The organism is Microbacterium sp. A94 (genome assembly GCF_051842855.1).
Taxonomy (GTDB): Bacteria; Actinomycetota; Actinomycetes; order Actinomycetales; family Microbacteriaceae; genus Microbacterium.
The window spans coordinates 113,688-169,686 of sequence record NZ_JBPXMU010000002.1 but is presented as its reverse complement, the minus strand read 5'-3'; the positions used below and the strand labels follow the sequence as shown (position 1 = coordinate 169,686).

General features: G+C 63.1%; 54 protein-coding genes (2 of these 54 only partly in view). 34 read left to right on the top strand and 20 right to left on the bottom strand.

The genetic code is table 11. From position 1 onward, the window contains the following. The 4 genes in view from ACSU1L_RS06715 to ACSU1L_RS06700 are tightly spaced (at most 32 nt apart) and all read right to left on the bottom strand, a layout consistent with a single transcriptional unit that may run on beyond the window. A protein-coding gene (locus tag ACSU1L_RS06715; RefSeq protein ID WP_439255178.1) for a MaoC family dehydratase crosses the window boundary here: on the bottom strand, positions 1-232 show its 5' portion. 221 nt of this gene lie to the left of the window's left edge; only the first 232 of its 453 coding nucleotides appear in the window; the start codon lies at positions 230-232; the stop codon falls past the left edge of the window. Positions 233-240: 8 nt separating this feature from the next. Further along, a complete protein-coding gene (locus ACSU1L_RS06710) occupies positions 241-1,389 on the bottom strand; it encodes a thiolase family protein (RefSeq protein WP_439255177.1) in 1,149 nt (382 codons plus the stop codon). Positions 1,390-1,421: 32 nt separating this feature from the next. Continuing rightward, positions 1,422-3,227: an acyl-CoA dehydrogenase gene (locus ACSU1L_RS06705; RefSeq protein ID WP_439255176.1), complete on the bottom strand. Its 1,806-nt coding sequence runs from the start codon at positions 3,225-3,227 to the stop codon at positions 1,422-1,424. Positions 3,228-3,234: 7 nt separating this feature from the next. Then, positions 3,235-3,966 (bottom strand): SDR family oxidoreductase, encoded by a 732-nt coding sequence (locus ACSU1L_RS06700; protein ID WP_439255175.1) that lies wholly within the window; start codon positions 3,964-3,966, stop codon positions 3,235-3,237. Between the two features lie 271 nt (positions 3,967-4,237). Here ACSU1L_RS06700 and ACSU1L_RS06695 point away from each other — a divergent pair, with 271 nt between their 5' ends. The 8 genes from ACSU1L_RS06695 (at position 4,238) to ACSU1L_RS06660 (ending at position 12,761) form a co-directional block, all read left to right on the top strand. Further along, the gene (locus ACSU1L_RS06695; protein ID WP_439255174.1) at positions 4,238-5,617 is read left to right on the top strand and encodes an MFS transporter; all 1,380 of its coding nucleotides are present in this window, start codon (positions 4,238-4,240) and stop codon (positions 5,615-5,617) included. Beyond that, the gene (locus ACSU1L_RS06690; RefSeq protein ID WP_439255173.1) at positions 5,565-6,398 is read left to right on the top strand and encodes an SDR family oxidoreductase; all 834 of its coding nucleotides are present in this window, start codon (positions 5,565-5,567) and stop codon (positions 6,396-6,398) included. The genes ACSU1L_RS06695 and ACSU1L_RS06690 overlap by 53 nt, the downstream gene beginning before the upstream one ends. A 140-nt stretch (positions 6,399-6,538) precedes the next feature. Further along, positions 6,539-8,401 (top strand): flavin-containing monooxygenase, encoded by a 1,863-nt coding sequence (locus ACSU1L_RS06685; RefSeq protein ID WP_439255172.1) that lies wholly within the window; start codon positions 6,539-6,541, stop codon positions 8,399-8,401. Beyond that, positions 8,398-9,144, top strand: coding sequence for an SDR family NAD(P)-dependent oxidoreductase (locus tag ACSU1L_RS06680; protein WP_439255171.1), 747 nt, complete (start codon positions 8,398-8,400; stop codon positions 9,142-9,144). Before ACSU1L_RS06685 ends, ACSU1L_RS06680 begins: the two co-directional genes overlap by 4 nt. A gap of 47 nt (positions 9,145-9,191) precedes the next feature. After that, positions 9,192-10,448: a phosphotransferase family protein gene (locus tag ACSU1L_RS06675; protein ID WP_439255170.1), complete on the top strand. Its 1,257-nt coding sequence runs from the start codon at positions 9,192-9,194 to the stop codon at positions 10,446-10,448. A gap of 1 nt (position 10,449) precedes the next feature. Beyond that, positions 10,450-10,974, top strand: a complete 525-nt coding sequence (locus ACSU1L_RS06670) for a hypothetical protein (protein WP_439255169.1) — start codon at positions 10,450-10,452, stop codon at positions 10,972-10,974. Positions 10,975-11,019: 45 nt separating this feature from the next. Beyond that, positions 11,020-12,021 (top strand): DUF7064 domain-containing protein, encoded by a 1,002-nt coding sequence (locus ACSU1L_RS06665; RefSeq protein ID WP_439255168.1) that lies wholly within the window; start codon positions 11,020-11,022, stop codon positions 12,019-12,021. Beyond that, positions 12,018-12,761 carry a tyrosine-protein phosphatase gene (locus tag ACSU1L_RS06660; protein WP_439255167.1) on the top strand — a complete coding sequence of 248 codons (744 nt, stop codon included), beginning with the start codon at positions 12,018-12,020 and terminating at the stop codon, positions 12,759-12,761. The genes ACSU1L_RS06665 and ACSU1L_RS06660 overlap by 4 nt, the downstream gene beginning before the upstream one ends. 70 nt (positions 12,762-12,831) lie before the next feature. Here ACSU1L_RS06660 and dctP read toward each other — a convergent pair whose 3' ends face one another. Then, positions 12,832-13,959 (bottom strand): TRAP transporter substrate-binding protein DctP, encoded by a 1,128-nt coding sequence (dctP, locus tag ACSU1L_RS06655; RefSeq protein ID WP_439255166.1) that lies wholly within the window; start codon positions 13,957-13,959, stop codon positions 12,832-12,834. Between the two features lie 183 nt (positions 13,960-14,142). Here dctP and ACSU1L_RS06650 point away from each other — a divergent pair, with 183 nt between their 5' ends. From ACSU1L_RS06650 to ACSU1L_RS06615, 8 genes are all read left to right on the top strand, one after another. After that, positions 14,143-14,751: a TRAP transporter small permease gene (locus ACSU1L_RS06650; protein ID WP_439255165.1), complete on the top strand. Its 609-nt coding sequence runs from the start codon at positions 14,143-14,145 to the stop codon at positions 14,749-14,751. Next, entirely contained in the window at positions 14,748-16,181 is a 1,434-nt protein-coding gene (locus ACSU1L_RS06645; protein ID WP_439255164.1) for a TRAP transporter large permease, read from the top strand. Before ACSU1L_RS06650 ends, ACSU1L_RS06645 begins: the two co-directional genes overlap by 4 nt. After that, positions 16,181-17,101 carry an AEC family transporter gene (locus ACSU1L_RS06640; protein ID WP_439255163.1) on the top strand — a complete coding sequence of 307 codons (921 nt, stop codon included), beginning with the start codon at positions 16,181-16,183 and terminating at the stop codon, positions 17,099-17,101. The genes ACSU1L_RS06645 and ACSU1L_RS06640 overlap by 1 nt, the downstream gene beginning before the upstream one ends. Positions 17,102-17,196: 95 nt before the next feature. Next, the gene (locus ACSU1L_RS06635; protein ID WP_439255162.1) at positions 17,197-18,699 is read left to right on the top strand and encodes a CoA-acylating methylmalonate-semialdehyde dehydrogenase; all 1,503 of its coding nucleotides are present in this window, start codon (positions 17,197-17,199) and stop codon (positions 18,697-18,699) included. Between the two features lie 2 nt (positions 18,700-18,701). Continuing rightward, positions 18,702-19,868, top strand: coding sequence for an acyl-CoA dehydrogenase family protein (locus ACSU1L_RS06630; protein ID WP_439255161.1), 1,167 nt, complete (start codon positions 18,702-18,704; stop codon positions 19,866-19,868). Continuing rightward, positions 19,865-20,926, top strand: coding sequence for an enoyl-CoA hydratase/isomerase family protein (locus tag ACSU1L_RS06625; RefSeq protein WP_439255160.1), 1,062 nt, complete (start codon positions 19,865-19,867; stop codon positions 20,924-20,926). The genes ACSU1L_RS06630 and ACSU1L_RS06625 overlap by 4 nt, the downstream gene beginning before the upstream one ends. 12 nt (positions 20,927-20,938) lie before the next feature. Beyond that, positions 20,939-21,853, top strand: a complete 915-nt coding sequence (mmsB, locus tag ACSU1L_RS06620; RefSeq protein WP_439255159.1) for a 3-hydroxyisobutyrate dehydrogenase — start codon at positions 20,939-20,941, stop codon at positions 21,851-21,853. Positions 21,854-21,865: 12 nt separating this feature from the next. Beyond that, positions 21,866-22,642 carry an enoyl-CoA hydratase gene (locus tag ACSU1L_RS06615; protein ID WP_439255158.1) on the top strand — a complete coding sequence of 259 codons (777 nt, stop codon included), beginning with the start codon at positions 21,866-21,868 and terminating at the stop codon, positions 22,640-22,642. Between the two features lie 11 nt (positions 22,643-22,653). On the opposite strand, the gene ACSU1L_RS06610 is transcribed toward ACSU1L_RS06615, so the two are convergent. After that, positions 22,654-23,187: a MarR family winged helix-turn-helix transcriptional regulator gene (locus ACSU1L_RS06610; protein ID WP_439255157.1), complete on the bottom strand. Its 534-nt coding sequence runs from the start codon at positions 23,185-23,187 to the stop codon at positions 22,654-22,656. A gap of 159 nt (positions 23,188-23,346) precedes the next feature. Between ACSU1L_RS06610 and ACSU1L_RS06605 the strand changes: the two genes are divergently transcribed. The 6 genes from ACSU1L_RS06605 to ACSU1L_RS06580 all read left to right on the top strand — a co-directional run bounded on the left by ACSU1L_RS06605 (position 23,347) and on the right by ACSU1L_RS06580 (position 28,824). Next, entirely contained in the window at positions 23,347-23,712 is a 366-nt protein-coding gene (locus ACSU1L_RS06605; RefSeq protein ID WP_439255156.1) for a VOC family protein, read from the top strand. Positions 23,713-23,814: 102 nt separating this feature from the next. Next, the gene (locus ACSU1L_RS06600) at positions 23,815-24,315 is read left to right on the top strand and encodes a PaaI family thioesterase (RefSeq protein WP_439255155.1); all 501 of its coding nucleotides are present in this window, start codon (positions 23,815-23,817) and stop codon (positions 24,313-24,315) included. Between the two features lie 81 nt (positions 24,316-24,396). Further along, on the top strand, positions 24,397-25,071 hold the full coding sequence (locus ACSU1L_RS06595) for a GntR family transcriptional regulator (RefSeq protein ID WP_439255154.1): 675 nt from the start codon (positions 24,397-24,399) through the stop codon (positions 25,069-25,071). Then, positions 25,068-26,585 carry an MmgE/PrpD family protein gene (locus ACSU1L_RS06590; protein ID WP_439255153.1) on the top strand — a complete coding sequence of 506 codons (1,518 nt, stop codon included), beginning with the start codon at positions 25,068-25,070 and terminating at the stop codon, positions 26,583-26,585. Before ACSU1L_RS06595 ends, ACSU1L_RS06590 begins: the two co-directional genes overlap by 4 nt. A 142-nt stretch (positions 26,586-26,727) precedes the next feature. After that, a complete protein-coding gene (gene prpB, locus ACSU1L_RS06585) occupies positions 26,728-27,630 on the top strand; it encodes a methylisocitrate lyase (protein ID WP_438253963.1) in 903 nt (300 codons plus the stop codon). A 3-nt stretch (positions 27,631-27,633) separates the two neighbouring features. Further along, entirely contained in the window at positions 27,634-28,824 is a 1,191-nt protein-coding gene (locus ACSU1L_RS06580) for a bifunctional 2-methylcitrate synthase/citrate synthase (RefSeq protein ID WP_439255152.1), read from the top strand. 101 nt (positions 28,825-28,925) lie between these two features. Here the strand turns inward: ACSU1L_RS06580 and ACSU1L_RS06575 are convergent, their stop codons facing one another. Together ACSU1L_RS06575 and ACSU1L_RS06570 are read right to left on the bottom strand one after the other, a co-directional pair. Then, positions 28,926-29,657 (bottom strand): 3-oxoacyl-ACP reductase family protein, encoded by a 732-nt coding sequence (locus ACSU1L_RS06575; protein WP_439255151.1) that lies wholly within the window; start codon positions 29,655-29,657, stop codon positions 28,926-28,928. 34 nt (positions 29,658-29,691) lie between these two features. Beyond that, positions 29,692-30,471 carry an SDR family NAD(P)-dependent oxidoreductase gene (locus ACSU1L_RS06570; RefSeq protein ID WP_439255150.1) on the bottom strand — a complete coding sequence of 260 codons (780 nt, stop codon included), beginning with the start codon at positions 30,469-30,471 and terminating at the stop codon, positions 29,692-29,694. 109 nt (positions 30,472-30,580) lie between these two features. On the opposite strand from ACSU1L_RS06570, the gene ACSU1L_RS06565 reads away from it, so the two are divergent. From ACSU1L_RS06565 to ACSU1L_RS06545, 5 genes are read left to right on the top strand one after another with little or no spacing between them, the layout of a single operon-like run. Then, positions 30,581-31,642 carry a CaiB/BaiF CoA transferase family protein gene (locus ACSU1L_RS06565; protein WP_439255149.1) on the top strand — a complete coding sequence of 354 codons (1,062 nt, stop codon included), beginning with the start codon at positions 30,581-30,583 and terminating at the stop codon, positions 31,640-31,642. A 14-nt stretch (positions 31,643-31,656) separates the two neighbouring features. Then, positions 31,657-32,832, top strand: coding sequence for a thiolase family protein (locus tag ACSU1L_RS06560; RefSeq protein ID WP_439255148.1), 1,176 nt, complete (start codon positions 31,657-31,659; stop codon positions 32,830-32,832). 7 nt (positions 32,833-32,839) lie between these two features. After that, positions 32,840-33,805: a zinc-binding dehydrogenase gene (locus ACSU1L_RS06555; protein ID WP_439255147.1), complete on the top strand. Its 966-nt coding sequence runs from the start codon at positions 32,840-32,842 to the stop codon at positions 33,803-33,805. A 46-nt stretch (positions 33,806-33,851) separates the two neighbouring features. Next, entirely contained in the window at positions 33,852-35,015 is a 1,164-nt protein-coding gene (locus ACSU1L_RS06550) for an acyl-CoA dehydrogenase family protein (RefSeq protein ID WP_439255146.1), read from the top strand. Positions 35,016-35,035: 20 nt separating this feature from the next. After that, on the top strand, positions 35,036-36,292 hold the full coding sequence (locus tag ACSU1L_RS06545) for an MFS transporter (RefSeq protein ID WP_439255145.1): 1,257 nt from the start codon (positions 35,036-35,038) through the stop codon (positions 36,290-36,292). A gap of 45 nt (positions 36,293-36,337) precedes the next feature. On the opposite strand, the gene ACSU1L_RS06540 is transcribed toward ACSU1L_RS06545, so the two are convergent. Both ACSU1L_RS06540 and ACSU1L_RS06535 read right to left on the bottom strand, forming a co-directional pair. Beyond that, positions 36,338-37,972: a class I adenylate-forming enzyme family protein gene (locus tag ACSU1L_RS06540; protein WP_439255144.1), complete on the bottom strand. Its 1,635-nt coding sequence runs from the start codon at positions 37,970-37,972 to the stop codon at positions 36,338-36,340. Between the two features lie 233 nt (positions 37,973-38,205). After that, the gene (locus tag ACSU1L_RS06535) at positions 38,206-39,687 is read right to left on the bottom strand and encodes an aldehyde dehydrogenase family protein (RefSeq protein ID WP_439255143.1); all 1,482 of its coding nucleotides are present in this window, start codon (positions 39,685-39,687) and stop codon (positions 38,206-38,208) included. Between the two features lie 307 nt (positions 39,688-39,994). On the opposite strand from ACSU1L_RS06535, the gene ACSU1L_RS06530 reads away from it, so the two are divergent. Beyond that, positions 39,995-40,630: a TetR/AcrR family transcriptional regulator gene (locus ACSU1L_RS06530; RefSeq protein WP_439255142.1), complete on the top strand. Its 636-nt coding sequence runs from the start codon at positions 39,995-39,997 to the stop codon at positions 40,628-40,630. 3 nt (positions 40,631-40,633) lie between these two features. On the opposite strand, the gene ACSU1L_RS06525 is transcribed toward ACSU1L_RS06530, so the two are convergent. Genes ACSU1L_RS06525 through ACSU1L_RS06515 form a run of 3 tightly spaced genes read right to left on the bottom strand, consistent with a single transcriptional unit; the run spans position 40,634 to position 43,417 of the window. Next, positions 40,634-41,863 carry an NAD(P)/FAD-dependent oxidoreductase gene (locus ACSU1L_RS06525; protein WP_439255141.1) on the bottom strand — a complete coding sequence of 410 codons (1,230 nt, stop codon included), beginning with the start codon at positions 41,861-41,863 and terminating at the stop codon, positions 40,634-40,636. Between the two features lies 1 nt (position 41,864). Further along, positions 41,865-42,185, bottom strand: coding sequence for a 2Fe-2S iron-sulfur cluster-binding protein (locus ACSU1L_RS06520; RefSeq protein WP_439255140.1), 321 nt, complete (start codon positions 42,183-42,185; stop codon positions 41,865-41,867). Then, the gene (locus ACSU1L_RS06515; RefSeq protein WP_439255139.1) at positions 42,182-43,417 is read right to left on the bottom strand and encodes a cytochrome P450; all 1,236 of its coding nucleotides are present in this window, start codon (positions 43,415-43,417) and stop codon (positions 42,182-42,184) included. Before ACSU1L_RS06515 ends, ACSU1L_RS06520 begins: the two co-directional genes overlap by 4 nt. 277 nt (positions 43,418-43,694) lie before the next feature. On the opposite strand from ACSU1L_RS06515, the gene ACSU1L_RS06510 reads away from it, so the two are divergent. The 5 genes from ACSU1L_RS06510 (at position 43,695) to ACSU1L_RS06490 (ending at position 48,242) form a co-directional block, all read left to right on the top strand. Continuing rightward, on the top strand, positions 43,695-44,855 hold the full coding sequence (locus ACSU1L_RS06510) for an ABC transporter substrate-binding protein (RefSeq protein ID WP_439255138.1): 1,161 nt from the start codon (positions 43,695-43,697) through the stop codon (positions 44,853-44,855). A 103-nt stretch (positions 44,856-44,958) separates the two neighbouring features. Beyond that, positions 44,959-45,855: a branched-chain amino acid ABC transporter permease gene (locus ACSU1L_RS06505; RefSeq protein ID WP_439255137.1), complete on the top strand. Its 897-nt coding sequence runs from the start codon at positions 44,959-44,961 to the stop codon at positions 45,853-45,855. Beyond that, positions 45,852-46,763 (top strand): branched-chain amino acid ABC transporter permease, encoded by a 912-nt coding sequence (locus ACSU1L_RS06500; RefSeq protein ID WP_439255136.1) that lies wholly within the window; start codon positions 45,852-45,854, stop codon positions 46,761-46,763. The genes ACSU1L_RS06505 and ACSU1L_RS06500 overlap by 4 nt, the downstream gene beginning before the upstream one ends. Next, entirely contained in the window at positions 46,760-47,536 is a 777-nt protein-coding gene (locus ACSU1L_RS06495) for an ABC transporter ATP-binding protein (protein WP_439255135.1), read from the top strand. The genes ACSU1L_RS06500 and ACSU1L_RS06495 overlap by 4 nt, the downstream gene beginning before the upstream one ends. Then, positions 47,517-48,242, top strand: a complete 726-nt coding sequence (locus ACSU1L_RS06490) for an ABC transporter ATP-binding protein (RefSeq protein WP_439255134.1) — start codon at positions 47,517-47,519, stop codon at positions 48,240-48,242. The genes ACSU1L_RS06495 and ACSU1L_RS06490 overlap by 20 nt, the downstream gene beginning before the upstream one ends. A gap of 13 nt (positions 48,243-48,255) precedes the next feature. Here the strand turns inward: ACSU1L_RS06490 and ACSU1L_RS06485 are convergent, their stop codons facing one another. From ACSU1L_RS06485 to ACSU1L_RS06465, 5 genes are read right to left on the bottom strand one after another with little or no spacing between them, the layout of a single operon-like run. Beyond that, a complete protein-coding gene (locus ACSU1L_RS06485) occupies positions 48,256-49,068 on the bottom strand; it encodes a nuclear transport factor 2 family protein (protein ID WP_439255133.1) in 813 nt (270 codons plus the stop codon). An 11-nt stretch (positions 49,069-49,079) separates the two neighbouring features. After that, positions 49,080-50,018, bottom strand: coding sequence for an SDR family NAD(P)-dependent oxidoreductase (locus ACSU1L_RS06480; RefSeq protein WP_439255132.1), 939 nt, complete (start codon positions 50,016-50,018; stop codon positions 49,080-49,082). Between the two features lie 30 nt (positions 50,019-50,048). Next, on the bottom strand, positions 50,049-52,022 hold the full coding sequence (locus ACSU1L_RS06475; RefSeq protein ID WP_439255131.1) for an FAD-dependent oxidoreductase: 1,974 nt from the start codon (positions 52,020-52,022) through the stop codon (positions 50,049-50,051). After that, on the bottom strand, positions 52,019-52,426 hold the full coding sequence (locus ACSU1L_RS06470) for a MaoC family dehydratase (protein WP_439255130.1): 408 nt from the start codon (positions 52,424-52,426) through the stop codon (positions 52,019-52,021). Before ACSU1L_RS06470 ends, ACSU1L_RS06475 begins: the two co-directional genes overlap by 4 nt. Next, on the bottom strand, positions 52,423-52,875 hold the full coding sequence (locus tag ACSU1L_RS06465; protein WP_439255129.1) for a hotdog fold domain-containing protein: 453 nt from the start codon (positions 52,873-52,875) through the stop codon (positions 52,423-52,425). Before ACSU1L_RS06465 ends, ACSU1L_RS06470 begins: the two co-directional genes overlap by 4 nt. A 107-nt stretch (positions 52,876-52,982) precedes the next feature. Between ACSU1L_RS06465 and ACSU1L_RS06460 the strand changes: the two genes are divergently transcribed. Beyond that, positions 52,983-54,137: an acyl-CoA dehydrogenase family protein gene (locus ACSU1L_RS06460; RefSeq protein ID WP_439255128.1), complete on the top strand. Its 1,155-nt coding sequence runs from the start codon at positions 52,983-52,985 to the stop codon at positions 54,135-54,137. A gap of 72 nt (positions 54,138-54,209) precedes the next feature. On the opposite strand, the gene ACSU1L_RS06455 is transcribed toward ACSU1L_RS06460, so the two are convergent. Then, entirely contained in the window at positions 54,210-54,854 is a 645-nt protein-coding gene (locus ACSU1L_RS06455) for a TetR/AcrR family transcriptional regulator (protein ID WP_439255127.1), read from the bottom strand. Between the two features lie 15 nt (positions 54,855-54,869). After that, on the bottom strand, positions 54,870-55,999 hold the 3' portion of the coding sequence (locus tag ACSU1L_RS06450) for an AMP-binding protein (RefSeq protein WP_439255126.1). The gene runs 529 nt beyond the window's last position; the window shows 1,130 of its 1,659 coding nt (coding positions 530-1,659); its start codon lies off the right edge, out of view — the gene reads right to left on this strand; its stop codon occupies positions 54,870-54,872.

Genomic DNA, 55,999 nt, shown 5'->3' with positions numbered 1-55,999 from the left:
GCAGTTTTTCGAGGAACGGTGCGACGAGCGCGAGCGTCAGATACCCGTGTGCGATCGTCGTTCCGAAGTTGCTGGACGCTGCGCGTTCGGCATCGATGTGGATCCACTGGTGATCCTCGGTGACATCGGCGAACCCGTTGATGCGCTCCTGCGACAGGGTGATGGGTCCAGCGGTACCGAGATCGGCCCCGACCGCGGCACGGAGCTCACCCAGAGATGAGAATGTGGTCATGATGTCTCCTAGAGCAGCCGCAACAGTGTCGCGTTGGCCTGACCGCCGCCCTCGCACATGACCTGCAGACCGTACTCGAGGTCGTTGTCGCGCATGTGATTGAGCATCGTGGTCATGATGCGTGCGCCGCTGCCACCGAGGGGATGACCGAGGGCGATCGAGCCGCCCAGCGGGTTGAGCTTGGACTCGTCGGCCTTGGTGTCATGCAGCCAGGCAAGGACGACCGACGCGAAGGCCTCATTGACCTCGTAGGTGCCGATGTCATTGATGGAGATGCCCTTGCGTGCGAGGAGCTTCTCGGTCGCGGGGATGGGACCGGTGAGCATTGGCATCGGCGGTGAGCCGACGACGGCGACGGTATCGATTGCTGCGATGGGTGTGAGCCCCATGCTCTCCGCTGTGTCGGAGCTCATGATCAGCAGTGCTGCGGAGCCATCGCTGATCTGCGAGGCGTTTCCAGCGGTGACCTTGCCATCCTCCTTGAAGGACGGTGCAAGTGTTGCCATCTTCTCGACGGAACCGCCGCGGCGGATGCCCTGGTCGCTGTTGATAATGCCGGATGCCGTCTCGATCGGAGCGATCTGCGAGGTGAACGCACCACGATCAGCAGCCGCGGCTGCCTTCTCGTGGGAAGCGAGCGAGAATTCGTCCAGATCTGTGCGGCTGAGGTTCCAGTCGTCGGCGATCATCTCGGCGCCGATGCCCTGGTTGGGGAATGCGCTGCCGTAGCGCGCCTGGTACATCTGTCCGAGGGGAGTGTCGCCGGCGGCGGTGTTCGATCCGAGCGGAATCCGCGACATGCTCTCCACGCCGCCCGCGACGACGATGTCGTAGTGCCCGGCCAGCACGCTCGCCGCCGCGAAGTTCACTGCCTGCTGAGATGAGCCGCACTGGCGATCGATGGTCACGCCAGGGATGTGTTCGGGCCATCCGGCCGAGAGCACAGCCGTGCGGGCGATGTCGAAGCTCTGCTCGCCGATCTGGCTCACGCAGCCCCACATCACGTCCTCGACGAGGGCGGGGTCGATGTTCGCGCGCTGCACCAGGGCCTTGAGTACGTGTGCCGAAAGATCGGCCGGATGCACGTCGGCGAGCCATCCGCCGCGCTTTCCGAGCGGGCTGCGGACAGCTTCGACGATCACTGCTTCGCGAGTCATGGGGAATCCTTTCGTTGTGCCACGCTGTGGCATCAGAACCAGGTGGGGTCCAGGTCGATCGTGAGGCGATCGAGGCTAGCGACGAGATCGAGTTGTGTGTCGATCTTGGGGAGTTCGTATCGCCGGAAGTAGGCGGCCGCCGCGCGCTTGCCGTCATAGAAGTCGCCAGATTTGCCGTGCGCGGCGAGGGACTGCTCGAGCCAGATCCACGCGAGAATCAGGTGGCCGAAAGCCTCCAGATAGATGGAGGCATTCGCGAGTGCGACATCCGCAGTCGTGCCTTCCCAGACGTGCTTGGTCACTTCGAGCACGCGATCGAGTCGCGCGTCGATCTCGGCGGCGAAGCCGGTGAGCGTCTCATCGCCGGTGGCGGTCGCCCGAGACAGTGTGGCGCGGACCCTGTCGGCGAGCTGCGTGAGCGCGGCACCGTCGTCCATGACGACCTTGCGGCCGAGCAGGTCAAGACCCTGGATGCCGTGCGTGCCCTCGTGGATCATGTTGAGGCGGTTGTCGCGGTAGAGCTGTTCGACGTTGTAGTCGCGCGTGTAGCCGTAACCGCCGTGCACCTGAATCGCCAGGTCATTGGCGGCGAGGCACCACTGGGACGGCCAGCTCTTCGCGATCGGAGTGAGGACCTCAAGTAACTGGCGCAGGCCATCGCGCTCGGCATCATCGGCGGCCGTGTCCTGGCGGTCGACGAGGTCAGAGCAATAGAGCCCGAGAGCAAGAGCGCCCTCTGCGTAACTTTTCTGAGCGAGGAGCATTCGGCGAACATCAGCGTGATCGATGATCGCCGCCTGTGGTCCGGATGGATCCTTCGCCGCCGCGGTGCGACCCTGTAGCCGCTCTTTGGCATAGTCGCGTGCCTGCAGGTATCCGGTGTAGCCCAGCGCGGTGGCGATCAGGCCCACCCCGATGCGCGCCTCATTCATCATGTGGAACATGTAGAACAGGCCACGGTGCGGCTCGCCCACTAGATAGCCCACAGCGCCGGGAGCTCCGCCGGGCTGATGCTGCCCATCGCCGAAGTTCAGCGCGGTGTTCGTCGTGCCGCGGAAACCCATCTTGTGGTTCAGGCCTGCGAGGGTGACGTCGTTGCGCTCGTCAATAGCGCCCGCGTCGTCGACCGTGTGCTTGGGCACGATGAACAGCGAGATGCCCTTGACACCGGGAGGGCCCCCGGGGATCTTCGCGAGCACCAGGTGCACGATGTTCTCGCTGATCTCGTGGTCTCCGCCGGAGATCCACATCTTGCGTCCGAAGATCCGATACGTACCGTCAGGCTGCGGTTCGGCGCGCGTGGTGATGTCAGCGAGTGAGGAGCCGGCTTCCGGCTCGGACAAGCACATGGTTCCGAAAAAGCGCCCCTCGAGCATCGGGCGCACCCAGGTGTCGACCTGCTCTGGGCTGCCGTGTGCGACGATGGCGGCCGCGTTCGCCTGTGTGAGGAACGGATAGCCGGACGTCGAGGTGTTCGCGGCGGTGAAGATTGCCATCGATGCGCGAGCGACGGAGGTGGGCAGCTGGATGCCGCCGAGGTCCTCATCGAAAGAGCCGGCGAAGAATCCTGACTCGGCATACGACTTCAGTGCCGCACCGACCTCGGGGATTAGCTCGACGGTGCCATCCGCGAGCATGTGAGGCTCGTGAGAGTCCGTGGTCTTGTAGTGCGGCGCGAACTTCTCAGTCGCGATCTCCTCGCTGAGTTCGAGGACGGCGTCGAAGGATTCACGCGAGTGATCGCTGAATCGCTCACGCTCGGTGAGTGCTGCGACATCGAGCCATTCATACAGCAGGAACTCGAGATCGCGCCGGGGGATGGTGGGGTTGTCAGGCATGGTGACCTCAGATCGAGACGCCGCCGTCGACCGGAAGGACGACGCCGGTGATGTATGCGGACTCCTCGGAGGCGAGGAACTGGATGGCTCCGGCGATCTCGGCAGGATCGGCGAACCGGGGGATGGGGCCACTGAGCTCCGGAATGCGCTCCTCGGGGATCGACGCGGTCATACGGGTCGCGGCCTGCGGGGAGATCGCATTGGCCGTGATTCCGAAGCCGGCGAGCTCCTTGGCGGCCGTTTTGGTGAATCCGATGATGCCGGCCTTGGCAGTGGCGTAGTTCGCCTGCCCGAGGTTCCCGTGCAACCCGGTGTAGGAGGTGACGTTGATGATGCGCCCGTAGCCTTGCTGCCGCATGTGCGGGATCGCCGCGCGGGTGAATCGGAACGTACCTCCGGCGTGGACGGCGAGGACGGCTTCCCAGTCATCGTCGGTGAGCTTCCAGAGCATCCGGTCGCGCAGGATGCCGGCATTGTTGACGAGGACGTCGAGTCGACCTGTCTGGTCGATTGCGGCCTGAATGACACGTTCTGCGTCCTCCGTCTTCGAGACGTCGGCCTGGACGGCGATACCGCTGAATTCGGCTGCGGCGGCTCCCAAAGCTTCGCCATCGAAGTCGGCCATGACGACCTGGGCGCCGGCCTGCGAGAACGCACGCGCCACTTCGAGTCCGATTCCGCGTGCGGCGCCCGTGACGATGACGGTGCGACCGGTGAAGCTGTAGGCGATGTTGCCCATGGTGTTCGTTCCTCTCAGTGCACTGCTATGTGCCGTGGTTCAGACACTACGTCGTTTGGTATATGGCTGGCAACTTTGTGGGGTGTTTGCGGCGTTGATCGCGACATCTGTCGCGAAGGGGCGAGACAAATGGGGTGAACGATAGGTATTCGATTGACAACCAATTCATTTGAATGCAGAGTAGCGCTATCCGCAGCGCCGCGGACACTTCCGTGGCCGTGACGGGTTGCACTGTCTCTTCGCACTGGCGCCTTAGGAAGGACTCCCCCGCATGACCGCTCCATCCACACCCACAGTCCCCGACAATGGGCACGCGCGTCGCGTCTGGTTCTCCAGTTTCGTGGGTGGTGCCATCGAGTTCTACGACTTCAGCATCTACTCGACGGCATCCGCCCTCGTCTTCGCGAGTCTGTTCTTCAGCGGGCTGCCGCCAGCCATCGGGTTGGTCGCCTCCTTCGGCACGCTGGCTGCAGGCTACGCAGCACGTCCGATCGGCGGCATCATCTTCGGCCACTTCGGCGACAAGATCGGACGCAAGACAACCCTGATCATCACCATTGTCGTCATGGGCATCGCCACGTTCCTCGTAGGCGTTCTGCCGACGACGGAAGCAGTCGGACCCATCGCTGCCGTGATGCTGATCACGCTTCGTCTCATTCAGGGACTCGCGGTTGGAGGAGAGTGGGGCGGCGGCGTTGTGCTCACAACCGAGCATTCCTCTTCGCGGCGCCGTGCGCTGATGGGCACAGCGACGTCGATGGGATCCGCTGCAGGGCTCCTCCTCGGCTTCATTGTGTTCGCGATCGTGATCCCGGTAACCGGAGATAACTTCATCACTTGGGGATGGCGCATCCCGTTCCTCGTGACAATCGTGCTGTTCGTCCTCGCGATCTATATGCGCCTTCGTGTCCAGGAGAGCGAGACGATGGTGAAGCGTCGCGAGGAGATCGTGGCTGCCACCGCGGCGGGCGAGAAGTTCGAGAACCCGCTGATGGCGGTCCTGCGCAGCAACTGGCGCTGGGTGATCATCGGGGCACTTATCTTCACGGGGCCGTTCCTCATCCAGAACCTGATGCTCACGTTCTGGGTTGCCTACTCGGTGGGCACCAGTGATGTTCCCCAGGGCACGATCATCAACATCGGCATGCTCGCGCTCGCCGTGTGCCTCGTGTTGCTGCCTGTGGCCGCGATCCTCGCCGACAGGTACGGCCGCCGCAAGGTGCTGCTGTGGGGCATCGGACTGCAGGTGGTCAACTCATTGCTCGTCGTGCCGCTTCTCAGTAGCGGCTCGCTCGCCATGCTCACCGTGAGTTATGTACTGGTGTTTTCCATCCACGCCTTCATCCTCGGCCCGCTCACGGCGATCTACGTTGAGTTGTTCCCGACGAAGAACCGGTACACAGGTGTGTCGATCACATACCAGTTGGCATCGCTCGTAGGCGGCGGACTCGGTCCGCTTGCTGCCCAGTCGCTGTTCGCAGCCGGAATCAACGTGTGGCCGATCGCCCTCGGTGCGACCGTGCTCTGCGTCATCGCGTTCCTCGCAGCGCTTGCGGTTCACCGCACGGATGACGCTGATCTGCACGAGATCGCCGAGGATGGCGGCACGATCATGGATGCTGTTCGTGAACCCGCAGCGCCCACGCTCTGACGAAGAGTTTCCGGTGACAACGGCCGTGCTCCCGCTTTCCGGGCGCACGGCCGTCGTCACCGGGGCCAGTCGGGGAATCGGCCTTGCCATCGCCCGACGTCTCGTCGCGGACGGTGCCCGCGTCTGCATTACCGCGCGAGGAGCGGAATCGCTCGCGGAGGCCGTGCACGGATTCCCCGTCGGGTCGGCGATCGGAGTAGCCGGCAAGGCAGACGATCCTGCGCATCGTCAGGAGGTCTTCGCCCGCGTCGCGGAGGCGTTCGGAACTCCCAGCGTCCTCGTGAACAACGCCGGCATCAACCCGGCGTATGGGTCGCTGATCGACCTCGATCTGGGGTTGGCGCGCAAGATTGCCGAGGTGAACATTCTCGGTACTCTCGGCTGGGTACAGGACGCTGTGCGTGCGGGGCTCGGCGCCGAGAGTGACGCGGCAATCATCAACATCGGCTCCGTCTCCGGTCTCGTCCCCTCGGCGGGCATCGGATGGTACGGCGTAACAAAGGCCGCGATCGCGCATCTGACGGCCACCCTCGCGTTGGAGCTCGCGCCGCGCGTGCGGGTCAACGGCGTCGTCCCTGCCGTCATCAAGACCGGCTTCGCCAGACCGCTCTATGAGGGGCGTGAAGCGGAAGTTGTGGCCGAGTATCCGGCGGGTCGGCTCGGAGAACCGGACGACGTGTCGAACGCCGTGGCGTTCCTGGTCTCGGACGAGTCGTCGTGGATCACCGGCCAGATGCTCACGGTGGATGGCGGGCTGGTGCTCGCCGGCGGACGCGCCTGAGTCAGACCGCGACGAATGTCCTGCGCGAACACGACAGCGGACGCTTCTGACGCTTGTTCCTCGTTGATTCACTGGATGTAATGCGGGCCACCGAGGCAATTTGCCGGTGCCGCACTCGTTTTGCCAGGCAAAGGAATTCAATGATGAATGAAAATCTCGTCCTCGATGAGAAGCTTTTCGGTCCTCTCGACTTCAACCCGAACGATCTGAAGGAGCGGTACGAGGCAGAGCGCCAGCAGCGCATCCGCCCGGAGGGCAAAGCCCAGTACATCCCGACGACCACAGGGCGCTTTAAGTCATACAGCGATGACCCGTGGACCCAATATGAGGAGCGCGAATCCCTTCGCGACCACACCCAGGTGATCGTCGTCGGCGGCGGATTCGGTGGGCTGCTCCAGGGTGCTCGTCTGCAGCGCGCAGGTGTAACGGACATCCGCACGATCGAGGTTGCAGGTGACTTCGGCGGCACCTGGTATTGGAACCGCTACCCAGGTGCCATGTGCGACATCGAGGCGCACATCTACCTGCCGATGCTTGAAGAACTCGAGTACGCACCCAAGCACCGGTACTCGTATGGCCCCGAGATGCTGCACCTGAGTCAGCGGATCGGCCGTGAGCACGGTCTCTACGAGAAGGCGCTGTTCCAGACTTCTGTTACGGACGCGAGCTGGGACGAGGACAACGCACGCTGGATCGTACGCACCGACCGGGGGGACGAAGTCACCGCGGACATCCTCATCATCGCGTGTGGCCGCCAGAGTCTGCCAAAGCTGCCCGGCATCCCTGGCATCGAGAAGTTCAAGGGCCACATCTTCCACACCAGCCGCTGGGACTACGACTACACCGGCGGTGACGACTCGGGCGGACTGATCGGACTCGTCGACAAGAAGGTCGGTGTGATCGGCACGGGTGCCACGGCCATCCAAGTGGTCCCCGCGGTAGCCGACGATGCTCGGGAACTGTTCGTCTTCCAGCGCACACCCTCCACTGTGGGAGTTCGTGGACAGCGTGAGACGCCCGCTGACTGGGCAGACCGCTCCAAGCCCGGATGGCAACGAGCGCGCCGCGCGAACTTCCAGGCGCACGTGCAGTTCGGCTCCCGCGTCGACGTGGCAACCCCCGAGGTCGACCTCGTCGGCGACGGCTGGACGGCGAGCTTCGAGGTTCTTGCCGAACCGGTCGAGAAGATTGAAACGCGTCTCGGACGTAAGCCTGACGCAGCGGAGCTGGAGGAGCTCAGCATCATCAACGACTACCGCGTCATGAACGGCCTGCGCTCACGGATCGAGAACGTCGTCATCGATCCGACTACGGCAGACGCCCTCAAGCCCTACTACCGCTGGTGGTGCAAGCGTCCCGGCTGGCATGACGACTATCTCGAGTCGTTCAACCGTGACAACGTCTACCTGGTAGACACACAGGGCCACGGCGTCGAGGCATTCACGGAGAACGGCGTCATCGTGGGAGGTGAGGAGTACCCGCTCGACTGTGTCATCATGGCCACCGGATTCGAAGCGACCATCGAATTCACCCGCCTCACCGGCTTCGAATTGCACGGACGGGGCACGAACCTGACCGACCACTGGCGTCAGGCAGGCGTCCGCACGTTCCATGGCATGTCGACGGACAAGTTCCCGAACCTGTTCTTCATCGGCGGCAACCTGCAGACGACTTCTGCGGTGAATGCCGTTCACCTGCTCGACGAGCAGGCGAACTACGTCGCACATATTGCCACGACCTTTTTCGAGCGCGGCGCGCGCACGATCGAGGCCACGAAGGACGCGGTCGACGCCTGGGTCCAGGAGATCCGCACGGCGTCCTCGAACAAGGCGCTCTTCGAGTTCTATCTCGAGTGCACGCCGGGCTATTACAACAACGACGGCAAGCCGGCGAGCATGGACGACCTGTTCATCGGCGGGCGATACGGCGGCGGTGCGCTGGCGTATTACGCGCTGCTCGAGAACTGGGCCGATGGTTCGCTTGAAGGGTTCGTGACGAAATGACCGGAGTAGCAGACGTGACGCGTACCGCTCTGGTTACAGGTGCCGCAAGCGGCATCGGGCGGGCCATCGCCGACCGGTTCGGTGCAGAGGGCATCCGTGTAGTCGCCCTGGATCGTTCGGAGTCCGTCCGAGAGATCGGCGCGACTCACGCGCTCGTCGTCGACCTGAGCCAGCGCGCTGAGATCGACGCGGCGCTGGCGGAACTCGAGACGAAAGGTGTCGAAGTCGACATCCTGGTCAACTGCGCCGGAATCCAGCCGCAGGCGAGCGACCGCGGAAAGAACTACGTCGAGGACATCGGCGACGGAGTGTGGGATCTCACCATCGCCGTCAACCTCACCGCCCCCTTCCGTCTGTCGCGAGCACTCGTACCCGGTATGAAAGAGCGCGGATGGGGTCGCGTCATCAACATCGCATCCCGGGCCGGGCAGACCTACGTGGCCTCGACCACGGCGGACTACTCCGCGACCAAAGCGGGGCTCATCGGCTTCACTCGCATGCTGGCCGGCGAGGTCAGCCGCTATGGCGTCACTGTCAATACGGTGGCCCCGGGGCGGATCTCGACCCCGCTCGCCAATGCACAGGATGAGGACGCCATCGAGGCGATGGTCGCAACGATCCCCGCAGGACGCGTGGGGGATCCGTCGGAGATCGCCGCCACAGTCACGTTCCTCGCCTCAGAACCCGCGTCTTACATCACTGGAGCGACCGTCGCCGTCAACGGCGGCGCTTACATGCCCTGACTCACTCACACCAGCGCGCGAGCGCTGCCGATCGATGGAGATCACGAATGACGAATGACACACTTCTCGACACCGGAAGCCTTCGGCTGCGGGAGATCCGAGAGACCGACGACACCCAGCGGGATTCGCCCGACGCGTCCTTCGTGGAGAGAATGCGCGAGCGGTTCCCCACAGAGGCGGAATACGACCGGATGCTGACGCGCAAGGCCGAGAGCCGTGCCGATGCCCGCCAGGCGCCGAGCACGCTCGAGGAGCTGCGTGCTGCGCTGGACGCGTTTCTGGATGTGCACGTGGAGGGGCCGCACCGAGTTGACGACATGCGCTGGCTGTCGGGCGGTGCATCCAAATTGCAGGTGGCGTTCTCTCTCGAGTGGAACGACCCTTTGGAAGGGCAGACGACCTCGCAACTCGTGCTGCGCATGGAGCCGCAGGAATCGCTGAACGCTACGAGCCGGATACGCGAGTTCGAAATTATCAATGCGCTCGGCGAGCACTTGCCGGTGCCACGTGCTTACTGGGTGGATGATGCTGCGGACTTCTTCCCGCAGCCCACGCTGATCTACGCCCTCGCCTATGGCGTGAGTAAGCCGCGTGCGGTGGAAGGGCGTCCGACTGGCGTGGGGAGTGCATTCGACGCCGAGCTGCGCGCCGAGCTCGGTCCGCAGTTCACGGCCCACCTGGCGAAGCTGCACGCGCTGGATGCTGAATCTCTCGACCTTCCCTCGTTCGATCTTCCCCGTGTGGGCACGACCGACACGGCTCTTTGGCAGCTCAATCGCGCGCGGCGCGTGTGGGAGGAGGATCGCGGCGAGGAACTTCCGCTCTGGGAGGTCGCGGCGAACTGGCTCGAGCGCAATGCGCCCGAGCTCGACAGGGTTAGCCTGCTGCACGGTGATTACCGCACCGGCAACTACCTCTTCGATGAAGACGATCGCCAGATCACCACCTGGCTCGACTGGGAGCGGGGGCACCTCGGTGACCGTCATCGTGACCTTGCATGGGCGACGCTGCCGACCTTCGGTACGCCGTCGGAGGACGGCAAGACGCTGCTGGTCTCGGGCCTTGTGCCGTACGACGAATTCATCAGCGAATACGAACGTCTTTCCGGCCTGTATGTCGACCCCGCCCGGCTGCGGTACTACCGGATTCTCAACACTTTCCAGCTCATCGCATCCACCCTGGGCAGTGCGTCGCGCGTCATCCGGCTCGGCCGCTCGCATCAGGACGTACTGCTGGCCTGGCTCGAGGGAGTCGTGTACTCCCTCGGTGAAGAACTGCGCACATCGATCCTCGAGGAGAACTGACATGGCTGATCACACCCGCAACGCCCTTGCCGCCGCAGCCCGCGCCATGCGGGACGTCGTCATCCCGGCTGTGGACCCTGCGCATCCGCTTGCCCTCGAACAGGCGACGATCGTCGCCAAGCTGCTCGATTTCGTCGAGCAGCGGATCGACCACGTGCATGAACGGGCGCGCTTCGAGTTGCTTCACTACCGGACTCTCGCCCAGGAGATCCGCAACGATGTCGCGTCGTTCTCTCCCGCTCTGGCTGCGGCGATCGAACAGGAGCTTCAGGACTCGGCGCTCGTCATCGGTGATTCCCAGGCGAACACGCAGAGAGTGCGCGCATCTGCTTCTGCGCTCGCAGAGGTGGTCTCTGCCAGCATCCGTGCATCGCAGGGTGCTGACGCGGGCACGCGGGTGGAACTGGCGGTCTTGGACGCCACTAAAGAGTTGCTCGACATGCAGCGTGCGTGGTTCTTGCCCCAGGGATGGGAGAGCGATGAATCTGTCGTCCCCGCACTGGAAGATGCGCTCGCTCGCGCCTGACATCCGAACGTCCACAGATCTGAATGCTCTAGAGAGGAACACTCAGTGATCACCGCAGAACATCTTGAATATCAGAACGGGCCCGACGACGACCACGACTGGGCAGAGACATATTTCCTACCTATCCCCGTGCCGGAACAGAACATACTGGCCCACGTGTATGTGGTCGTACGCCCGGTGCTGGGCGTGATGACCAACGACATCTACTTCTACGGCACGATGACTGATTCGCGCACCGAGTTGCTGCACTACAACGTGCGCAATCAGCTGCCTGCCCCCGAACGATGGTCGCTCATCGATTCACCGATGGGGTTGCGCATCGAGGCCACCAAGCCGCCACGCGAGTACCGGATCGATTACGTTGGCCCGGACGGCAACGAGATCCATGTGGACTGGATCGGGATGCACGAGCCGTTCGACATCCACGATCCGGCGATGAGCCCGAACGCGGGTGGCACGGAAGAGGAGCGTGCAGCGAAGTCGAGCTCGGGAGAGGCATACAAGGGTCACTACGACATGACTGGTCGCATCACCGGCACGATCAAGGTGCAAGGCAAGGAATTCCCCGTCGACAGTATTGAGCGGATGGATCGCTCGTGGGGAAAGCGCCCGGAAGCGGTTCGTCCGATGAACAGCATCAATGCGACCTTCGGTGAGGACCTCGCATTCCACTTCCGAGCGCCACGCGATGCACAGGGGCCCGGACGGCAGCGCATCGACATCACACACGGATACGTCATCGACAAGGGCGAGTTCGTCGCACTCTCGCACGGCTCGTTCGAGGCCACGCGGTTCGGTGTGATGCTGCTCACTCTGGACTGCGAAGTGACGGACGTGCGCGGCCGCACCTACCGACTGCATGCGATGCCCAACGTCGGTGCACCATGGACCGCATATCCCGCGAACGTCACCTGGAACGCCATGATGAAATGGGTTTACGGCGAGCGTGTCGGATACGGAGTCGTGATGGAGAACAATGTCATCGCTGATCACACCAGCCGGTACGGCGTATGGCCGACGGACATGCCACGGGTGCTGCGCGCATGAGTGTTGACTCGTCACAGAGCGCTCTTGGCCACAGTCGGCGAGTCAAGGCCCTCAAGGGGGCGCACAACGTGCGCGACCTTGGGGGTCTTCCCGTGCCGGGAGGTGCGACGGCATTCGGCCGGGTGTTTCGCGGGGACTTCCCGGTGGGCCTCCTTGAGGCGACAAGCGCCGATGACGCGGGATTGCCGATTCGCACGCTTGTTGATCTTCGTCGCGCCAATGAGGCGGACTCGGAGCAGGTCGACACCGAACGGCTCGGGCTGCGCTACGTCGCGTCGAGCCTGGTGACAGACCAGGGTACTAGCTGGACCGCCGGCTACTACGACTACCTCGTCGACGGACCGGATGAGATTATCACCGCAGTGCGAGCTGTTATGGAGGGCGCACAGGACGGCGTCTACTTCCACTGCGCGGCGGGGAAAGACCGTACCGGGGTCGTCGCGGCACTGGTGTTGGATGTTCTCGGCGTCCCGCATCCGCTCATCGTCGAGGACTTCTTGCTGACCGATCAAGGGATCGAGAGCATCCTTAGTCGACTGCGCGCTGTCCCTGGCTACGATCAGATTCTTTCTGGCCGAACACTGGAGCAGCATCGGCCCCGCAAGGACAAGATCGAGGCGTTGCTTGAGTCGTTGATGCAGGACTGGGTCGGAGCAGAAGGCTGGCTGATCGCACACGGTCTTGAGCAAGACGTCATCGAACGGTTCCGTGCGCTCATGATTGTGCAGGGCACCGTTTAAGCGCCACGATGCCGTAAAAACGATGTCGGGCCCCGGGAATGTGATCGCGGGGCCCGACCTCGTTTCCGAATCAGCGGCTTGCGCACTCCTGCAGTCCGGTCTGACGTTCGTGGTCGCCGACCCCTGCGAGGGCTGCGTCCAGTTGGTCAAGGAATGCCTCGGGGTCAGTGCCAGCAGCTTCCGCCGTCGCTTCCCATTCTTTAAGGATGCTGTCACCGATCTTGTCGCGGAACTTCTCGACGGTCTTCTCATCCCAGACGGTCACACTGCCGCCATTGTCGAGGAGCACGTCACAGATCTGGGCTTCAACCTCGAGCGTGGCCTCGGAACTCCAGTCGGCGAGGTTCTCATAGGACGCAGTGATCGCCTCGCGTTGAGCATCGGAGAAGCCATCCCACAGTGCCTTATTGATGACGATGTAGGAAGAGATATACGGGCCGGTGCCCGGGTCAACGATATTGGTTGCAACTTCGTTCAGGCCGAAAGCCGCGACGTTCTCATACGCAAAGGATGTGTATCCATCGATAAGGCCACGCTCGATCGATTCATACATATCTGTGGCTGGAAGTGCCTGTACGTTCGCGCCCCAAGCCTGCACTGCGTTCGCGGTGTACCCCGCAGCGCGCAACTGCAGCCCGTCAAGGTCCTCGGGGCCTTCGATCGGGTTCGTCGTTGCGATCGTGTTCTCGCCCGGGGTGATGACGGCCAGCAGGTGAACACCATTGGCATGGAACTCGTTCTGAAATGCGGAGCTGGTCTCGTAGAGGTCGGCAAGAGCGAGGGAAGCGCTGGCCGAGTCCGGAGCGATGAATGGAACCCCGAGCACCTGACTCAGCGGCATCTCAGCGGGGGTGTAGGCCGCAGAGATCAGCGCGATGTCCGTCCGCCCGTCCGTGGCGCCCGCAAGTCCGTCCGGTGCGCTGATCAGTGAGGCAGACCAGAAGGGCTCGACCTTGACGGCATCGTCGGTGGACGTGGACAGCTCGTCAAAGGATTGCTGCAGAGCCACGCTGATCGGAGCGGTCGGGCTGGCGTAGCTGGTGAACTTCAGCGACAGCGGGGCGACAGCTCCGTCGGAGGACCCGCCGACATCGCCGGACGCGTTGCCGGCTGAACTGCATCCCGCCAGTGCGAGGACTGCTGAGGTAGTGACTGCGCCAGCCAGGAAGAGGCGCTGTATCGCGGGGGAGGACTGCATGGTGACTCCTTTGTCATGTTCGGGTGCACCCGGCTGATCCGGTGCTGTTGGCTCATCGTACGATATTTGGTGGTCGAACACCTACTTTTTTGATAACGTCATTCTGACGGCCGTTCCGACGGCGTTTTTCTCAGCCGATTTGTGCGGAGAAAGGATCACAACCGACTCGATGAGGAGTAGACGGTGTCACAAAAAGACAGCGCGGCGCCGGTGGAGCGGTGGAGCCCCACCGCCATTGCACGCGCGCTCGAGCGCACAATCGTCGTGATTGAACCGATCCTGCGTACAGTAGCGAGCGCCGGAGTACTTGTGCTCATGACCGCCACAGTCGTTGATGTCGTTTCGCGCACACTCACGGGTCGCGGTCTCCCTGGAGTGATCGAAATCACGGAGATCGTGTTAGTGGCGACCGTGTTCTTCGGCATGATGACCTCGGGACGAGACGGCCAGCACATCCGCGTGACTCTGCTCACCGATCGCCTGCCGGAGGCGGCAGCGCGAATCGTGCGAACGCTGGGACTCATCAGCGCACTCGTCATCGTCGGGTGGCTCACCTGGGTCACGATCGAGAAGGCGATCGTATCCGTGCAGACAGCCGAGTATCGCTTCGGTTTGATCAGTGTGCCGATCTGGCCCGCACGCGTCGCCATCCCGATTGGCCTTGTGTGCCTTGCGCTCGTCCTGATCTTCCTTCTCGTCGCGCAGGTATCGAAATACGCCAGCGTTGTCGGTCGTGAGCGCGAACCCTTCGAAGACCTGCTTGACTCGCCGATCGCCGAGGAACTCTCATGACCCCCGAACTTGCGGCAGGAATCGCCGTCGCCGCCCTCTTCATCTTCATCGCACTCGAGATGCCAGTCGCTCTTGCGCTGATCAGCTCCGGCGTCGTCGGGCTGATCCTCATGGGCGCATCAGCGAACATCGCCAGCGTGCTGGCATCCACTCCATACACGTCCACGGCGAAATACGCTCTCTTCGTCATACCCATGTACATCCTGCTGGGCTGTCTGATAGCCAATGCGGGAATCGGACGCGCGATCTACCGAGCCGTCAACCGGGTGATCGGACGGATCCCCGGTGGGCTCGCCGCCACCGCGGTCGGCGCAACCACGATGTTCTCGGGGATCTCCGGATCGAGTGCGGCCGATGTCGCGGCCTTCGGCCGGATCTCGGTGCAGGAGATGGGGCGCTACGGATACAAGCGCGAGTACGCGGCGGCCGTCGTTGCTGCCGCTGGTGCGTTCGCTGCGCTGATCCCGCCGTCGATCGCGATCGTGCTCTACGGAATCACGGCAGAGGTCAGTATTGCGGCCCTCATCTTCGCGGGCATCATTCCTGGCGTGCTGTCGTGTCTCATCCTGATGGGCTTCGTCATCGTGCGTGCGATGCGCGGAGCGCGTACCAACGACCCACGGTTCGGCGGGGCTCAGGCAGCGCCGCGGGCGAAGGCACGCAGCCTCGACGAGGCGTGGGGCTCCACGGCTGAGATGCGTGCGGTCATGCGCACCGAGACGATCGTGGCACCTCGTGAGCGGCGCGGGCTGGCCCGCTTCGTGCACAGCGATGCGATGGGGATCGTCTATGCGATCATCATCTTCGCGATCGTCGTCGGCGGTATGTACGGCGGCTACTTCACCGCCACGGAAGCCGGAGCGCTCGGCGCGGTGGCATCCCTGATCATCATGGTCGTGGAGGTGAAGAAGAAGCGTGCCTCGATCTTCCAGGTGTTCGCCGTCTCGATGCGCGAAACGGTCGGTGTCGTCGGCATGATCTTCCTGTTGATCGTCGGTGGTGCGATGTTCGGCTACATGCTGACTCTCTCAGGCCTGCCCCGGGCGCTGACCACCTGGGCCGGTGACCTCGATGTTCCACCCGCGCTTGTCATCGCGATGCTACTCCTCATCTTGCTGCCGCTCGGAGCGGTGCTCGACGGCCTGACCGCGATGCTCATCACGGTCCCGCTGATGAGCCCGATCGTGCTCACCCTTGGATTCGACCCGATCTGGTTCGGTATCCTCGTCCTGAAGATGATCGAGATCGGGCTGATCACGCCGCCGATCGGCATCAACGCCTTCATCATCTCCTCGGCCACCGGCATCCGAGCAGAAAGCGTCTTCCGCTACCTCACGCCGTTCGTCATTCTCGATCTTGCACTCACAGCGATCTACTTCGTGGTGCCCGAGATCATTCTCTGGCTTCCGCGGGTGGCCGGCCTCCTCTAGTGGTTGAGACGCTGACGGGATTCGCCGTCGTCGTCCTGGCAGTCATGGTCGGCTACGTCCTCGGGCGAACCAACCTACTCGGCCCGCATGCGGGCCGAGTGCTTACCAGACTCACCTTCTACGTGCTGGCGCCGTTCCTGCTGTTCGTGGTGCTGTCCCAGGCTGACACCCAGCTGTTGTTCTCGTCTTTGCTTCCGGTCTCGGCGGTCGCGGCCATCTTCGTGGTGGCGGTCTATCTAGCCGTCGCGAAGCTCGTGTGGAGACGGCCCGCGGGGGAGGCCGTCATCGGCGCGCTTGCGACGGGATTCGTGAACTCGAACAACATCGGGATCCCGCTTTCGCTGTACCTGTTGGGCAGTGCCGCGTACCCCGCGCCGGTGATTCTGTTCCAGGTGCTGATCCTGACACCGATCTCGCTGTTCGTTCTCGAGGCGACGACGGGCAAGCGAGTCTCGCTCGTACGAGTCGTGCTGCGCTCGCTGATGAACCCGATCGTGTTCAGCTCGATCGTCGGTGTGCTGGTCTCGCTGTCGGGTGTCTCGATGCCGCCGATCGTGCTGGAGCCCGCGATGTTGCTGGCCGACGCCTGCGTTCCGGTGCTGCTCATCAGCTACGGTCTCTCGCTGGCGGGTCAGAGACTTCTGGGGGCGGTCGATCATCGACGCGACGTGATCCTGGCCACGGTGTTGAAGCTGCTCGTGATGCCCCTCGCCGCCTGGCTGCTCGCGGGGCCGCTGCTCCAGCTTCCTGCCGAGGACGTATTCATCGTGGTGGTGCTCGCTGCTCTGCCTTCTGCGCAGAACGTCTTCAACTACGCCGAGAACTACGGCGTCGGCGTCGGTATTGCGCGAGATGCCATCCTGCTCACGACCATCGGGTGCCTTCCGGTGCTGATGCTGGCGAACATTTTGCTCGCATGATTGCGCCCCGACTGGCATTGCTTGGGCTTCCTACTATATGCTTTGAACCACTAAGTATGCGATGCAACGAAGGCACCGCGAAAGGACTTTTCACAATGACTCGTGAACTCACTCACTTCATCGGTGGCAAGCATGTCGCTGGCACGTCCGGACGTTTCGCGAACGTCTTCGACCCCAGCACGGGCGAGGTGCAGGCGCGTGTGCCCCTCGCAACGACAGAAGAGGTCGAAGCCGCGATCGCGAACGCCGAAGAGGCGCAGGTCGCCTGGGGTGCTACCAACCCGCAGAAGCGCGCCCGTGTGCTGATGAAGTTCATCGAGCTGATCAATGCTGACGCCCCCGAGCTCGCGAAGACCCTAAGTCGTGAGCATGGCAAGACGTACGCCGACTCCCTCGGCGACATCCAGCGCGGTGTCGAGGTCATCGAGTTCGCCGTGGGTGCTCCGCACCTGCTGAAGGGTGAGTACTCGACCGGCGCAGGGGCCGGTATCGACGTCTACTCGATGCGCCAGCCTCTTGGGGTCGTCGCTGGCATCACCCCGTTCAATTTCCCGGCGATGATCCCGCTGTGGAAGATGGGCCCGGCGCTCGCCGCCGGTAACTCTTTCATCCTCAAGCCCAGCGAGCGTGACCCCTCGGTGCCGCTGCGCATCGCGGAACTGTTCCTCGAAGCGGGCCTCCCTGCCGGTGTGCTGAACGTCGTCAATGGCGACAAGGAATCGGTTGACGCGCTGCTGCATGATGACCGCATCAAGGCGGTCGGCTTCGTCGGCTCAACACCGATCGCGCAGTACATCTACGAGACGGCAGCGCAGAACGGCAAGCGCGCGCAGTGCTTCGGTGGCGCGAAGAACCACATGATCGTGATGCCGGATGCTGACCTCGATCAGGTCGCGGATGCTCTCATTGGCGCAGGCTACGGCTCGGCCGGTGAGCGCTGCATGGCGATTTCGGTTGCCGTTCCGGTCGGGAAGGAGACGGCGGACGCGCTCTCGGCCAAGCTCGCCGAACGCGTCAAGGCGCTGAAAATCGGCCCCGCTCTCGCCGAGGGCGTCGACTACGGTCCTCTCATCACCGCCGATGCGCTGAAGCGCGTCGAGGGTTACATCCAGACCGGTATCGACGAGGGTGCGACGCTCCTCGCCGACGGCCGTGGTTACACGGTCGAAGGCTACGAGAACGGTTTCTACCTCGGCCCGACGCTGTTCGACAACGTCACCACCGATATGAAGGTGTACAAGGAAGAGGTCTTCGGTCCGGTGCTGTTCATCGCCCGTGCCGACGACTATGAGCAGGCGCTTGCCATGGCTTCGGACAACGAGTTCGGTAATGGGGTGTCGATCTTCACCCGTGACGGCGACGCCGCCCGAGATTTCAGTGCGCGCGTGAACGTCGGAATGGTCGGTGTGAACGTGCCGATTCCGGTGCCGATCGCGTACCACACCTTCGGTGGCTGGAAGAAGTCCGGCTTCGGCGACCTCAACCAGCACGGTCCGGACTCGTTCCGTTTCTACACGAAGACCAAGACAGTGACCAGTCGGTGGCTGTCACACGATCTCAAGGAAGGCGCGAGCTTCGTCATCCCGACGATGCACTGATCATGGATGCGACGCTGACCACAGAAGAGCGCGCAGCGCTCGTCGACGCGGTACGCGACTTTGCGTCCGCGCGCCTGGCGCCGAACGCGGCCGAATGGGACGCTGAGAAGCACTTCCCGACCAATACGCTGCAGGAGGCTGGCGAACTTGGGCTCGGGGGCATCTACGTCCGCGAGGACGTCGGGGGCTCCGGGCTGTCACGCCTCGACGCCGTGGCGATCTTCGAAGAGCTCGCCAAGGGCGACACGACGATCGCCGCGTACATCTCCATCCACAACATGGTCGCCTGGATGATTGACGAGTTCGGCAATCAACAGCAGCGCGAACGCTGGCTCCCCGGCCTGGTCGCCATGACCGACCTCGGCAGCTATTGCCTCACCGAGCCCGGCGCAGGATCGGATGCTGCCGCCATCACGACTTCGGCACGACTCGAGGGCGACGACTATGTGCTCAACGGCACGAAGCAGTTCATCTCGGGAGCGGGCTCGTCAGCTGTCTACCTGGTGATGGCACGCACGGGCGACCCTTCGACAGGCTCCGGAGGCGGCGCCAAGGGCATCAGCGCGATCCTCGTCCCCGCCGATGCTCCCGGGCTCAGCTTCGGGCCGAACGAGAAGAAGATGGGCTGGAACGCGCAGCCCACCCGTCAGGTCATCTTCGAGGATGTCCGGGTGCCCGTCGGCAACCGGCTCAGCGACGAAGGCGCGGGCTTCGGAATAGCGATGAAGGGTCTCAACGGCGGACGCGTGAACATGGGTGCCTGCTCGCTCGGTGGCGCCCAGTGGACGCTCGACCGGGCCGCTGCCTATGTGCAGGAGCGCGAAGCATTCGGCGCACCCTTGGCCGCGAATCAGTCGATCGTCTTTACCCTCGCCGACATGGAGACCGATCTGCAGGCGGCCCGCGCTCTGCTGCAGCGCGCGGCGACGAAGATGGACGACAAGTCGGCGGATGTGGCATCCGCCTGCGCCCTTGCAAAGCGCTTCGCTACGGATGCCGGTTTCCGAGTCGCGAACGAAGCACTCCAGTTGCACGGCGGATACGGATACCTTCACGAGTACGGCATCGAACGGGTCGTGCGCGACCTGCGCGTACACCAGATCTTGGAGGGCACGAACGAGATCATGAAGCTCATCGTCGGCCGCGAACTGTTGGCGGGTGCCCGATGACTGCGGACGCTGTCGAGGCCGAAGTTCTGCTCGAACAGCGTGGTCGGCTCGGCCTGATCACGCTTAACCGCCCCCGCGCGATCAACGCCCTCAACCACGACATGGTGCGCGCGATGCGCGATGCTCTGACGCAGTGGGCCGACGACGACACGGTGGAAACGGTCGCCATCACGGGGGCGGGGGAGCGCGGGCTGTGCGCCGGCGGAGACATCGTCAGCCTCTACCAGGATGCGGTGTCTGGTGACGGCGCCGCGTCGGCGCAGTTCTGGTTTGACGAGTACCACCTCAACGCGCAGATCGCCCGCTACGCGAAGCCGATCGTCGCGATCCAGGACGGCATCGTTCTCGGCGGGGGGATCGGCATCTCGGCGCACGCATCGCACCGCGTCGTCACCGAGCGAAGCAAGCTCGGCCTGCCGGAGGTCGGCATCGGATTCGTTCCCGATGTCGGCGCCACCTGGCTGCTGTCTCACGCTCCCGGTCAGCTCGGCACGTTCGTCGCGCTCACCGCTGGATCGGTGGGCGCTGCGGATGCGATCGCGATCGGACTCAGCGACACGTTCGTGCCGTCCGACAGCATCCCGAAACTTCTTCGCGCGCTGGAGAGCATTGATGCTGGTGAGGCGATCATGCTACTCGCAGCGGATGCCGGTGAGCCGCCGTTGCTTGCCGCACGCGGCTGGATCGACGATGCGTTTTCGGCGGCAAGCGTTGCCGAGATCATCGGCCGACTGCGCACCGCAGGCGATGCGGACGCCGACAAAGCCGCCGACGCGATGATGGGGAAATCTCCCGCCGCCCTCGCGATCACCCTGGAGTCGCTGCGCCGTGCCGAGAGCTTCGCCAGCCTGGAACAGGCCCTGAATCAGGAGTACCGCGTGTCGCGTCGTGCGCATGCGGCGCCGGACTTCGCTGAGGGTGTGCGCGCACAGGTGATCGACAAGGATCGCAACCCCCAGTGGCAGCCGTTGGCAGAACAGGGTACCCCGGAGATCGACTCATACTTCCAACCACTTGACGATCATGAACTCGGGCTGGCTGCGGCCGGCGTTCACTGAAGGAGAGCACCCATGTCAGACATCGCATTCCTCGGGCTCGGCCACATGGGCGGCCCCATGGCCGCCAACCTCGTGAAGGCCGGGCACCGAGTCTTCGGCTTCGATCCGATGCCCGCAGCGCTTGATGTTGCGCGCGGAAACGGCATCGAGATCGCCGCAGACGCGAACTCTGCCGTTGCCGAAGCAGACATCGTCATCACCATGCTGCCCAGCGGACGCCACGTGATCGCTGCGTACCAGGGCGATGAGAGCACGCTCGGCCTGCTCGCTTCGGCGAAGCCGGGGACACTGTTTCTGGACTGTTCCACGATCGCGGTGGACGAGGCGCGGCAGGCGCACGACATTGCGCTGGCTGCCGGTCACCGTGCGGCAGATGCTCCGGTTTCGGGCGGCGTCGTCGGCGCCGAGAACGGCACATTGGCGTTCATGGTCGGGGCAAGCGAGGAGGACTTCGCTGCGGCTCAGCCGATCCTCGAGGTCATGGGTGGGCGGATCGTGCACTGCGGCGGTTCCGGACTCGGTCAGGCCGCGAAGGTCTGCAACAACATGATCCTCGGCATCTCGCAGATCGCCGTCGCCGAGGCGTTCGTCCTCGGCGAGCGGCTCGGGCTCAGCCACCAGGCGCTGTTCGACGTCGCATCCAACGCGTCTGGGCAGTGCTGGGCGCTGACCACGAACTGTCCAGTTCCTGGACCGGTTCCGACGAGTCCGGCGAATAAGGACTACCAACCTGGATTCGCCGGTGCGCTCATGTCGAAAGATCTGGGGCTTGCCGAATCCGCAATCGACCTCACCGGCGTCGACGCACAGCTCGGCCGCCACGCACGCGAGATATACAAGGCGTTCGCGGACGGCGATGGAGCCAATCAAGATTTCTCTGGAATCATCAACACCATCCGTGCCCAGAGCGCGGCGACCGACGTCTGAGTGGAGCAATACATGTCCGACTACGAATCTGTCATCGTTGAAACCAAAGGCCGAGTCGGCTGGATCACGCTGAATCGTCCCGAAGCGCTGAACGCGCTGAACTCCACTCTCATTCGTGAGATCGTCACTGCGGGGAAGGCGTTCGACGCGGACCCCGAAATCGGCGCCATTGTCATCACCGGGTCGGCGAAGGCGTTCGCTGCTGGCGCGGATATCAAGGAGATGGCTGACCAAGGGTACATCGACATGTACCTGAATGATCCGTTCGCCAGCTGGGATGACTTCGGCCGCCTTCGCACTCCGGTAATCGCTGCCGTCGCCGGCTTCGCGCTCGGTGGGGGATGTGAACTGGCGATGATGGCTGACATCATCCTTGCGGCCGACACTGCGAAGTTCGGTCAACCCGAGATCAATCTGGGTGTGATCCCTGGTATCGGAGGCACACAGCGTCTGCCACGCGCGATCGGCAAATACAAGGCTGCCGAGCTCGTCTTGACCGGGCGACTTATGGGTGCTGAGGAAGCAGAGCGGGCCGGACTCGTCTCACGGATCGTCCCCGCGGATGATCTTTTGGCTGAAGCTGGCAAGGTCGCCGCGACAATCGCATCGAAGTCGCTTCCGGTCGTGTACGCGGCGAAGAGCGCGTTGCAGGCGGCGCAGGAGACCTCGTTGACCGAAGGTCTCCGGTTCGAGAAGCAGGCGTTCGCCGCGACCTTCGCGTTGGATGACCAGACCGAAGGCATGGCAGCATTCCGTGACAAGCGCGCTCCGGAATTCACCAATCGCTGATCACATTCCACCTAAAGCGGTTCGGGTTGAGGTGTCGGATCGGCGAAGTCGCCAGCCTGCTTACGGAAACGCGCCAATAACCGGACGAGCTCGGTAGTGTCCTCGTCCGAGAGGCCCGGGTCCACGAACACCTCATTGAGTGAGACAGTGGCGCGCTCGATCAGATCGCGTCCCGGGGGAGTGAGTGATACGAGCGCAGCGCGGCCGTCCTCGGGATGAGGTTCACGCTTCACCAAACCATCCCGAACGAGCCGATTCACTGTGTTGGTGACGCTTGTCGGGTGCACCTGTAAACGTGAGATCACGCTGGCCAACGGCATCCGGCCTTCGCGCGTGAAAGCGAGCAGTCTCAACATCTCAAAGCGCGCGAAAGACAGTTCGAACGGCTTCAGAGTTCTTTCGATGCGACCGAGCAAAAGCTGCTGCGTCCGCATGACCGATGTCACGGCAGACATTCCCGTGGCCGCATTTCCCCAACCGTGGGCGGTCCACTGACGTTTCGCCTCAGCGATCGGGTCGACCGGGAGCGGCTTTCTTCTGTTCACGGACGGCCTCCTACTCAGGCGACAACACTACCGGGAGGGCCGCAATCCTCTCGTGCCGCCCCTCCCAAATACCCCTTGAACTCGTCGGCCAGCGGGATGAGACTGGCCGCACCGGTGTCCGATCGGGCCCGGAAACATGTCGTCAGAGAGGACAGGGAAATGGCCCACGGAGACATCACGCACATCGACATCCCGGTGACCGATATGGCCCGGGCGCAGGCGTTCTACTCGGGGCTGTTCGGGTGGAAGATCGCCGAGATACCCGGGTTCGAGGGTTACCCGATGTGGCAAGCGCCTAATCAGATCAGCGGGGGAGGGTTGGCGCCGCGCAGTGCGGATTTCGATCAGCCGCGCTCCTATGTCGAAGTCGATTCGATCGATGAGACCGTCGCCGGGGCCGTCGAAGCCGGCGCGACCATCGCGATGGAGAAGCAGCCGATCAGCGAGACGAGCTGGTGGGCCGTCATCGTCGATCCTGACGGCAACTCGATTGGTCTGTATGAAGGGGTGACTGACGCCGGCTGAGCTCGCGGATGCTCGGACGCACTCGGTCCACGCAGCAGGGGCTGCGTTTCTCGGCTAGCGTCGAGAAACGCAGTCAACGGTGCGCGAATCGAGGAGCAATACATGGCCGAGCACGAGACCGTGGTCCGCTGGCAGGACACGGATGCCGGGATGGCGGCGCTGCCGCAACTCGATGGAATCGAGTACCTGCGCCGGATGCAGCGAGGCGAGCTCCCCGGTGCTCCGATCGCTGCGCACATCGCCATGGAACTGCAAGAAGTGGATGTCGGCACCGTGACGTTCATTGCACGCCCGGACGAGTCGCACTACAACCCGATCGGCGCCGTGCACGGCGGGTTCGTCTGCACACTGCTTGACTCAGCGCTCGGATGCGCCGCGCACACACTGCTGCCCGCGGGGACCGGTTACACCTCGATCGAGATCAAGGTGAACTATCTGCGCCCGGTCATGAAGGGGAGTGGTCCGCTGACCTGTGTTGGCCGGGTCACGAAGCCCGGCAGGCGGGTGAGCTTCGCGGAGGGCGAAGTCGTCGACGCGCAGGGGCGTGTGGTGGCGACGGCGTCCGGATCGTTGCTCGTGTTTCCGCTGGAGGCGACGGGGTAGCCTGCGGGCATCTGTATACGTTCCGCAGGGAGTGAATGCCCAAACGGGCCTTTCTTTGCCATTTGTGTATACACTAGCCATGTGAGCACCACAGTCGAGCGAACCCGGGCAAGCGATCGCGCCTATGCGACGCTGCTGGAGGAGATCCAATCTGGCGAGCTTGCGCCCGGCACTGTTTTGGCAGAAGTCGAGCAGGCTGCTCGCCTCGGCGTCAGCCGCACTCCGCTGCGCGAAGCCCTGCAACAGCTGAGCGCCGCCGGCCTCGTCGAGCAGCAATCTCCGCGTGTGACCGTTGTCACCGGGATCGATGCCGACGACATTCGTGCACTGTTCGAGATCCGTCGTGCGCTGGAAGAGTCCGCTGCTCGCCTGGCCGCCGTGCGCGGGGATGCGGCGCTCTTCGCCGCCCTGGCATCCGAGTTCGCCGAAGCTGGGGCATCCCTTGACATCGAGGCCGGCCGCGACAACTACTACGCGCTCATCGCGCGTTTCGATCGCGCCGTTGATGCGGCCGTCGACAACGGATACATTGCTGCGGCCCTGCGCACCGTCCGCACGCACCTCGTGCGCGTGCGCCGGCTGTCGCGCGACAATCCGACCAGACTCATCGCCTCGGTGTCCGAGCACCGCCTCATCGCCGAGGCACTCGCCGAGCGCGATGGCGATCTCGCCGCGCACGCGACGCACGTGCATCTGCGAAACGCTCTCACCAGCATCTTGGAATCCCTCCCCTCCGACAGTGAAGGACAGTCATGACCGTCAACCACCACGTCCGCGTTTACAAGAGTGAAGAAGACCTGCCGCGCGAAGGGCAGCTCGCCTGGAAGATCGCCGAGGTCGCGACCGACGCCGTTGAGGTCGACGCGGATGTCGTCGACATGATCATCAACCGGATCATCGACAACGCCTCGGTTGCTGCGGCATCCCTCACGCGCGCTCCGATCAAGTCTGCTCGCGACCAGGCTTTCAGCCACCCGGCATCCACCGGTGGAAACGGCGCGACCGTATTCGGTGCCCCGCTCGAGCGTCGTACGAGCCCCGAGTGGGCAGCCTGGGCGAACGGCGTGGCCGTGCGTGAGCTTGACTATCACGACACGTTCCTTGCCGCGGACTATTCACACCCCGGCGACAACATCCCGCCGATCCTTGCCGTCGCGCAGCACGTCGGCAGTGACGGCCGCGCGCTGGTGCGCGGATTGGCCACGGGCTACGAGATCCAGGTCGACCTGGTGAAGGCGATCTGCCTGCACAAGCACAAGATCGACCACGTTGCCCACCTCGGCCCCTCGGCCGCGGCCGGTATCGGCACGCTGCTCGGCCTCGACGCGGCCACGATTTACCAGGCGGTCAGCCAGGCGCTGCACACCACCACCGCCACGCGCCAGAGCCGCAAGGGCGAGATCTCGACGTGGAAGGCGCACGCTCCGGCGTTCGCCGGCAAGATGGCCGTCGAGGCAGTCGATCGTGCGATGCGCGGGCAGACGAGCCCGTCACCGATCTACGAGGGCGAAGACGGCGTCATCGCCTGGATGCTGGACGGCCCGGATGCCGCATACGAGGTGCCGCTGCCCGCCGCTGGCGAGGCCAAACGCGCGATCCTCGACACGTACACGAAGGAGCACTCCGCCGAGTACCAGGCGCAGGCCTGGATCGACCTGGCGCGCAAGCTGCACAATGACGGCATCGACACCGCTGCGATTGAATCTGTGGTTCTGCACACCAGCCACCACACCCACTATGTGATCGGCTCCGGGGCGAACGACCCGCAGAAGTACGACCCGACCGCATCGCGCGAAACACTCGACCACTCGATTCCGTACATCTTCACGGTCGCGCTGCAGGATGGCTCGTGGCATCACGTCGACTCCTATGCTCCTGAGCGTGCCGGCCGTGCCGACACCGTGGAGCTGTGGAACAAGGTCACCACGCTCGAAGATGCCGAGTGGACCCGTCGCTACCACTCGAACGACATCAGCGAAAAGGCCTTCGGCGGGCGTGTGGAGATCACTCTCAAGGATGGCTCGAAGGTGATCGAGGAGATCGCTGTGGCTGATGCTCACCCGCTGGGTGCGCGGCCGTTCGTGCGCGAGAACTACATCGCGAAGTTCCGTCTGCTGGCTTCTCCTGTTCTGGAAGAGGCCGAGATCGAGCGGTTCCTCGAGCTCGTTCAGCGCCTGCCTGAGCTGACCGCGGCAGAGGTCGCAGAGCTCTCGATCATCGCGAAGCCGGGTGTCGTGGAGGACGAGCCGACGACCACGGGGCTGTTCTGATGCGTAGTCTCTCGCCTGCCCCGCGCACAACTCCTGAAAAATTTGGCGCCGGCGCGCGTGCGCCGCGTTTTTCCGGGGGCGCCCCCGGGGGTGCCGGCAACTTCTCAGGAGTTGTGCGCGCCGAAACGGAAGGAGTTCGCTGATGCTGTACTCCCACACCACTCCGGCGGAGAAGCGGCGGCTGTTCCGCGAGCGGCTCGCTTCCGGTGAGCTGCTGCGCTTCCCCGGTGCGTTCAACCCGCTTTCGGCGCGGCTCATCGAGCAGAAGGGCTTCGAGGGTGTCTATATCTCGGGCGCTGTGCTCTCCGCCGACCTGGGACTGCCCGACATCGGGCTGACGACACTCACCGAGGTTGCCGGGCGCGGCAAGCAGATCGCGCGGATGACCGATCTTCCGGCGATCATCGATGCCGACACTGGTTTCGGCGAGCCAATGAACGTGGCTCGTACGATCCAGGAACTTGAGGATGCAGGCCTTGCCGGCGCCCACATCGAGGACCAGATCAATCCCAAGCGGTGTGGCCACCTCGATGGCAAGGCCGTGGTCGACTCCGATACGGCGGTCAAGCGCATCCGGGCCGCTGTCGATGCGCGACGGGACGAGAACTTCCTGATCATGGCGCGCACCGATATCGCCGCGGTCGATGGTCTGGAGGCGGCGAAAGACCGCGCCAAGGCGCTGGTGGATGCCGGTGCCGACGCGATTTTCCCCGAGGCGATGCGGTCGCTGGAGGAGTTCGCGGCGATCCGCGCTGCGGTTGATGTGCCGATCCTGGCGAACATGACAGAGTTCGGGAAGTCCGACTTGTTCAGCGTCGACGAGCTGCGTGATGTCGGTGTGAACATCGTCATTTGGCCGGTGTCGATGCTGCGCATCGCGATGGGCGCGACCGGCCGTGCACTCGATACGCTTCTGGACGAGGGGCACCTGACCTCGAAGCTCGGCGAGATGCAGCACCGCGCCGATCTCTACGACCTGATCGACTACGAGTCGTACAATCACTTCGACTCGGGCGTCTTCAACTTCACCATCACGAAGGAGTGAACAATGGCTGACAACGACATCAAGAAGGGCCTCGCCGGGGTCGTCGCGGATGAGACGGCGATCAGTAAGGTCAATCCCGAGACGAACAGTCTGCTGTATCGGGGATACCCGGTGCAGGAGTTGGCGGCTACGCAGTCGTTTGAGGCGGTCGCGTACCTCCTCTGGCATGGTGAGCTGCCCACGGCATCCGAGTTGGCAGATTTCCGCGCCACCGAGCGCGCGAATCGTGCGCTTTCTCCCGCGGTGAAAGAAGCGATCGACCGTCTGCCGATCGACTCGCACCCGATGGACGAGGTGCGCACCGCGGTCAGCGTGATCGGCGCGATCGAGACGGCTGGGATCAGCAACGTGCTGGATGCCGTCGGCACCCCGGAGGAGAACCTTGAACGGAGTCTTAAGCTGTTCGCCGCGCTGCCGGCGATCGTGTCGTACGGCCAGCGTCGTCGTCGTGGGCTGGATGCTGTCGAGTCTCGTGACGACCTTGATTACGCGGCGAACTTCCTGTGGCTGACCTTCGGTGAAGAGGCAGCTCCTGTCGTCGTCGACGCGTTCAACCGCTCGATGATCCTGTACGCGGAGCACTCCTTCAACGCCTCCACGTTCACGGCGCGGGTGATCACTTCGACGCTGAGCGATCTGTACTCGGCTGTGGTCGGTGCGATCGGTGCGCTGAAGGGGCCGTTGCACGGTGGTGCCAACGAAGCCGTGATGCACATCTTCGATGAGATCGGATCTGCTTCGGAGGTCTCGGGTTGGCTGGACACCGCACTCGCTGAGAAGCGCAAGATCATGGGCTTCGGCCACCGCGTGTACAAGCGTGGCGACTCGCGCGTGCCGACGATGAAGGCGGCGCTCGACACGTTGGTCGCGCACTACGACCGCCCGGATGTTGCCGAGCTGTACGACAAGCTCGAGAGCGAGTTCGTCTCGCGTAAGGGCATTTACCCGAACCTCGATTACCCGTCTGGTCCGGCGTACAACCTCATCGGCTACGACACTCTGACCTTCACGCCGCTGTTCATCGCGGCGCGTATCACCGGTTGGACGGCGCACATTCTCGAGCAGCAGGCCTCGAACGCGCTGATCCGCCCACTGTCGGCGTACAACGGCCCGGGCGAGCGGCACATTGACGAGTACGAGCCGGACACCGCGGCGCTCGAGGTGCAGGAACGGGCTGAGGAAGCGGCGGGCTGATGAGTAGTTCACAGAACGGGGACTGAGGCCTCTGCCCAATGCGTTTCGCGAGAGCCGTCGTGAAGTGAGAGGTGGTGGCTGTCACTGACACACTCTGAAGATCACATCGAGATACCTCCATCTACTGGGAGAACGGCACCGGTGATGAAGCCCGACTCCTCAGCGGCTAGGAATTCGATCGCTCCAGCGATCTCAGCGGGAGCCGCGAACCGTGCGATCGGTCCCGTTAGTTCGGGAATACGCTCCTCGGGAATCGAAGCGGTCATTCGAGTCGCCGCCTGAGGTGAAATCGCGTTGACGGTGATCCCGAAGCCGGCGAGCTCCTTGGCTGCGGTCTTGGTGAATCCGATGATTCCAGCCTTCGCCGTCGCGTAGTTGGCCTGACCGAGGTTGCCGTGCAAGCCCGTGAACGAGGTGACGTTGATGATGCGGCCGTAGCCCTGGGCCCGCATCGTCGGAACGACGGCGCGACTGAAGCGGAATGTGCCACCGGCATGGACGGCCAGAACGGACTCCCAATCCTCGTCAGTGAGCTTCCACAGCATACGGTCGCGGAGGATGCCGGCATTGTTGATGAGAATGTCCACGCGACCGGTATGCTCGAGTGCCGTCTGGATGACGCGCTCGGCATCGTCGGTTCGACTGACATCGGCCTGTACGGCGATTCCGCCGACGTCCGTGGCTGCTTCGGTGAGCACGTCTGCGTCGAAGTCGGCCATGACGACATCAGCGCCGGCCAGCGCGAATGCGCGGCTAACCTCTAAGCCGATTCCTCGCGCGGCGCCGGTGACGATGACGGTGCGTCCGCTGAAGTTGAACGTGAGGTTTGCCATGGTGTGCCTTTCGATCGTGATGGTCGTAATGGGCTCAAGCGGCTGACCAGCCGCCGTCGCTGGGGAGGACGACGCCGTTGATATTGGCGCCCTCATCGCTCAGGAGGAACGTGATCGGAGTGGCGAGCACGTCTGCGTCCACACCCAAAGGGATGATCGGGTACGAGGCGCGGACGCGCTGTCTGCCCAGCTCTGATCCCCACGTGGTCTGGATGTTCGTACGCACGGGGCCGGGCGCGACTGCATTCACTCGGATGCCGCTGGGGCCATACATGTAGGCGCTACTGACAGTGAGACCGATCACTGCATGTTTGGAAGCGGTGTACGCGACACCCGCTGCCGATCCTCGCAGAGACGCTTCCGATGCCACATTCACCACCGACCCTCTGCCTTGTTCGACCATGCGCGGGATGACCGCACGCATCAGCATCATCGGTGCGTCCACATTCACAGCGAAGACACGTTCCCACACGGCATCCGATACCTCGCCGACCGGGGTCATGTCGTCCATGACTCCAGCGACATTCGCGAGTGCGTCGATCCGATCGCCTGCGGCGCTGACCACGCGAGCGATCTCGGCGGCATCTGTGATGTCGGCGGCAACGGTGATCAGATCGCCGCCAGCGGCTTCTGCGACAAGGTCGGACAGGCGTTCCGCGGCGATGTCGACGGCGACCACGCGGCCGCCTTCCTGGGCAATGCGCAGTGCTGTCGCCCGACCTATTCCGGAACCGGCGCCGGTGACGATCACAGTCTGATCCGTGAAGCGGGCTAATTTGATGAACGGGTCTTGAGAGCGGGGACGATCGGACATGCCATCTCCTCTTTTGGCGGGACGACGATGTCCTGCCGGGGTTGATCCGTAATAAATCTACCGTATGATCGGTAGAAGATTCTCGCAATGAACATCAGGAGGTCAACGGATGACCCTCGTTAGTTGGCGTCCTCTCGACGGCGTCACCGTCGTGGATTTCACGCGCATGGCGCCCGGTGGGACGGGGACCCTGCTCTTGGCGGACCTGGGCGCAACCGTCCACAAGATCGAACACCCGACCGGTGGAGACGACACACGTCATCTCAAGCCGAAGGTCGGCGCAGATTCGTCAGCACAGCACCAGTACATGGACCGCGGCAAGCACTCGGTGCGCGCGGATCTCAAGCAGCAAGCGGATCTCGCCCTGGTGCGATCGCTCGTTGCAGACGCGGATGCCGTAATCGAGAGCTTCCGCCCCGGAGTGGCAGCGCGCCTCGGCATCGGCTTCCGTGACCTCGCCGCGATCAACCCCTCGCTGGTCTACGTGTCTTTGTCGGGCTACGGACAGAGCGGTCCGCGCGCTGCGACGGCCGGGCATGACCTCAACTTCGTTGGATACGCGGGCCTATTAGGCGAGACCGTCCCGCGAGTCTTGCAAGCGGATGTGACCGGCGGAATCCTCGCCGCTCTGGCGATCGTCTCTGGTGTCGCACGCGCACGCCAGGACGGAACGCCCGCACATGTCGATCTTTCACTCGCCGATGCCGCCCTCGCGCTCGGCGGCATGCAGGTGGTGGAGGCGCTCGCCGCACGCTCCCTCGACGTCGAAGTGGAGACCCCTCTCGACGGCCAGTCGCCTTGTTATCAGATCTACCGTTGCGCAGATGGTCGTTCATTGGCCGTCGCTGCGATCGAGCCGAAGTTCTGGCAGCGGACCGTCCAGTTGCTGGGCCGCGAAGAATGGCTGGTGCGACAGCATGACCCCACGCTGATCTCAGAGTTTGGCGCTGTCATCGCCACCGAACCGCAGGCGCACTGGGTGGAAATCCTGGTGGAAGACGACACGTGTGTGAGCCCCGTGCTCGACCCGCAGGATGTGAGCTCTGATTCCCACATCCTCGAGCGCGGTGCGCTATGCGAATACGACTCTGTGGCCGGGCCTCTCTGGCAAGTCGCATCGCCGTTTCGAAATCTCGCCACGATCCCGGCCGCTGTCGGCCATCCAAACTGACTGAAGGAGTCCCCATGCGTGAAGCTGTCATCGTTGAAGCAGTCCGCACCCCTGTTGGGCGCAAGAACGGCCCGCTCTCGCGGGTTCATCCGGTCGATCTGGCCGCAGCCACTCTCACTGCGCTCGCCGAGCGCTCTGGCATCGATCCGAGCCTGGTAGACGATGTCATTTGGGGCTGTGTTAGTCAGGTCGGCGAACAGTCGATGAACGTCGGCCGTTATGCGGTGCTCGCCGCTGGGTGGCCGGAGAGCGTCCCCGCAACTACCGTCGACCGCCAGTGCGGTTCCTCGCAGCAGACGGTGATGTTCGCAGCGGCCGGTGTCATGGCCGGCCACTACGACATTGTGGTCGCCGGAGGCGTTGAGTCGATGAGTCGTGTGCCGATGTTCTCTTCCGTCGCGAACGGGCCTGGAGATCCCGCCACCGCTGTCGGAATCACCGACCGCTACGGGGACACGCTTGTGCCCCAGGGCGTGGGCGCGGAGATGATCGCCGAGCAGTGGAACCTCAGTCGTGAGGACCTCGATGCGATCGCCGTGCGATCGCATCAGCGTGCGGCTGCCGCCATCGCCGACGGTCGTCACGAGGGGCACATCATCCCGATCACCGTTCCTGCCGATGACGAGCACGAGGAAGAGGTCTTTTCCGTGGACTCGGGGATTCGTCCCGGCACGACGATGGAGATCCTCGCGGGGCTGTCGGCTCCGTTCCGAGAGAACGGTCGCATCACCGCAGGCAACGCCTCTCAAATCTCCGACGGTGCTGCTGCCCTGCTCATCATGACTCCCGAGAAAGCAGAAGAGCTGGGGCTGACGCCCATTGTCAAGATCATCCACTCTGCCGTTGTCGGTGTTGACCCCATCACCATGCTGACCGGACCGATTCCTGCGACCCGCAAGGTGCTCGAGCGTTCGGGGATTCCGCTTTCGGAGATCGGCGCATTCGAGGTCAACGAGGCATTCTCGTCCGTCCTCGGAGCGTGGCAGAAGGAGATCGAACCGGATCCCGATCTCGTCAACCCCAACGGAGGCGCGATCGCCATCGGCCACCCACTGGGCGGTTCGGGTGCGCGGATCATGGCAGACCTCGTCCACCACATGCGGCGCAATGAAATCACCTACGGCCTGCAGACGATCTGTGAAGGCGGCGGCATGGCCAACGCCACGATCTTTGAACTGTGGAAGGCATGAAGAGATGATGAAACGTGCTGTCGCGACCAAGATCTCGACTGACCCCGCATCCGTTATCTCGGTCATTGATTCCCCGATTCCCGAACCCACGCCCGGATTCGTGCTCGTCAACGTGCGAGCCGCGTCACTCAACCAGCATGACCTCTGGTCGATCAAGGGAGTCGGCACGACCGCCGAGCAGTTTCCTCTGGGCATCGGTTCCGACGTCGCCGGTGTGACCGAAGAGGGGCGCGAGGTCATCGTGCACTCGCTGGTAAGTCCTGCGCCTTCCGGCCCGGGCGGTGAGCTGCTCGATCCGCGTCGGAGCATGTTCGCCGAGGCCAGCACCGGTGGCGCAGCGGAATGGGTGCTTGTTCCCGAACGAAACCTCATCGATAAGCCGGCCGAGCTCGATTTTGTCTCAGCCGCCGCACTGCCCACCGCGTGGCTGACGGCATACCGCATGCTGTTCAACGCAGGGAGTGTGCGCCCCGGCGATACTCTCCTGGTGCAGGGGGCGGGTGGAGGAGTCGCCACGGCGCTGATCTCGCTTGCTGCGGCAGCTGGCATCCGTGTCTGGGTTACGGGACGTAATGAGGAACGCTTGGCACGTGCCCGCGAACTGGGTGCACACGCGACATTCGAATCTGGAACACGCCTACCCGAGCGGGTGGACGTCGTGCTGGAGACGGTGGGCGAGGCGACGTTCGAACACTCGCTCCGTTCGGTGCGGCCAGGTGGACGAGTCGTCGTCGCCGGCGCGACGACGGGCAACCGTGTGAACGTTGACCTCAACCGGATCTTTCTGAATCATGTGTCCATCGTCGGGACATCGCTGGGTGAGATCGAAGACCTCCGTGCTCTGGTCCGCTTCGTCACCCACGCCGGTATCCACCCGCTTATCGATTCGACATTCGCGCTCGACGATGCTGCGGCAGCTGTCGCCCGCTTGGCCGACGGCGAAGCGATCGGAAAAGTCGTCATCACACCCTGACCCCTCATGGACCGGGCTGACAACACAATCAAGAAGGAGTAAAGCAGTGGATTTTAACCTCACCGAGGAGCAAGAAGACTTCCGCGGATTCGTGCGCGAGTGGGTCGACAAGGAAGCTCCCAAGTCAGCCGCGCTGGAATGGGAAAAGAACGAGCATGAGTTCCCGTTCGAGCTGTGGGACAAATTCAGTGCAGCAGGATTTCACGGGATCGGTATCCCGGAGGAATACGGCGGCCAGGGCGGCGACATCGTCACGCAAATGATTCTCGCTCGTGAGCTGTCGCGTAACCTCGCCGGTCTTACCTGGGTCTGGGGCATCACTTCCTTCGCCGGCGGTAAATCGGTGGGCCTGTATGGCTCGGAGGAGCAGAAGCAGAAGTACATCCCGCGGATCTGCTCGGGCGAGGATAAGTGGGCGATCGGATTCACTGAGCCCGGCGGCGGCACCGACGTGCTCGGGGCGATGCGCACGGTCGCCAAGAAGGTCGATGGCGGTTGGGTGATCAACGGACAAAAGACGTGGAGTTCCATGTCGCACGTCGCCGATTACATCCTGTTGCTCGCCCGTACCGACGAGAACGTCGAGAAGCGCCATCAGGGGCTGACACTATTCATTCTGCCCACGAAGTCTGACGGGATCACCATTCGTGAGATCCCGAAGCTAGGAATGCGTTCGCTGGGCTCATGCGATGTCTTCCTCGACGATGTATTCGTTCCCGATGAGAACGTGCTGGGAGAGCCGAACAACGCCTGGCGTCAGGTAATCCCCACGCTGAACAACGAACGAGTCATGCTCGCGTCGTTCTGTGTTGGCATCCTCGACGGCGTACTCGAGGACGCCCTGCGCTACATGAACGAGCGCGAGGCGTTCGGCGGCAAGATCGGTCGGTTCCAGGCTCTGCAGCACCACGTGGCCAACATTGCCATGTGGCGCGATCAGTCCGAGCTCATGGTGCTCAAGGCGGCGTGGCTGCAGTCGCGTGGCGAACCTGCCGGGCAGGCGTCAAACATGGCGAAGGTGGTCGCGTCAGAACTCGCGGGGCAGGGTGCAGACCTCGGCCTGCAGATCCTCGGCGGGATGGGGTATTCGGCGGAGACCAACATGCAGCGGTACTGGCGTGACGTGCGCCTCTTCCGCATCGGTCCGATCACGAACGAGATGGCACGCAACACGATCGCAGAAGGCCTCGGCCTGCCTCGATCCTTCTAAATCGAGCACAGAGCACCGCCATGAGCCCCGGCAGCAGAGGTACCCTCCTGGCCGCTACTGCGGCATTTCTGGGCATCCTGTTCGTCGGGCTCTCTCTGCGTACGGTGATCACTTCCATCTCCCCGCTGTTGGAGGTGATTTCGGCGGAGGTGCCGCTGGATGGGCTCACACTGGGCATCATTGCAGCGGCACCGACGTTGGCGTACGCGACGAGCGGGGTGATCACCCCGCTCATCGGGCGCCGTGTCGGGCTTGAGCGAACCATCATGCTCGTTCTCCTTGTCATGATCGCCGGGCACGCGGTGCGTGCGGTGTCTGTAGAGCCGGCAGGTCTTCTGATCGCAACCGTGGTGACGCTGTTTGCATCAGGAGTCGGCAATGTGCTGGTCCCCCCGCTCATCAAACGACACTTTCCGGAACGGATTGGCGTCGTCACAGCGGTCTACGTGGCAAGCCTCGCAATCAGCAGCGCTGTTCCCGCACTGGTGGCCGTTCCGCTGGCCGAGCTCATCGGCTGGCGTGCTTCATTGGGGGTGTGGTGCGTAGCAACGGTCGTCGCGCTGCTGCCGTGGATCATCGAAGCCCGCGTCTCGCGGACTCGACGTGATGCGGGGGACGCATTCGCGGAGCCGGGTCTAGCGCGGGGTGGTGGCTCCGTGCATCCCGGGCGGATCGCCTCGAGTTGGATCGCCTGGTCCCTGGTTGGGCTGTTCGCGATGTGCTCGTTCGGCGGGTTTGCGATGCTCGCGTGGATGCCGACGATCCTCGTCGAGACAGCAGGACTCGATCCGGCGGCTGCTGGCTCGCTGTTGTCTCTGTTCGCCGTCTGCGGGTTCCCGATTGCCATCCTCGTGCCGCCGATCGTTGACCGGATAGCTGCTGCCATCATTCCCATTATCGTGATCGGAATGCTCAGTTTCGTGATCGGGTACTCCGGGCTCCTCCTTGCTCCGAGTGCAGCACCGGTGTTGTGGGTGCTTGCCCTCGGCGTGGGCTCGTTGCCCTACCCGCTCGCATTCACCCTCATTGGGCTGCGCACGCGGTCGGCGGCGGTGGCACTGCGGTTGAGCGGGTTCGTTCAGGCGGTTGGTTACGTCCTCGCCGCAATTGGACCCTTCACCGTGGGGATCCTCTACGAACTCACGGGAACGTGGTCGCTGCCGCTGGCCTTCCTCATGGTTGCGGTGCTGTTGGCGGTTCCTGCGGTCTTCGTTCTGGGCCGACCAGGGTTCGTCGAGGACGAAATCGTCGCGCGAACGGGTCGGCTTGGCCGTTGAAGCGGATGTCGACTGGGGCGGGTAGACCCGCTCAGCCCCGCCCGCTCACGACAGGTACTGCTCCTTGAGCTTGAACTTCTGAATTTTGGTGCCCGCGTTCATCGGCCATTCGGTCACGATGTGCACCTCGCGGGGCACCTTGAATTTCGCTAAACCCTTGGCGGCAAAATCGATGATCTCCTGCGGATCGACGTCATGGCCTGGGCGCAACTCGACGAACGCCACGGGAACCTCGTCGTATTTGTTGTCGGGCTTGCCGACGGCGGCGGCGACGGCGACAGCCGGGTGGGACATCAGATATGCCTCGATCTCGATGCAGGCGACATTCTCGCCACCGACCTTGAGCATGTCCTTGACTCGACCCAAGAAAGTCAGGTAGCCGCGCTCATCGACGCTGCCGCTGTCGCCGGAGTTTAGCCAGCCTTCATCATCGAAGGCCTCAGCGGTCTTCTCCGCGTCGTTGTGATAGTTCGTGAAGAGGTTGAATCCGCGGAACCAGAGTTCACCGCCGATGCCAGGGCCGACAGGCTCGCCGGTCTCGAGATCCCGCACCTGCATCTCGACGCCGTCGAGGGGGAAGCCGGCAGTGGAGCGCTCTTCAGCGGAATCATCAAGGCGCCCCATCACTGCGATGCCACCCAACTCGGTGGAGCCGTAGCAGCTGATCTGCTTCGTCCCGTTCGGGAACTGCTCGGCGTACTTGCGCAGCAGTTCCGCGGGGCCGACGGTGAGAACTGCGCGGACCTTCGAGAACGCCGCCTCCACATCGTCAGCGTTGTTCAGGAGCGGCTGGGTCAATGCCGGGTACGCGGGGAAGAGTACAGTGGCGCCCTCGTTGCGGATGAGATCCAGCGCTCGCTCGGGATCGAAGTAGACCATCGATATATACGTCGCGCCGGCGTCAAGGACTCCGGTCATCGGCGCCTGTGAGCTGACGTGGAAGAACGGCAGCGCGTTCCAGAGCTTGTCTTCCGGCGTGAGGCCGAACCGCTCCCGACCGACCTGATAGCCGGTTGCGACGATCGAGCGGTGGGGGAGTCGGCATCCCTTCGGGTTGGCTGTCGTTCCGGACGTGTAAAGCATCATGTAGGTGGACTCGGGATCGGTCTCGAGTGCAGCGTCGAGCACGGTCTCGGCGGGGACACTCGCCGCGTGGGCGAGGAAGCTCTCGGCTGTGCCGAAGCCGGTTGCCTCACTAACGCCGAAGAGATAAGCACCCAGAAGAGCAGGAGCTTCCGGAGTCGTGCCGGCGACGCCCATGCCGGCGTCGGCCAGACCCGGAAGCGCCTCATGGAAACGCTCCACCAGGTCGACATGCTCACGGGCGATATCGTTGATGAGCAGTACGCGCACACCCGAGTCCTGGATGACATAGGCAGACTCTCGAGGAGCCAGACGTGTGTTCATCGGCACGGCAACAGCCCCTGCCAGCGTGCTGCCGAAGAGCGCATGGATCAGATCGATGGAGTTGTGCATGGCGACGCCCACGTGATCGCCGGGGCGGATGCCGAGGCCGACGAGCGCGCGTGCGAACTCCAGCGAGCGGTCGAAAAGCTCCTGGTAGGTTTCGTGAATGATATCGCTGCCGGTGTCGAAGACGAAGGCATCTCGATCGGCAAACTTCTCCACGCCCCGGAACAGGAGCGCGGGAACCGTGTTGTGATGTCTAGGGGTGTGCACGGTCTCTACGACTCCTTAGTTTTCACTTCTTCGTGGTGTACTCAGGGGAACAAAAGCTGTTACAACCATACGGTTGTTAGAAACAAATCTCAAGAGGCGGACGCGCCTTGGCTTCTTTGAGTGCGTGGGTGCGGTCGGTGCCTGACACGCCTTAGGTGCGAAGCTCGCAAGAATGCCCACCAGCTGCGAGCAAGCTCAGCTGATGGGCATTCTTGGCCGGTCTATTCCGAGACTCAACCGATACGTGAACGAATGTCGTCGATAGCCCCCTCGATAAGGCCATCCATCGCTGAATTCATGCCGTCGGAAGCTAGAGCCCGACCGACCAGGTTGTCTGCTGCGCCAGCATCTGGCGACGCTGTAGCCACCATGCGGCTATGGGTGAACTGATCGAATCCGGCCTTGCCGTGGTAGGCGCCGTACCCAGAGTTGCCAACGCCGCCGAAGGGGGCACCCTCGACATTCGCATGCACCATGCCGTCGTTGCGCGTGACTCCGCCACTGGTCGTGTAGTCGAGGAAGCGCCGGAACTCCACCGTGTCTTCGCCGAACCAATAGGTGCTGAGCGGCGAGGGCCGAGAGCTGACGTACTCGACGACTTCTTCAATGTCGTCGTAGACGTAGATCGGCAGAACTGGCCCGAAGATTTCCTCGGAGGAAATCTTCGCGGCCTCCGGAACGTCAAGAAGAACGGTAGGCGCGATTCGTCTGCCTTCACGTGAAGGCAGAGATGCCGCTTCGTCGTCGTTGACAGCCTCGAGCTTGCGGGCACCGTTTGCGACGGCGTCGTCGATCAAGCCGACGATTCGATCGTAATTGTTGTTATTGACGATCGAGACGACACCGGGATTGTTGAGGTAGTCGGGAAAGAGGTCCATGAACTGCCCTAGGACCTTTTCGACGAAGACATCGAGCGATTCGCGGGGAACGAAGACATACTCCGGGCACAAGCACACCTGCCCGCCGTTGATCGCGCGAGTTTGCGCAATGCGACGCGCGGCTAGATCGAGGTCGGCGTCGCGCGCAACGACTGCCGGGTTCTTTCCGCCCAGCTCGAGAACGATCGGTACGAGGTTCTTTGCCGCGGCAGCAGCAACGAGTCTGCCGACACGAGGCGACCCGGTGAAGAGAAAGCCGTCGAAGGGGAGTTCGGAGAACGTCTCTGCTGTCTTCAGATCTCCCAGTACAACGGTGGCTTCGTCTTCAGTCATGAACTCGGCGACCGCTTTCGCGAGCACCTTGCCGGTGCGAACGTGAAAGTCAGGGCATTTCAACACCACCCGGTTGCCCGCAGCGAGTGCGGCCAGCGCGGGCTGCACGGTCGAGGCGATCGGAAAGTTCCATGCGCCGATGACACCGATGACTCCCCGCGACTTCTGCTGAATGAACCCGGCTGCAACCTGAATGGGCTTCATCCACTCTTCGAGGCTCTCGCGCAGAACCTTCGCGTCGGCCAGCCAGCCGACAACCTCGAATGCCTTGCTCAGCGCGTGCGGGCGCTGGCCGAAGTCGAGATCCATCGCGTCGCTGAGCTCGTTAGCGTAAGTGAGAATAGCCAGGCACAGCCGGTCGATGCGATCCCGCCGTACTTCAGCCGAAGCGCGCCCCTCTTTCAGGAATGCTGCGCGTTGGAGGGAGAGAATTCGCTCAAGCTCCTCACGGCCGACGGGTTCGGTAAGTGGCCTCTCAACTGATAGAGCGTTCGACATAAACATCACTCGATTCTGTAGCTCGGAGCACAGGCGGCGTCGGAGCCGGCGCCGATGCAGATCACAATGACTTCGCTCTGATGAGCTGAACGATTCGATCACAACTCCGTAATCAACCGGTTGTTTGTTATGTTAGCGATGTTCAATCGTGCGCACAACTGCTACGCCGACTACCTCCGCGACGTCTCACCGGCCGAGTTCGAGCAGACATTTTATGCTGGCCAAACCGACCACACCCAGCTGGCGGGAATCAAACCGCGCGAGCCCCATCAGGCCCAGGGTACTTCACGCCCACGACCGGTAGTTTGGATCTATGGCCAATCAGGACGTTACAGGTCCGCCGGCGAGCGCGCGTAAGACATCGCGCCCGATCTCCCGCAAGTCCGGCGACGAGCGCTGGGAGGAGTTGCTCAACGTATCGGCGCACATGTTCGCTCAGAACGGCTACGCGGCGACGTCGCTGCAGCAGATCGCTGATGAGCTCGGCATCCTCAAGGGCAGCATCTATTACTACATCAAGTCCAAAGGTGACCTGCTGTACGAGGTGATCCGGAGTGTCTACTGGGATGGCTTCGAACGGTTCCAAAGCTACAGTCAGGCGTCCGGGACCGGTCTGGAGCTTCTCGCCAAAGCGATCGAGGGGCATGCGGTGTTCCTCGTGGAGCATCTCACCGCGACAAGTGTCTACCTGCACGAATTCGAGCGTCTCGAACCGGCACAACGCGAACAGCTGACTGAGTATGACTATCGCCAGCTTGTCAGTGACCTCATTCGGCGCGGACAGGAAGACGGGAGCGTCCGACGCGACGTCGATCCGTCGGTCGCAGCCCTGGCAATCCTTGGCTCGATCAATTGGATCTACCGCTGGTACCGCGCGGGGTCGAAGACCCCGGAGGAGATCGGGCGCGAGTTCGCGAAGATATTCGTCACCGGCCTGGCGGCGGGCTGATCTTCAGGCCGCGACCGATGAGCCCGACCGAGCCAGGGCCGCGAGATCGAAATCCTGGTCCTGCGCCTGTTCGGGCGTGATACACAGGCCATGTGTCAGCAGGGCGCGCACGGCGATATAGTCAGCGGGGTTCGAGAAGGATTCGGCACCCAGCAGTCCTCCGTCGTTGAAGGCGAAGATACTGAATCGACCGCTGTCACCGCGCACCACGTAGCGATCTGCTCCCGCGACCAAGCCAGCAATCTGGAGTTTCACGCCGGCCTGCTCGGTCCAGAACCACGGTGTCGTGATGTACGGCGTGGTCTGACCGGTCAGCCGGGCGGCCACCGACCGTGCCTGATCGGTCGCGTTCTGTACGGATTCCAGCCGGATGCCGCGCCTGCCGCGAGGAAACGCTGCAACATCGCCGATCGCGGAGACCGACGGATCGATCGTGCGCAGGAACTCATCGACGCGGATGGCACGCAGTGACTTGTCGCAGAGATCGGCGCCGGCCGGTCCGATGCTCGCTGCGGATCCCACGCCGACGAGTACGAGATCGGACGGCAGCAGCTCTCCCGAGTCCAGCCGGACTCCGGTGACCCTGCCCGCGGAGCCGACGATCGCGTCGACCGAAACGGCTGTTCGCACCGTCACGCCGAGGCCGCGATGCTTCTCGACAAGTACATCGGATGCGAGTGCGGTCAGGGTTCGTGCCATCACGCGCTCTGCCTTCTCCAGAACAGTGACGTCGAGTCCCGCTTTGCGTGCAGTGGATGCGACTTCCATTCCGATGAATCCGCCCCCGATGACCGTCAGTGCCGCGCCGCTTCGCATCGCGGTACGGAGACGTTCGGCGTCGTCGACGGTCGAAAGTTGAAACACGCCGTCAAGCTGCGCCCCGGTGCCCGGCCACGGGCAGGGTGAAGAGCCGGTGGCGATGACGAGGTGGTCGTAACCCAGCTTGCGTCCATGAGCGAGCTCGAGGTGCTTCCGGCTGTTGTCGATGCCGATGGCGGACTCACCGAGTGCAAGCTCGACGTCGAGTTCCTCGTAGAACGACGTGGGCCGGAATACGAGCGATTCACGATCGAGGTCTCCGCTGAGAAACGCCTTCGACAGCGGCGGGCGCCGGTAGGGCAGTTCGACGCTGGCATCCACGAGCGTGATGGCACCGTCGAACCCGCGATCCCGGAGGGCTTCGGCGGTGGTGGTCCCGCCCTGGCCGGCGCCGATGATGACGACGGGGCGCATGTCAGACCTGCGTCTCGGGGAGTCGAACACGTGCGTGTGCGATCGAGTCGTCCATGATGAGCTGGCAGGAGAGCCGAGAGCACTCGTGCACAGGCGAGGCCGCGAGTTCGAGCATGTCGCGTTCGTCCTGGGTCTGCTCGGGCAGTTGTCCCGCCACTGATTCGACATAAACGTGGCAGGTTGCGCACATGAGCTGGCCACCGCATTCACCGACGATGCCTCGTACGCCGCTGGACACCGCCGCCTGCATGATGCTGGTGCTCGCAGGAACAACAAGCACCGTCTCGGTGCCGTCGGCTGCCAAATACTTGACGCGGCTCATGCTGTTGTCTCACTCGAGTCGTACTCGACGTGGAGTGCGGTGACCGCTCGTGCGGCGATGAATGGTTTCCAGCGGATGTCTTCGGTGACGCGGAGGCCGGGGAGTCGCTCGAGGATCTTCGGCAGCGCGATGCGCGCTTCGATTCGGGCGAGCTGCGCCCCCAAGCAGGCGTGTGCACCGCGGCCGAAAGCGATATGTGAGGGCTGGGTCGGCCTGCGGATGTCGAACGTGTCGGCGTTCTCGAAGATGCTCTCGTCCCGATTGGCTGAATGCAGTACGAGGTAAGCGCGGTCGCCCGCGTTCAGGGTCTTGCCGCCACGCTCGTGGCTCTCCGCGACCCAGCGCACGATGACCTTGATCGGCGCCTCGTAGCGGAGCACCTCTTCGATGGCGGTGTTGATGAGCGACGGCTCGGTGAGTAGCTGCCCGCGCACATGTGGCTCGCGTTCGAGCATGACGAGGAAGTTGCACAGCAGGTTCGTCGTGGTCTCGTGTCCGGCGAAGAGGATAAGCGTGCACATCGAGAGAAGCTCCGACTCTGTGAGCACGTCACCGTCCGCAGCCGGAGTCATGAGGGCTGAGATCATGTCGTCGCGAGGGTCGGCTTTACGCTTGTCGATGAGATCTCGCAGGTAGTCCTGCATCTCGCCGATGCTTGTGAACGCGCGTGTGTAGCGATCGGGCGCGGCCTTGTCTCCGGCGCTGAACGCGACCAGCGCGAGCTCATCCGACCATTTTCGAAACAGCGGGCCGTCGCTTGCCGGTGCCCCCATCATGCGTGCGACGACAGTTGCGGGCAGAGGGCTGGCGATTCCCTCGATGAAGTCGGTGCTGGCGGAAGCGATGAAATCATCGATCAACTCGTCGACGAGTTGACTCATCCACTCCGCCATCCGGGCGATCTGCTGACCGCGGAAGGCGTTGTTTGCGAGCTTTCGCAGCCGTGTGTGCACCGGCGCGTCGGTCACCGAGAGCCAGTCACCCATGACCTCGAGCATGGGTCCGAGGCGCTCGCGGCGCTCCGGTGGCAGGATCTCGAGCAGAGGACGGATGCGGTCGGATGACAGTCTCGGGTCCATGAATCCGTCGACGACATCGCCATATCGTGTCAGTAGCCAGGCCCGTTGCGCGGCGTCCCAGTGGACGGGATCGTGTGCTCGCAGATCTGCCCAATAGGAGTTCGAATCCTCGATTAATTCGGGGGAGAGAATGTCTTTGCTTTCGACGGGCATATGGGCTCCTTATCGCATTACCTTCACGGCACCCACAGAGTACCCGCCAAACGGTCGTTTGTCGACTATAGATGAATCGATCGGATGACAGGATCCGATGAATTTCTTCGGGATGATGTTTGACTTTTTCCGCCCGGGGCCCGAGACTCTTCTATATAACAACCAGTTGTTAGATTTAATGAAGAATTCTGACGCGTGGACGTCCCGATCCGCTCGTCACTCGCATGGATCTTGTCGACCCAGTGAACAGCGAACCCCCATACAAGAGGAGAGTGCAATGAGGCACACAATCAAGGCAATCGCGATCGCAGCACCGCTTGCGCTCGTTCTCGCCGCATGTAGCGCGACGTCCGACGGGTCCGGAGAGGGAGCGGGCGACGCTCCCGCTGATGTGAGCGAGGTGACGCTATCGTTCCTGGGTGATATTTCCGGGGCTGCAGCATTCTGCGGCAGTGAGGCTCAGACCGGTTTCGAGGTTGCCATCGACTGGGTCAATGAGAATGGCCTCGCCGGAGATGTCATCCTCAACCCGGACATCCGCGACACGCAGACCGACCCGAAAGTCGCTGCGACCGAGGTTCAGTCGATCGTCTCGAGTGACTCTGTGGGCGCTGTCATCGGGTGCGCTTCAGGCGTGTCGCAGGCGACCGCTGCCGCGGCGCAGAGCCTCAGCCTGCCGATCGTTGCCATGCAGTCCGGCAGTGAGGCTGTGATCGAAGCTGGCGATCACATCTTCCGCACCACGGCACCGCAGTCGAGTTACCACTTCCGTCAGGCTGACTACTACATCGAGCAGGGCATCGAGTCAGTCGCGTTGGTCACGCAGTCGGACAATCCGACCCTCGTAGAAGTCGCCGATATTGTTTATCCGCCCATCTTCGAGGAAGCAGGTGTCGAGATCGTCGCGAACGAGAGTTTCCTGGGCACGGACACCGACTTCACCGCTGTTGCCTCGAAGGTCGTCGGCGCCGACCCCGATCTGGTCCTCTTGCTGGGACAGGGCACTCCGAACGTGACGGTCTCGACCGCTATCCTGAACCAGGGCTATGACGGATTCGTCGGCGGTTCGGCGGGCTTCGCCAACGGCGTTCTCGAACCGTTGGGTGCCAGCGCAGACGGCTTTACCTGGCCTGCGGACTTCAGCGTTGATGGACCGGCTGAGTCAACTCAGGAGTTCGTGAGCTACTACGAGGAGCAGACTGGCGAAGTTCCCGGCGCCTTCGCCGCCGAGACCTGGGACGCTGTTCTGTTGTTCGCTCAGGGCATCGCCAACGCCACAGACCCCAGCGACCGCGCGTCGGTGCTCGAAGGCATCAGCCAGGCCGCCGATGCTGGATTCGACGGTGCGGTCGGCCCGATCAGCTTCGAAGACCGTGACGCCCGCATCGACGGCCTCCTCCTCGAGTGGCGCGACGGTGCAGTCCACGTCGTAGGCTGACCAACCCCGCTGGAGTCGAGGGGCGGTGCGTCCCGTACCGCCCCTCGACTCTTCAAAAATCCTCCACAAGTCCCGCTGCAGAAAAGGAAAGGAGGGCGACACCGTGCTTGGTCAGTTTGTCAACGCCATCATCCTGGGTTCGCTGTATCTGATGTTCGCCCTGGGGCTTTCGCTCTCCTGGGGTGTGCTCAAGGTGCTTAACCTCGCGCATGGCTCGATCTTCATGTTCGGCGCCTTCAGCGCGTACATCGTCACGCGCGAGGTATCGCCCGACATCCCGCTGTGGGTGCTCGTCATCTTCGCGGCCGTCATCGGCGCAGTGCTCTCACTCATCCTGCAGATCTTCGTCTTCCGACCGATCATGCAGCGCGCGGCCGATCAGCACGCGGCTGAGCTTGCGATCCTGATCGCCAGCATCGGAGCGAGCCTCATTCCGATCGCGGTGGCACTCAACTTCGCCCGGGCTGAAGTGGTGAACCTTCCGATGGACATCACGCAGACGCCGATTCACAAGTTCGCGGGGATCACGATCTCCGACCTCCAGATCACCATCATCCTGGTCGGAATTCTTTCCACGCTCGCCCTCTGGTGGTGGGTTTCCCGCACGCAGGGCGGTCGTGCCCTGCGCACGATCGCGCAGGATCCTAAGACCGCCGAGCTGCTCGGAATACCCGTCGCTCGCATGTCGGCGCTGACCATGGTGGTCAGCGGCGCGCTTGCTGGAGCCGCTGGACTTCTGCTCGCAGCCAACTCCAACGCGGTCGACGCTCATTCAGGTGAGCACCTTTTACTCAAGGCCTTCGCCGTCATCATTCTCGGTGGGGTCGGATCCATTCCCGGAGCGGCACTGGGGGCGTTCGTACTCGCATTCGCGGAGACAGCCGCCGTGGTCTTCGTTGGCGGAAGCCTCCGAGACGCGATCGCCTTCGCTCTCATCCTCGTCGTGCTGCTGGTGCGACCACAGGGAATCTTCGGCGAGAAAGCGTGGAAGCGCGCATGATCGAATTCCTGCAGCAGAATGATCTGCTCCTCAAGACACTGATGATGTACATCGTGCTCGGACTGAGTGTCCAGGTGGTGCTGCGAGCAGGCGTCTTCTCGCTCGCCAGCGCCGGCTTCTGGGGCATCAGCGCGTACACGACGGCCATTCTCACCAAGCTCATTCCCTGGCCGTTGGCCATCCTTATCGGACTCCTGATCTGCGCGGCAGCATCGGGCCTGCTCGCCCTGCTGCTCACCCGCCTACGCGGTCTGTATCTCGGCATGGGAACGATCGCATTCAACCTTCTGGTCGTCGCGGTGGCGCTCAACTGGACACCCGTAACGGGAGGCCCGTCCGGAATCTTCGGGATCCCCATGGTGATGTCCCTGCCGACATCCATTGGTCTCGCTGTGCTCGCCGTCGCCAGTGTGGCGTTGTGGCAGTCCCGTTCGGGCGGTCGCTTCGCCGATGCGCTGCGAACGGACGAACCGCTTGCGATGTCTCTCGGGATCGATACTTTCAAGCTTCGAATCGCGACTTTCATGTTCAGTGCCGTTCTCGGTGCGCTGTCTGGCAGCATGTCCGCGCTCAGCTACGGCGTGCTTGGGCCGAATGACTCAGGCTTCTCCCTGGTTGTAATGGGGCTGACGATCGTCGTTCTCGGTGGGACATCCTCATGGGTGGGAGCTGTGATCGGCGCGTTCATCGTGACGATGCTGCCGCGTTGGATCGGATTCGTCCGTGAGTGGACCGATGTCGTTTATGGTCTGCTCATCATCATCATGGTGATCTTCGCGCCGCAGGGAATCTGGGGCATCATCCAGCAGCTGTGGCACCGGGTGCGTCAACGGAAGCTTCCGGATGCTCCCGTAGCGCCGGCCACAACGACGATCCGGGTTCCGACGAAGAGGGATCAGAGGTCATGATGGCGCAGGAATCACAGCCAGTCCTTGATGTCGACGACGTCAAGGTCCACTACGGCGGGGTTCGTGCCGTCGACGGCGTCTCGTTTCAGGTCTGGCCGGGCGAGCTCGTGGGCATCGTCGGGCCAAATGGCTCAGGTAAGACGACGCTCGTCAATGCGATCACCGCATTGACGCACATCACCGACGGTGACATCCGAGTCGACGGTGAGACGATTAAGAAATTCGCCCCACCGCGCATTGCGAGGCTGGGCGTTCGTCGCACCTTCCAGGCAATTCGTCTGCTCCCCGATCTCACCGTTGTCGAGAACGTGATGTTGGGAGCGGACGACGGTGGAAGCCCGCTCGACGCGGCCTTCCGACCCCTCCGTGCCGCCAAAGCGCAGCGTCGATCACGGGTGGCTGCGCTCGAAGCGTTGGGTCGAGTCGGGATGGTTGAGTACGCCGAGCTTCTCCCGGGCGCTCTGCCCTATGGGTTCCAACGGCGCGTGGAGATCGCTCGAGCTCTCGCGAGCTCACCGCAGCTTCTTCTGCTTGACGAGCCGGTTGCAGGCATGAATCCGCGAGAGCGGGAGGAAGTCTCGGAGCTCCTGCTGAACCTTCGCTCCGAAGGCCTCACCCAGTTGCTCATCGAGCACGATCTGGGTCTTGTTACGCGGGTATCGAGCCGGATCGTCGTTGTGGACTTCGGCAAGGTGATTGCGACAGGTGATCCGGTTGAGACAATCCGTGATGAGCGAGTGAGGGAGGCCTACCTTGGTCGAAAGAACGCATGATCTGCTGCAGGTGAAAGACCTGCGTGTCGGATATGGGCACCTCATCGGCCTCCGCAGCCTCGACGTCACCGTTCAGGCAGGGGAGATCTCAGTGATGCTCGGCGCGAACGGTGCCGGAAAGTCTTCTGCGCTCAATGCGATCGCCGGTTCAGTTAAATCCAGGGCCGGTCGCATCGTGTTTGACGGAGTCGATATCACACGTAAACCTGCCTGGAAGATCTCGCAGGCCGGGCTGGTGCTCGTGCCCGAAGGACGCCATATCATCGGGCCGTTGACGGTGTCGGAGAATCTCAGGCTTGGCGCGTTCGGTAGAGGTTCTGCGAGGCAAGCGCGCGAGGGGGAGGAGGAGATCTATGAGATCTTCCCGATGCTCGCCGAGCACCGTCGCAGCCTCGGCGGGCTTCTCAGCGGTGGGCAGCAGCAGCTCCTTGCGTTCGGTCGAGCGCTCATGGCCAAACCGAAGCTGATCCTGCTGGATGAGCCATCTATGGGGTTGGCGCCGATCATGGTTGACCGAGTGCTCGAAGCTGTCGTCAGTATCGCGGGACGCGGTATCGGTGTGCTGATGGTGGAGCAGAATGCTGCTGCCCTGGACGTCGCCCATCAGGCCGCTGTGCTTGAGCAGGGGATGGTCGTCGTTCGCGGGACTCCGAAGGAGTTGTTGGCTGACGATCGCGTCACACAGGCGTTCCTCGGCGTCGCCTGAGCCGGATGCTCGGCTACCGTGCGCCCGCGAGGCGACGCGTGTAGCTGAGTCGGTCGGTCACCACGTGCCCCGTGATCGCACCGCTGCTGGTGCTCACATAACCGCTCGCGTAGAGCGAGCCGGGCGTGCCGATCAGAGAGTCGAACTCATCTCCCAGGCCACCGGCGTACACACCGTCCGCTCGAATGTGGAACGCAGCCCGCTCACCGCAGCTGAACAGGTCGAGAACGTCGACCGACAGCGCCTCGAGTCGCGCGCGCTCGTGTCCGGCTTCAGATTCATCGTCGAACTCGACGGTGTCGCTTGCGAACAGCTCTCCGTGCTCCAACCATCTTCTGACCGATGATTCGACCGGTTCTGACTCGGCGGCGAGGGAGTCAGTCCAGGGATCGGTTCCGGGCGCGGGAACCGGGTGGGATGCTGCGCCCTCCGATTGGCGACGTCGGGAGAAGTAGTCCTGCTCGACTCGACACTCGGTGAGGCGTTCGCCGTCCCAGCGGTACAGGCTGACCCCGCGCCACGAGGTATTCTTGCCGGTCAGGAGGGACTTGCCGTGTTCACTGAAACGCAACGCGGCGCGGTTGCCACTGGTCATGAAGTCGTGGACGGTGAAGCCCAGCCCCGGATACTGACGGTACTGCTTCTCGGTCGCCGGCTTGTAGGCGTCGTCGCGACCCCGAATCTCGAACTCACCCATCCGCAACACGTAGTCCTTAACCATCAGTCGATCGCAGACGTCGAAATCGTGGCTGGCGGTATAGGCGTATGCGTAATCGCGCAGCAGAAGGCCGAGTGCAGGGATGCGGGAACCGGTTATGGAGTCCATCTTGGGCGCTTTCAGATTAAGCCGCGCGCCCGCAGGCGGGTGGCGACATCCGCGATCTCGTCGCGGATCATCGTGGGGATGGTGAATGAGGTGGGGTTGAGGATGTCATCCAGATGCGTGGCGATGTCGTCGGCAGTGGCATCGACCTTCGCCGATATCCATCCTTGCGTCAGCCCGTAAACGACTCGTGCATAGCGACCGGCGAGCGCGGAGAACGCCTCACCGGTCACGCGGCAGTCGCTACTGGCGAGATACACGGCTAACGGGGCAACCGTCTCGGGTGCCCGCCGATCGGTGAGCGAGTTCAGGAGCGCGCGCACCCCCGCAGGGTCTTCGCCGATGTGAGCAGTTCCGGTTGCGATCTGCGAGATCGCATAGGGCAGTACCGAGTTGACTTTGATGTTGAACTCCGCTCCCTCGAGGGCGAGCGTGCGCGCCAACGTCATCACTCCGCCCTTGGCGGCACCGTAGTTGCCGTTGCCGACGTGGCCGAAGGTCGATCCGGAGCTCGTGAAGACGATGCGACCGTAACCTTGAGCTTTCATGTGCGGCCACGCAGCTCGGGTCGTGTACATCGCAGCGAGAAGGTGCACGGCTACCACCGACTCGATGTCTTCATCTGTGAGCTCATCGATTGTTCCGGTGCGCAGGAATCCGGCGTTGTTGATAATGGCATCGATGCGGCCGAAGGATTCGACCGCTGTGGCGACGAGGCTTTCGGCGCCAACTGCAGTCGAGATATCCGAACGGTCCGAGACGGCTCGACCACCTACGGCTTCGATCTCCGCGACCACCGCATCCGCTCGCGGGGTTCCCTCTTCGTCCGTCGCCAGGTCATTGACGACGACTGCGGCGCCGCGTCGGGCGAGTTCTCGGGCGTAGGCACGGCCGAGACCCCGGCCCGCTCCAGTGACGACAGCGCACTGGCCGTCCATTCGAATTTCAGTCATGGGTGCCTCACGGTCGGTGTCGGTCGCTGGTCAGGCCGGCGGCGCATCAGCTGCGCTGCCGACGAGTTCGCGGATGGCGGTGTTGGCGTCGTGAACTGCTTCGCCGATGCGGCTGATCTGCCGAGCGTCGCCGATCAGGATGCTGGTGATGCCGTGTTCGGCGAGTTCCGTGGCTAGGGTGTCGTCGCTGCGGCGGCCCTGGGCAATGACGACCAGCGCTGCCGTGATGTGTGTTGTACCGGCATCCTCGCTGAGAGTGACACCTGCGCGGTCGATCGAGAGAACATGGGTGCCGGTGCGGATGGAGACGTGCGGATTCGCGCGCAGCCGGGTCAGCAGAACCTTGCGATACAGCGGTTCGGCGGCTCGTGCTAGCTGATGTTCCTCCGATCGAGAGATGAGCACGACATCCAATCCGCGTGCAGCTATGAGCTCCGCGGTCTCGCAGCCGGTTTCCCCGCCACCGTAGACGATGACCGGACCTCGCCAGGATTCTGGCGTCGGACCGCGATCGAGAAGCAGATCATAGGCCGATACAACGTGCGCCAGGTCGTCTCCCGGGATGGCCTGCGTGGTCGGCACGGTTCCCTGTGCCTGAATGACCGCGAAAGGATCGAGAGCAAGAACGTCGTCGAGGGTTGCCCGAGCGCCCACCCGCACGTCGACTTTTGACGCGGCGAGGCGACGTTCGAGATAGTCCCGATACCAGAGCAGGTTGTCTTTGTGTGGTGGTGCGGCCGAGGCGATAATGCCTCCTCCGAGGCGATTCTCGCTTTCGAACAGCGTCGTGGTGAAGCCAATCGAATCGGCCTGCACCGCGGCGGCGAGGCCTCCGGGGCCGCCGCCGATGATCACGATCTGCCGTCCGCGGCCGACGTTCTTCGTAATCAGCGGCACGGTCTCTCGCCCGGTCCGCGGATTCTCCGCGCATGCGGTTGGGAGGTGCTTGAAGACGCGGTCCGCGCACCAGTTGCAACTCGTGCACGGCCGGATGTCTGCACTGCGCCCCTGTGCGGCTTTGGCGACCCAGTGCGCGTCGGCCAACAGTGGACGACCCAGCGCAACCAGATCCATGTCTTCGCGCAGGAGTGTGGCTTCGGCGGTTTCTGGCGTGCGCGAGCCGATTCCCGCGACCGGGACGTCGACAGCATCCCTGATGCGCCGGGTCATCTCGAACCGCCAGCCCTCCTTCGACATCGGGTCGATCGTGCGCTCCAGTGAACCAGTGAGCGAACCGGTTGAGACGTCGATGCCGTCCAATCCGGCGGCAACGAGTCGAGGTGTGATCCGCACCATGTCCTCGATGCCGAGCCCCCCCGGTGTGAAGTCATCCGCGGAGATACGGTAAAGGAGCGGGACGTCCCCGATCGCATCCTTGATCGCGCGAATGACAGCGATGGGGAACGCGAGCCGGCGCTCTTCATCACCACCCCATTCGTCATTGCGTTGGTTCATCAGCGGGGAGAGGAACGCCATGAGTAAGTATCCATGCGCGCCGTGCAGCTCGATCGCCTCGTACCCGGCGAGCAGTGCGCGACGGGCAGCCTCGCGAAAGCTGACGATGAGGCCGACGATTTCGGCACCGATCAGCGCGCGGGCGCGCAGGCTGTCGTTACGGCGCGAGCGGACGTTGCTGGGTGCTACGGCCACGTGACCCTCTCGGGGCACGGCGAACTGTCCTGGCGCCTGCAGCTGCAGAGCCGGCGTCGCACCTCCGGCGCGGATCGCGGCTACCAACCGTGCATGGCCCGGGATCGCGGCGTCGTCATCGAAGACGAGCTGACGCTCCTCTGAAACTCCGTAACTGCTGTCGATGCAGGCGAATTCCACGGCGATGAGGCCGACGCCACCCCGCGAACGCTCTGCGTAATACTCGATCTGGGCGTCAGACACTCGGCCACCGGGATCGGACAGCCCCGATGACATCGCCGCCATCAGCGTACGGTTCCGGATAGTGACAGAGCCCAGGGTGAAAGGGCTGAGCAACGTGGGATAGCTCGTCACGGGATCACCACATTCACGACACCCTCGACCGCACGATCACCCTTCTCAATGTCGAGCCAGACGCGGCTTGTGATGTGCATGCCGTCAGAGTGACGCTCTATACTCTCGATGCTCCCACCGGCTGTGACGATATCGCCCTCGAACACATTGGATAAGAGTCGCGATTGGAAGCGCTGCAGGTGCGCGGTCGGGAAATTCTTGCGCACCATGTCCATCATGTACGCGAGGTTGGTGGGGCCCTGGTTGATGAGTCGGTCGCCGAGACCGAGTTCGCGCACGGCGTCCGCGTCGAGGTGGATCGGGTTGGGGTCATCGAGCAGCACCGACATTGTCTTCATGGCCTCTGCGGTAACCGCCGTGACTCGGTGTGGGGTGAGGGCGTCGCCGGGAGAGCGTTCGTTCATGGAAGATTCTCCTTTCGGGGCAGGACGAAAGAAAGGCGCGCGGATGCCACCATATTCCCGTCGTCGTCGACGAGGCGCTCTTCGAAATCGAGGAGGTCGAAGATGCCGGCTGCCCTGCCTTGTTTGCGAGTGATGCCGAGGATTGTACCTTCGACGCGGTATTCGGTGTCGGGCCGCATTGGCGCCACGTATTCGAACTGGACGCTGCCGAGCATCGGACCATCATCGATGTCGAAATGAGCGAGAGCGCAGACTTCTCCGACGCTCATGCCGATTCCTCGCTGGGTAGCCAGATATGCGTAGATGGGGTGCAACTCATCTACGGGTCCTGGGGGGCCCAACACGTCGACTAGCAGGGGTGCCTCGGCCGCCGGAATGCTGACCGTGCCGGTCGTCAGCGCTGTTCCAGGAAGAGCTCGAAGATGCTCGGGAAGGTCTGCTTCGGGCATGGATCCTCCGGTCGTTCCGCTTGGTCGACGTCGATGAGGCGCGGGATGGCCTCTGTGTTAGTATACCGACTGATTGGTAGAAATGATACTCAGTGAAGGGCGGGGCCATGGCGTTCAAACGGTCCGCACGGTCGATTTTCGATTCCGAGCACAAGGAGTTCCGCAGCGCGGTCCGTGAGTTCCTTGCTCGCGAGGCGCTGCCGAAGGTAGCGCAGTGGAAGCGGGATGGCATCATTGATCGTGATTTCTGGCGCAGTGCGGCAGAAAACGGCTTCGTGGGTTTCGCCGCGGACCCCGAGTATGGCGGCTTGGGCATCCGCGACTTCCGGTACAACGCGATCATCGAAGAAGAGGTCGTCTACGCGGGGGCAGGGACGGATGCCTTTCAGCTGACGAACAGCATTTTGGTCCCCTATCTGACCGATCTCACCACCGCAGAGCAACGCGAGCGCTGGCTGCCGGGTATCACCAGTGGAGACATCGTCCCGGCCATCGCAATGTCCGAGCCCGGGGCTGGCTCCGATCTGCGCGGTATCAAGACGACTGCCCGGTGGGATGGCGAGCAGTGGGTCCTGAACGGATCGAAGATTTTCATCACCAGTGGGATCCAGGCCGACCTGGTGATCGTGGCAGCACGCGTCGAACGCGACGACATCGAGGGTCTTGGGCTCTTCGTGGTCGAGGCGGGCATGGTGGGCTTCGAGCGCGGGCGCAGGCTCGACAAGATCGGCCGGGAGGCTCAGGATACCGCTGAGCTCTTCTTCGATAATGTCGCCGTACCCGAATCCAACGTGCTCGGCGAAGCTGGCAGGGGTCTCAGCCTCATGATGCGTAATCTCGCATCCGAGCGCCTTGCGATGGCGGTCACCGCGATCGCTGATGCTGAGCGTGCGTTGGAACTTACGACCGAATACACCGAAGAGCGGGTTGCCTTCGGTAAGCCGATCTCGAGCTTCCAGGCCAACAGCTTTGACATAGCCGAGATGGTCACGGAAGTGCGCGTGGGCCGTGTCTACGTCGACGACTGCATTCGCCGTCAGGTCGCAGGCGAACTCAGCGATGCCGAGGCTGCGGGCGCGAAATACTGGGCCACCGAACTCGAATGGCGAGTGCTCGACCGCTGTTTGCAGTTGCACGGCGGCTACGGATACATGAACGAGTATGAGATCGCCTGGCGCTGGCGTGACGCCCGGGTGCAGCGCATTTACGGTGGCACCAGCGAGATCATGAAGGAGATCGTCGGACGCTCGATCGGGCGGTGACGCAAAGTCCTGGCGCACGGCCTTCGAGTATCTCGTTAGCGTTACCGCCGGGATACCGGAATTCCCAGACCCTTAGGTGACCGACTGCATGCCGGGCAGTCCGGCGCGTACGAAGTTGGTGCAGGTCTTCGAGAGCTCAGCGGCTGATACCGTGCCCGAGCGATACCACGTGTAGGGCCAGCAGATCGTGGCCAACACCATATTGGCCACGAGTCGAGTGTTGGAGTCCGCTGCCAGTGAGCCTTCGGCTTTGAGCTCTTCCAAGAGCGCGATCAGTGCATCGTCGTATGCATGCCGGGCTTCGCGCACGCTCTTCAGGCGGTCGCCTTCGAGTCGATGCCATTCATGGTGGTAGACGGCCACACGGGTGACGTTGAGCGCGAGGTAGGTGACCTGCGCTTCAACGAAGTGCAGCAGCCGCTCCAGCGCGGGCACATTTTCCTGCTGGCGGGCTTCATCGAGCTGAGCGCGAGAGACTTCGTGGACGTCCTCCACGATGCGGTAGAGAAGGTCCTCCTTCGACTTCATGTAGTAATAGAGGCTCCCCTTGAGCAGCCCTGTCGCGCGCGCGATGTCATCCATCGAGGTCTGAGCGTATCCCTGACGGTGGAAGAGGTTCTCGGCGATCTCCATGATCTGCTGAGCGCGTTCAATACCCTTCGCTGTGCGCGGGGAGTTCCGTGCGGCCTCGGAAGCCACATTCGTCGTGCTCGCCATAAGTTCCTCCGTCTATCAGTCTGTCGTGACTCGCGCGTTCGAGCGCGGTGCCGTGTGGATGCCGTCGCGATCGAGTTCAGCGATCAGGTGATTCTGCAGCTCGAACTTCTTCACTTTCGTTCCCGACATTGGCCATTCGACCACGAAACGTATGTATCGGGGAACTTTGTACGTTGCGATCTGATTGACGCAGAACTCGATGATATCTGCCTCGGTCGCTGCCAAGTTCGGGTTCAGCTCGATGAAAGCCGCCGGCACTTCACCGTAGCGAGCGTCCCGCACGCCGACGACCTGAGCAACCCGGACGGCCGGATGGTGCACGAGCAGGTCTTCGATCTCGATGGCGGCGACGTTTTCGCCTCCAACCTTCAACATGTCCTTGTAACGGCCACCATAGATAAAGTTGCCGTCCAAGCGGCGGGCTGCGCGGTCGCCGGAGTGGAAGAATCCCTCTGCATCGAAGACAGCGGCGTTGATCTCCGGTGACTTGTAGTAGCCCTGGAAAAGGGCGTAGCCGCGGTAGCAGAGCTCGCCGAATTCTTCGTCAGGCACCTCGTTGCCGGTGTCCGGATCCACGATCTTGGCCTCCATGCCGGGCACGACGCGTCCCAGGGTGTTGACCCTGACCTCGAGTGGGTCATCAGGGTGCCCCATGGTCAGATTGCTGGCGGTCTCAGTCGCCCCGTAAGAAGTCACCTGGGGAGCCCACGGCATCCGGTTCTCGAACTGTGTCATGCGTTCGGGTGTTGCGATGTTCTGGACCACGCGCACGTGAGAGAGATCGGAGGTCGCGAACTCGGGGTGGTCGAGGATCGGAAGCCATATAGCCTCGAAGGCGGGGTAGAGCACGGTGCACTTCTCGTCCCGGATCGTGCGCAGTGCCTGGCCCGGCTCGAAGTGGCCGGCGTGGCAGTACGTGGCGCCGATCGTGAAGCACGCGAACATCGGGACGATGCCACCGCAGTGGAACAGCGGAAGCGGGTCCCAGAATGCGTCGTCCTCGGTCAGGGAGAAGAAGGACTGCGCGACGTTCGGGCCGTGGCGGGAGATCGACTCATGGGTGAGGAGACATCCTTTAGGCCGCGAGGTCGTTCCCGAGGTGTACATGAGGAGTGCGATGTCGCGTATGCGCACCCGGTTCTGGC

Coding starts and splice junctions, on each gene's coding strand:
- ACSU1L_RS06535 (WP_439255143.1), bottom strand. CDS start 39,687: ATGTTTATGTCGAACGCTCTATCAGTTGAGAGGCCACTTACCGAACCC.
- ACSU1L_RS06710 (WP_439255177.1), bottom strand. CDS start 1,389: ATGACTCGCGAAGCAGTGATCGTCGAAGCTGTCCGCAGCCCGCTCGGA.
- ACSU1L_RS06530 (WP_439255142.1), top strand. CDS start 39,995: ATGGCCAATCAGGACGTTACAGGTCCGCCGGCGAGCGCGCGTAAGACA.
- ACSU1L_RS06555 (WP_439255147.1), top strand. CDS start 32,840: ATGAAACGTGCTGTCGCGACCAAGATCTCGACTGACCCCGCATCCGTT.
- ACSU1L_RS06575 (WP_439255151.1), bottom strand. CDS start 29,657: ATGGCAAACCTCACGTTCAACTTCAGCGGACGCACCGTCATCGTCACC.
- ACSU1L_RS06615 (WP_439255158.1), top strand. CDS start 21,866: ATGTCCGACTACGAATCTGTCATCGTTGAAACCAAAGGCCGAGTCGGC.
- ACSU1L_RS06695 (WP_439255174.1), top strand. CDS start 4,238: ATGACCGCTCCATCCACACCCACAGTCCCCGACAATGGGCACGCGCGT.
- ACSU1L_RS06515 (WP_439255139.1), bottom strand. CDS start 43,417: ATGCCCGTCGAAAGCAAAGACATTCTCTCCCCCGAATTAATCGAGGAT.
- ACSU1L_RS06635 (WP_439255162.1), top strand. CDS start 17,197: ATGACTCGTGAACTCACTCACTTCATCGGTGGCAAGCATGTCGCTGGC.
- ACSU1L_RS06465 (WP_439255129.1), bottom strand. CDS start 52,875: ATGCCCGAAGCAGACCTTCCCGAGCATCTTCGAGCTCTTCCTGGAACA.
- ACSU1L_RS06605 (WP_439255156.1), top strand. CDS start 23,347: ATGGCCCACGGAGACATCACGCACATCGACATCCCGGTGACCGATATG.
- ACSU1L_RS06565 (WP_439255149.1), top strand. CDS start 30,581: ATGACCCTCGTTAGTTGGCGTCCTCTCGACGGCGTCACCGTCGTGGAT.
- prpB (WP_438253963.1), top strand. CDS start 26,728: ATGCTGTACTCCCACACCACTCCGGCGGAGAAGCGGCGGCTGTTCCGC.
- ACSU1L_RS06675 (WP_439255170.1), top strand. CDS start 9,192: ATGACGAATGACACACTTCTCGACACCGGAAGCCTTCGGCTGCGGGAG.
- ACSU1L_RS06560 (WP_439255148.1), top strand. CDS start 31,657: ATGCGTGAAGCTGTCATCGTTGAAGCAGTCCGCACCCCTGTTGGGCGC.
- ACSU1L_RS06500 (WP_439255136.1), top strand. CDS start 45,852: ATGATCGAATTCCTGCAGCAGAATGATCTGCTCCTCAAGACACTGATG.
- ACSU1L_RS06680 (WP_439255171.1), top strand. CDS start 8,398: ATGACCGGAGTAGCAGACGTGACGCGTACCGCTCTGGTTACAGGTGCC.
- ACSU1L_RS06670 (WP_439255169.1), top strand. CDS start 10,450: ATGGCTGATCACACCCGCAACGCCCTTGCCGCCGCAGCCCGCGCCATG.
- ACSU1L_RS06485 (WP_439255133.1), bottom strand. CDS start 49,068: ATGGACTCCATAACCGGTTCCCGCATCCCTGCACTCGGCCTTCTGCTG.
- ACSU1L_RS06480 (WP_439255132.1), bottom strand. CDS start 50,018: ATGACTGAAATTCGAATGGACGGCCAGTGCGCTGTCGTCACTGGAGCG.
- ACSU1L_RS06545 (WP_439255145.1), top strand. CDS start 35,036: ATGAGCCCCGGCAGCAGAGGTACCCTCCTGGCCGCTACTGCGGCATTT.
- ACSU1L_RS06495 (WP_439255135.1), top strand. CDS start 46,760: ATGATGGCGCAGGAATCACAGCCAGTCCTTGATGTCGACGACGTCAAG.
- ACSU1L_RS06700 (WP_439255175.1), bottom strand. CDS start 3,966: ATGGGCAACATCGCCTACAGCTTCACCGGTCGCACCGTCATCGTCACG.
- ACSU1L_RS06580 (WP_439255152.1), top strand. CDS start 27,634: ATGGCTGACAACGACATCAAGAAGGGCCTCGCCGGGGTCGTCGCGGAT.
- dctP (WP_439255166.1), bottom strand. CDS start 13,959: ATGCAGTCCTCCCCCGCGATACAGCGCCTCTTCCTGGCTGGCGCAGTC.
- ACSU1L_RS06525 (WP_439255141.1), bottom strand. CDS start 41,863: ATGCGCCCCGTCGTCATCATCGGCGCCGGCCAGGGCGGGACCACCACC.
- ACSU1L_RS06570 (WP_439255150.1), bottom strand. CDS start 30,471: ATGTCCGATCGTCCCCGCTCTCAAGACCCGTTCATCAAATTAGCCCGC.
- ACSU1L_RS06600 (WP_439255155.1), top strand. CDS start 23,815: ATGGCCGAGCACGAGACCGTGGTCCGCTGGCAGGACACGGATGCCGGG.
- ACSU1L_RS06460 (WP_439255128.1), top strand. CDS start 52,983: ATGGCGTTCAAACGGTCCGCACGGTCGATTTTCGATTCCGAGCACAAG.
- ACSU1L_RS06625 (WP_439255160.1), top strand. CDS start 19,865: ATGACTGCGGACGCTGTCGAGGCCGAAGTTCTGCTCGAACAGCGTGGT.
- ACSU1L_RS06510 (WP_439255138.1), top strand. CDS start 43,695: ATGAGGCACACAATCAAGGCAATCGCGATCGCAGCACCGCTTGCGCTC.
- ACSU1L_RS06705 (WP_439255176.1), bottom strand. CDS start 3,227: ATGCCTGACAACCCCACCATCCCCCGGCGCGATCTCGAGTTCCTGCTG.
- ACSU1L_RS06470 (WP_439255130.1), bottom strand. CDS start 52,426: ATGAACGAACGCTCTCCCGGCGACGCCCTCACCCCACACCGAGTCACG.
- mmsB (WP_439255159.1), top strand. CDS start 20,939: ATGTCAGACATCGCATTCCTCGGGCTCGGCCACATGGGCGGCCCCATG.
- ACSU1L_RS06520 (WP_439255140.1), bottom strand. CDS start 42,185: ATGAGCCGCGTCAAGTATTTGGCAGCCGACGGCACCGAGACGGTGCTT.
- ACSU1L_RS06660 (WP_439255167.1), top strand. CDS start 12,018: ATGAGTGTTGACTCGTCACAGAGCGCTCTTGGCCACAGTCGGCGAGTC.
- ACSU1L_RS06455 (WP_439255127.1), bottom strand. CDS start 54,854: ATGGCGAGCACGACGAATGTGGCTTCCGAGGCCGCACGGAACTCCCCG.
- ACSU1L_RS06645 (WP_439255164.1), top strand. CDS start 14,748: ATGACCCCCGAACTTGCGGCAGGAATCGCCGTCGCCGCCCTCTTCATC.
- ACSU1L_RS06690 (WP_439255173.1), top strand. CDS start 5,565: ATGGCGGCACGATCATGGATGCTGTTCGTGAACCCGCAGCGCCCACGC.
- ACSU1L_RS06685 (WP_439255172.1), top strand. CDS start 6,539: ATGATGAATGAAAATCTCGTCCTCGATGAGAAGCTTTTCGGTCCTCTC.
- ACSU1L_RS06590 (WP_439255153.1), top strand. CDS start 25,068: ATGACCGTCAACCACCACGTCCGCGTTTACAAGAGTGAAGAAGACCTG.
- ACSU1L_RS06630 (WP_439255161.1), top strand. CDS start 18,702: ATGGATGCGACGCTGACCACAGAAGAGCGCGCAGCGCTCGTCGACGCG.